The sequence below is a fragment of the Mesorhizobium sp. ESP7-2 genome, from assembly GCF_020164715.1.
Taxonomy (GTDB): domain Bacteria; phylum Pseudomonadota; class Alphaproteobacteria; order Rhizobiales; family Rhizobiaceae; genus Mesorhizobium.
The window spans coordinates 1-55,239 of sequence record NZ_JAIUGQ010000007.1; the positions used below are offsets into that span (position 1 = coordinate 1).

The 55,239-nt window shown below is 63.4% G+C and carries 61 protein-coding genes (1 of these 61 only partly in view); 34 read left to right on the forward strand and 27 right to left on the reverse strand.

Translation table 11 applies throughout. The features are described 5' to 3' along the window. The first annotated feature begins 132 nt into the window (after positions 1 to 132). The 6 genes from LB543_RS09120 to LB543_RS09145 all read left to right on the forward strand — a co-directional run bounded on the left by LB543_RS09120 (position 133) and on the right by LB543_RS09145 (position 6,366). The gene (locus LB543_RS09120) at positions 133 to 1,566 is read left to right on the forward strand and encodes a hypothetical protein (protein WP_224613789.1); all 1,434 of its coding nucleotides are present in this window, start codon (positions 133 to 135) and stop codon (positions 1,564 to 1,566) included. 170 nt (positions 1,567 to 1,736) lie between these two features. Next, the gene (locus LB543_RS09125; protein WP_224613790.1) at positions 1,737 to 3,041 is read left to right on the forward strand and encodes an ABC transporter substrate-binding protein; all 1,305 of its coding nucleotides are present in this window, start codon (positions 1,737 to 1,739) and stop codon (positions 3,039 to 3,041) included. A gap of 43 nt (positions 3,042 to 3,084) precedes the next feature. Then, positions 3,085 to 3,966: a branched-chain amino acid ABC transporter permease gene (locus tag LB543_RS09130; protein WP_224613791.1), complete on the forward strand. Its 882-nt coding sequence runs from the start codon at positions 3,085 to 3,087 to the stop codon at positions 3,964 to 3,966. Beyond that, positions 3,963 to 4,925, forward strand: a complete 963-nt coding sequence (locus LB543_RS09135; RefSeq protein WP_224613792.1) for a branched-chain amino acid ABC transporter permease — start codon at positions 3,963 to 3,965, stop codon at positions 4,923 to 4,925. The genes LB543_RS09130 and LB543_RS09135 overlap by 4 nt, the downstream gene beginning before the upstream one ends. Continuing rightward, a complete protein-coding gene (locus LB543_RS09140) occupies positions 4,922 to 5,647 on the forward strand; it encodes an ABC transporter ATP-binding protein (RefSeq protein ID WP_224613793.1) in 726 nt (241 codons plus the stop codon). The genes LB543_RS09135 and LB543_RS09140 overlap by 4 nt, the downstream gene beginning before the upstream one ends. Then, on the forward strand, positions 5,644 to 6,366 hold the full coding sequence (locus LB543_RS09145; protein WP_140757350.1) for an ABC transporter ATP-binding protein: 723 nt from the start codon (positions 5,644 to 5,646) through the stop codon (positions 6,364 to 6,366). Before LB543_RS09140 ends, LB543_RS09145 begins: the two co-directional genes overlap by 4 nt. Before the next feature lie 232 nt (positions 6,367 to 6,598). Here LB543_RS09145 and LB543_RS09150 read toward each other — a convergent pair whose 3' ends face one another. Continuing rightward, complete coding sequence (locus LB543_RS09150; RefSeq protein ID WP_224613794.1) at positions 6,599 to 8,026, reverse strand: sodium:proton antiporter; 1,428 nt, start codon at positions 8,024 to 8,026, stop codon at positions 6,599 to 6,601. A gap of 28 nt (positions 8,027 to 8,054) precedes the next feature. Then, on the reverse strand, positions 8,055 to 8,669 hold the full coding sequence (gene pncA, locus LB543_RS09155) for a bifunctional nicotinamidase/pyrazinamidase (RefSeq protein ID WP_140812350.1): 615 nt from the start codon (positions 8,667 to 8,669) through the stop codon (positions 8,055 to 8,057). Between the two features lie 331 nt (positions 8,670 to 9,000). On the opposite strand from pncA, the gene LB543_RS09160 reads away from it, so the two are divergent. The 9 genes from LB543_RS09160 to LB543_RS09200 all read left to right on the forward strand — a co-directional run bounded on the left by LB543_RS09160 (position 9,001) and on the right by LB543_RS09200 (position 18,765). Continuing rightward, a complete protein-coding gene (locus LB543_RS09160; RefSeq protein ID WP_224613795.1) occupies positions 9,001 to 9,855 on the forward strand; it encodes an FAD binding domain-containing protein in 855 nt (284 codons plus the stop codon). After that, positions 9,852 to 12,770, forward strand: coding sequence for a molybdopterin-dependent oxidoreductase (locus LB543_RS09165; protein ID WP_411908753.1), 2,919 nt, complete (start codon positions 9,852 to 9,854; stop codon positions 12,768 to 12,770). The genes LB543_RS09160 and LB543_RS09165 overlap by 4 nt, the downstream gene beginning before the upstream one ends. After that, a complete protein-coding gene (locus LB543_RS09170) occupies positions 12,767 to 14,308 on the forward strand; it encodes a 6-hydroxynicotinate reductase (protein WP_224613796.1) in 1,542 nt (513 codons plus the stop codon). The genes LB543_RS09165 and LB543_RS09170 overlap by 4 nt, the downstream gene beginning before the upstream one ends. Then, positions 14,308 to 15,192, forward strand: coding sequence for a UPF0280 family protein (locus LB543_RS09175; protein ID WP_224613797.1), 885 nt, complete (start codon positions 14,308 to 14,310; stop codon positions 15,190 to 15,192). Before LB543_RS09170 ends, LB543_RS09175 begins: the two co-directional genes overlap by 1 nt. After that, a complete protein-coding gene (locus LB543_RS09180) occupies positions 15,185 to 15,769 on the forward strand; it encodes an amino acid synthesis family protein (RefSeq protein ID WP_224613798.1) in 585 nt (194 codons plus the stop codon). The genes LB543_RS09175 and LB543_RS09180 overlap by 8 nt, the downstream gene beginning before the upstream one ends. Further along, complete coding sequence (locus LB543_RS09185; protein ID WP_224613799.1) at positions 15,766 to 16,230, forward strand: MarR family winged helix-turn-helix transcriptional regulator; 465 nt, start codon at positions 15,766 to 15,768, stop codon at positions 16,228 to 16,230. The genes LB543_RS09180 and LB543_RS09185 overlap by 4 nt, the downstream gene beginning before the upstream one ends. 210 nt (positions 16,231 to 16,440) lie before the next feature. Continuing rightward, entirely contained in the window at positions 16,441 to 17,253 is an 813-nt protein-coding gene (locus LB543_RS09190; RefSeq protein ID WP_181182918.1) for a basic amino acid ABC transporter substrate-binding protein, read from the forward strand. 134 nt (positions 17,254 to 17,387) lie between these two features. Further along, a complete protein-coding gene (locus LB543_RS09195) occupies positions 17,388 to 18,056 on the forward strand; it encodes an amino acid ABC transporter permease (RefSeq protein WP_140811078.1) in 669 nt (222 codons plus the stop codon). Beyond that, entirely contained in the window at positions 18,043 to 18,765 is a 723-nt protein-coding gene (locus LB543_RS09200) for an amino acid ABC transporter ATP-binding protein (RefSeq protein WP_224591026.1), read from the forward strand. The genes LB543_RS09195 and LB543_RS09200 overlap by 14 nt, the downstream gene beginning before the upstream one ends. Positions 18,766 to 19,024: 259 nt before the next feature. Here LB543_RS09200 and LB543_RS09205 read toward each other — a convergent pair whose 3' ends face one another. From LB543_RS09205 to LB543_RS09225, 5 genes are all read right to left on the reverse strand, one after another. Beyond that, positions 19,025 to 19,819 carry an inositol monophosphatase family protein gene (locus LB543_RS09205; RefSeq protein WP_224613800.1) on the reverse strand — a complete coding sequence of 265 codons (795 nt, stop codon included), beginning with the start codon at positions 19,817 to 19,819 and terminating at the stop codon, positions 19,025 to 19,027. 66 nt (positions 19,820 to 19,885) lie between these two features. Then, complete coding sequence (locus LB543_RS09210; RefSeq protein WP_224613801.1) at positions 19,886 to 20,887, reverse strand: LLM class flavin-dependent oxidoreductase; 1,002 nt, start codon at positions 20,885 to 20,887, stop codon at positions 19,886 to 19,888. After that, entirely contained in the window at positions 20,884 to 21,717 is an 834-nt protein-coding gene (locus tag LB543_RS09215; RefSeq protein ID WP_224613802.1) for an arylamine N-acetyltransferase family protein, read from the reverse strand. The genes LB543_RS09210 and LB543_RS09215 overlap by 4 nt, the downstream gene beginning before the upstream one ends. 70 nt (positions 21,718 to 21,787) lie before the next feature. Further along, on the reverse strand, positions 21,788 to 22,957 hold the full coding sequence (locus tag LB543_RS09220) for an AI-2E family transporter (protein ID WP_140757367.1): 1,170 nt from the start codon (positions 22,955 to 22,957) through the stop codon (positions 21,788 to 21,790). Between the two features lie 215 nt (positions 22,958 to 23,172). Continuing rightward, entirely contained in the window at positions 23,173 to 24,234 is a 1,062-nt protein-coding gene (locus tag LB543_RS09225) for an LLM class flavin-dependent oxidoreductase (protein WP_224613803.1), read from the reverse strand. A gap of 336 nt (positions 24,235 to 24,570) precedes the next feature. Here LB543_RS09225 and LB543_RS09230 point away from each other — a divergent pair, with 336 nt between their 5' ends. Next, entirely contained in the window at positions 24,571 to 24,999 is a 429-nt protein-coding gene (locus LB543_RS09230; RefSeq protein WP_140757369.1) for a DUF6481 family protein, read from the forward strand. A gap of 111 nt (positions 25,000 to 25,110) precedes the next feature. On the opposite strand, the gene sugE is transcribed toward LB543_RS09230, so the two are convergent. Both sugE and LB543_RS33890 read right to left on the reverse strand, forming a co-directional pair. Next, on the reverse strand, positions 25,111 to 25,425 hold the full coding sequence (gene sugE / locus LB543_RS09235) for a quaternary ammonium compound efflux SMR transporter SugE (RefSeq protein ID WP_224613804.1): 315 nt from the start codon (positions 25,423 to 25,425) through the stop codon (positions 25,111 to 25,113). A gap of 199 nt (positions 25,426 to 25,624) precedes the next feature. Continuing rightward, positions 25,625 to 25,750 carry a hypothetical protein gene (locus LB543_RS33890; protein WP_140757371.1) on the reverse strand — a complete coding sequence of 42 codons (126 nt, stop codon included), beginning with the start codon at positions 25,748 to 25,750 and terminating at the stop codon, positions 25,625 to 25,627. Positions 25,751 to 25,961: 211 nt separating this feature from the next. Here LB543_RS33890 and LB543_RS09240 point away from each other — a divergent pair, with 211 nt between their 5' ends. From LB543_RS09240 to LB543_RS09250, 3 genes are all read left to right on the forward strand, one after another. Beyond that, positions 25,962 to 26,771 (forward strand): transglutaminase-like domain-containing protein, encoded by an 810-nt coding sequence (locus LB543_RS09240; protein ID WP_140757372.1) that lies wholly within the window; start codon positions 25,962 to 25,964, stop codon positions 26,769 to 26,771. Between the two features lie 119 nt (positions 26,772 to 26,890). Further along, a complete protein-coding gene (locus LB543_RS09245) occupies positions 26,891 to 27,844 on the forward strand; it encodes a cation diffusion facilitator family transporter (RefSeq protein WP_224613805.1) in 954 nt (317 codons plus the stop codon). A 122-nt stretch (positions 27,845 to 27,966) separates the two neighbouring features. Next, positions 27,967 to 28,371: a GFA family protein gene (locus LB543_RS09250; RefSeq protein WP_140757374.1), complete on the forward strand. Its 405-nt coding sequence runs from the start codon at positions 27,967 to 27,969 to the stop codon at positions 28,369 to 28,371. Between the two features lie 3 nt (positions 28,372 to 28,374). Here the strand turns inward: LB543_RS09250 and LB543_RS09255 are convergent, their stop codons facing one another. Next, entirely contained in the window at positions 28,375 to 29,628 is a 1,254-nt protein-coding gene (locus tag LB543_RS09255; RefSeq protein ID WP_224613806.1) for a DNA recombination protein RmuC, read from the reverse strand. Positions 29,629 to 29,731: 103 nt separating this feature from the next. Between LB543_RS09255 and def the strand changes: the two genes are divergently transcribed. The 6 genes from def to truA all read left to right on the forward strand — a co-directional run bounded on the left by def (position 29,732) and on the right by truA (position 33,316). After that, entirely contained in the window at positions 29,732 to 30,262 is a 531-nt protein-coding gene (gene def / locus LB543_RS09260) for a peptide deformylase (protein WP_140811070.1), read from the forward strand. Between the two features lie 75 nt (positions 30,263 to 30,337). Further along, positions 30,338 to 30,625 (forward strand): plasmid stabilization protein, encoded by a 288-nt coding sequence (locus LB543_RS09265; RefSeq protein ID WP_224613807.1) that lies wholly within the window; start codon positions 30,338 to 30,340, stop codon positions 30,623 to 30,625. After that, positions 30,622 to 31,047, forward strand: a complete 426-nt coding sequence (locus tag LB543_RS09270; protein ID WP_140811069.1) for a type II toxin-antitoxin system VapC family toxin — start codon at positions 30,622 to 30,624, stop codon at positions 31,045 to 31,047. The genes LB543_RS09265 and LB543_RS09270 overlap by 4 nt, the downstream gene beginning before the upstream one ends. Before the next feature lie 39 nt (positions 31,048 to 31,086). Next, positions 31,087 to 32,040: a methionyl-tRNA formyltransferase gene (fmt, locus tag LB543_RS09275; protein ID WP_140757379.1), complete on the forward strand. Its 954-nt coding sequence runs from the start codon at positions 31,087 to 31,089 to the stop codon at positions 32,038 to 32,040. Next, the gene (locus LB543_RS09280) at positions 32,037 to 32,543 is read left to right on the forward strand and encodes a GNAT family N-acetyltransferase (protein ID WP_140757380.1); all 507 of its coding nucleotides are present in this window, start codon (positions 32,037 to 32,039) and stop codon (positions 32,541 to 32,543) included. Before fmt ends, LB543_RS09280 begins: the two co-directional genes overlap by 4 nt. Before the next feature lie 23 nt (positions 32,544 to 32,566). Beyond that, positions 32,567 to 33,316 (forward strand): tRNA pseudouridine(38-40) synthase TruA, encoded by a 750-nt coding sequence (truA, locus tag LB543_RS09285; protein WP_224613808.1) that lies wholly within the window; start codon positions 32,567 to 32,569, stop codon positions 33,314 to 33,316. Positions 33,317 to 33,347: 31 nt separating this feature from the next. Here truA and LB543_RS09290 read toward each other — a convergent pair whose 3' ends face one another. Beyond that, complete coding sequence (locus LB543_RS09290) at positions 33,348 to 33,980, reverse strand: transporter (RefSeq protein WP_224590999.1); 633 nt, start codon at positions 33,978 to 33,980, stop codon at positions 33,348 to 33,350. Positions 33,981 to 33,985: 5 nt separating this feature from the next. Then, entirely contained in the window at positions 33,986 to 35,179 is a 1,194-nt protein-coding gene (gene dapE / locus LB543_RS09295; RefSeq protein ID WP_224613809.1) for a succinyl-diaminopimelate desuccinylase, read from the reverse strand. A 123-nt stretch (positions 35,180 to 35,302) separates the two neighbouring features. On the opposite strand from dapE, the gene LB543_RS09300 reads away from it, so the two are divergent. Next, positions 35,303 to 36,346 (forward strand): 2-dehydropantoate 2-reductase, encoded by a 1,044-nt coding sequence (locus tag LB543_RS09300; protein ID WP_224613810.1) that lies wholly within the window; start codon positions 35,303 to 35,305, stop codon positions 36,344 to 36,346. On the opposite strand, the gene LB543_RS09305 is transcribed toward LB543_RS09300, so the two are convergent. The 4 genes from LB543_RS09305 to dapD form a co-directional block, all read right to left on the reverse strand. Beyond that, positions 36,246 to 37,022, reverse strand: a complete 777-nt coding sequence (locus tag LB543_RS09305) for a hypothetical protein (protein WP_224613811.1) — start codon at positions 37,020 to 37,022, stop codon at positions 36,246 to 36,248. The two genes, LB543_RS09300 and LB543_RS09305, sit on opposite strands and share 101 nt — an antisense overlap. A 70-nt stretch (positions 37,023 to 37,092) precedes the next feature. Then, complete coding sequence (locus LB543_RS09310; protein ID WP_224613812.1) at positions 37,093 to 37,476, reverse strand: DUF805 domain-containing protein; 384 nt, start codon at positions 37,474 to 37,476, stop codon at positions 37,093 to 37,095. Next, entirely contained in the window at positions 37,469 to 37,831 is a 363-nt protein-coding gene (locus LB543_RS09315) for a DUF805 domain-containing protein (protein ID WP_140757387.1), read from the reverse strand. Before LB543_RS09315 ends, LB543_RS09310 begins: the two co-directional genes overlap by 8 nt. Before the next feature lie 72 nt (positions 37,832 to 37,903). Further along, on the reverse strand, positions 37,904 to 38,758 hold the full coding sequence (gene dapD, locus LB543_RS09320) for a 2,3,4,5-tetrahydropyridine-2,6-dicarboxylate N-succinyltransferase (RefSeq protein WP_224613813.1): 855 nt from the start codon (positions 38,756 to 38,758) through the stop codon (positions 37,904 to 37,906). A 143-nt stretch (positions 38,759 to 38,901) separates the two neighbouring features. Between dapD and LB543_RS09325 the strand changes: the two genes are divergently transcribed. Then, a complete protein-coding gene (locus LB543_RS09325) occupies positions 38,902 to 39,747 on the forward strand; it encodes an LOG family protein (protein WP_140757389.1) in 846 nt (281 codons plus the stop codon). A 109-nt stretch (positions 39,748 to 39,856) separates the two neighbouring features. Here LB543_RS09325 and LB543_RS09330 read toward each other — a convergent pair whose 3' ends face one another. Then, positions 39,857 to 40,561, reverse strand: a complete 705-nt coding sequence (locus LB543_RS09330; RefSeq protein ID WP_224613814.1) for a pyrimidine 5'-nucleotidase — start codon at positions 40,559 to 40,561, stop codon at positions 39,857 to 39,859. Between the two features lie 162 nt (positions 40,562 to 40,723). Between LB543_RS09330 and LB543_RS09335 the strand changes: the two genes are divergently transcribed. The 3 genes from LB543_RS09335 to LB543_RS09345 all read left to right on the forward strand — a co-directional run bounded on the left by LB543_RS09335 (position 40,724) and on the right by LB543_RS09345 (position 43,292). Continuing rightward, entirely contained in the window at positions 40,724 to 41,485 is a 762-nt protein-coding gene (locus LB543_RS09335; protein ID WP_140757391.1) for a GGDEF domain-containing protein, read from the forward strand. Positions 41,486 to 41,670: 185 nt separating this feature from the next. Further along, on the forward strand, positions 41,671 to 41,856 hold the full coding sequence (locus tag LB543_RS09340) for a hypothetical protein (protein ID WP_224590980.1): 186 nt from the start codon (positions 41,671 to 41,673) through the stop codon (positions 41,854 to 41,856). Beyond that, positions 41,853 to 43,292, forward strand: a complete 1,440-nt coding sequence (locus tag LB543_RS09345; protein WP_224613815.1) for a GMC oxidoreductase — start codon at positions 41,853 to 41,855, stop codon at positions 43,290 to 43,292. The genes LB543_RS09340 and LB543_RS09345 overlap by 4 nt, the downstream gene beginning before the upstream one ends. 176 nt (positions 43,293 to 43,468) lie before the next feature. Here the strand turns inward: LB543_RS09345 and LB543_RS09350 are convergent, their stop codons facing one another. The 3 genes from LB543_RS09350 to LB543_RS09360 all read right to left on the reverse strand — a co-directional run bounded on the left by LB543_RS09350 (position 43,469) and on the right by LB543_RS09360 (position 46,575). After that, a complete protein-coding gene (locus tag LB543_RS09350) occupies positions 43,469 to 44,437 on the reverse strand; it encodes an amino acid ABC transporter permease (protein WP_224613816.1) in 969 nt (322 codons plus the stop codon). Next, a complete protein-coding gene (locus tag LB543_RS09355; protein WP_224613817.1) occupies positions 44,434 to 45,732 on the reverse strand; it encodes an NAD(P)/FAD-dependent oxidoreductase in 1,299 nt (432 codons plus the stop codon). Before LB543_RS09355 ends, LB543_RS09350 begins: the two co-directional genes overlap by 4 nt. Before the next feature lie 78 nt (positions 45,733 to 45,810). Continuing rightward, a complete protein-coding gene (locus LB543_RS09360) occupies positions 45,811 to 46,575 on the reverse strand; it encodes a transporter substrate-binding domain-containing protein (RefSeq protein ID WP_224613963.1) in 765 nt (254 codons plus the stop codon). A gap of 429 nt (positions 46,576 to 47,004) precedes the next feature. Here LB543_RS09360 and LB543_RS09365 point away from each other — a divergent pair, with 429 nt between their 5' ends. After that, positions 47,005 to 47,451, forward strand: coding sequence for an Lrp/AsnC family transcriptional regulator (locus LB543_RS09365; RefSeq protein WP_224613818.1), 447 nt, complete (start codon positions 47,005 to 47,007; stop codon positions 47,449 to 47,451). 119 nt (positions 47,452 to 47,570) lie between these two features. Here the strand turns inward: LB543_RS09365 and LB543_RS09370 are convergent, their stop codons facing one another. The 5 genes from LB543_RS09370 to phhA form a co-directional block, all read right to left on the reverse strand. Then, a complete protein-coding gene (locus LB543_RS09370) occupies positions 47,571 to 48,302 on the reverse strand; it encodes a hypothetical protein (RefSeq protein WP_224613819.1) in 732 nt (243 codons plus the stop codon). A gap of 74 nt (positions 48,303 to 48,376) precedes the next feature. Next, on the reverse strand, positions 48,377 to 49,183 hold the full coding sequence (locus tag LB543_RS09375; protein ID WP_224613820.1) for a hypothetical protein: 807 nt from the start codon (positions 49,181 to 49,183) through the stop codon (positions 48,377 to 48,379). Between the two features lie 63 nt (positions 49,184 to 49,246). Then, positions 49,247 to 49,408 (reverse strand): DUF6471 domain-containing protein, encoded by a 162-nt coding sequence (locus tag LB543_RS09380; protein ID WP_224613964.1) that lies wholly within the window; start codon positions 49,406 to 49,408, stop codon positions 49,247 to 49,249. An 11-nt stretch (positions 49,409 to 49,419) separates the two neighbouring features. Continuing rightward, a complete protein-coding gene (locus tag LB543_RS09385; protein ID WP_224613821.1) occupies positions 49,420 to 49,578 on the reverse strand; it encodes a hypothetical protein in 159 nt (52 codons plus the stop codon). 100 nt (positions 49,579 to 49,678) lie between these two features. Beyond that, complete coding sequence (phhA, locus tag LB543_RS09390; RefSeq protein WP_140811056.1) at positions 49,679 to 50,515, reverse strand: phenylalanine 4-monooxygenase; 837 nt, start codon at positions 50,513 to 50,515, stop codon at positions 49,679 to 49,681. Positions 50,516 to 50,654: 139 nt separating this feature from the next. Between phhA and LB543_RS09395 the strand changes: the two genes are divergently transcribed. The 3 genes from LB543_RS09395 to LB543_RS09405 all read left to right on the forward strand — a co-directional run bounded on the left by LB543_RS09395 (position 50,655) and on the right by LB543_RS09405 (position 53,369). Beyond that, the gene (locus LB543_RS09395; RefSeq protein WP_224613822.1) at positions 50,655 to 51,131 is read left to right on the forward strand and encodes an Lrp/AsnC family transcriptional regulator; all 477 of its coding nucleotides are present in this window, start codon (positions 50,655 to 50,657) and stop codon (positions 51,129 to 51,131) included. A 115-nt stretch (positions 51,132 to 51,246) separates the two neighbouring features. Then, positions 51,247 to 52,833, forward strand: coding sequence for a magnesium-protoporphyrin IX monomethyl ester anaerobic oxidative cyclase (bchE, locus tag LB543_RS09400; RefSeq protein ID WP_224613823.1), 1,587 nt, complete (start codon positions 51,247 to 51,249; stop codon positions 52,831 to 52,833). Between the two features lie 77 nt (positions 52,834 to 52,910). Then, positions 52,911 to 53,369: a RidA family protein gene (locus LB543_RS09405; RefSeq protein ID WP_224613824.1), complete on the forward strand. Its 459-nt coding sequence runs from the start codon at positions 52,911 to 52,913 to the stop codon at positions 53,367 to 53,369. 27 nt (positions 53,370 to 53,396) lie between these two features. Here the strand turns inward: LB543_RS09405 and argB are convergent, their stop codons facing one another. Continuing rightward, complete coding sequence (gene argB / locus LB543_RS09410) at positions 53,397 to 54,290, reverse strand: acetylglutamate kinase (RefSeq protein ID WP_140757402.1); 894 nt, start codon at positions 54,288 to 54,290, stop codon at positions 53,397 to 53,399. Between the two features lie 100 nt (positions 54,291 to 54,390). Further along, a protein-coding gene (locus tag LB543_RS09415; protein ID WP_224613825.1) for an amidase crosses the window boundary here: on the reverse strand, positions 54,391 to 55,239 show its 3' portion. 651 nt of this gene lie beyond the right edge of the window; 849 of the gene's 1,500 nt are visible here — the last part of the coding sequence; its start codon lies beyond the right edge, outside the window — the gene reads right to left on this strand; its stop codon occupies positions 54,391 to 54,393.

Sequence of the window (55,239 nt, forward strand, 5' to 3'; positions counted from 1 at the left end):
CCCCCCTCTGTCCTGCCGGACATCTCCCCCCCGAGGGGGGAGATTGGACTTTGTCTCCGCCTTCGCCAATTGCCGACGTTGAAGGACTGGCGCCGATCGAGCGAACTGCCAATGTCCCCCCAAGTGGGGGAGATGTCCGGCAGGACAGAGGGGGGCGCCGTAGAGTGCTTCCGTCTATCGTTAGCTTTCCTGATTGCCGCTTTACTTGGCCCCACGCCCGCCTTCGCGCACGCCTCCGACCGTGGCCACGTCCTGCTACTCCCAACCGGCTACTACCTGATCGGCGGCGCTTTCGCCGTAGCCGCCAGTTTCCTCATGCTGACGCTGCTGCCGGCGGATTGGATTGACCGTTTCTGGCATCGGCGCCTGCCGCTCTTCGCCTTCAGCGACAGCGCCCGAATCGCCGTCAGCGTGATATCCTTTGCCGGCTTTGCAGTTCTCGTCGCCGCCGGCTTCCTCGGCAGCCGCGATCCCCTCTCCAACCCGCTGCCACTGGTGATCTGGACGCTGCTATGGGCCGGCCTGACGCTGCTGCAAGGCGTGTTCGGCGATCTCTGGGCGTGGCTCAACCCTTGGTACGGCCCGTGGCGGCTGCTGTCGCGGCTCAGCGGCAGAGGCGATGAGGCGGCCTGGCAACTTCCGCAATGGCTTGGCCGCTGGTCGGCCGTCGTCATGTTCATCGCCTTTGCCTGGTTCGAACTCGTCTATCCAGCTCCTGACGATCCGGCACGGCTTGCATGGGTCGCCGGCCTCTATTGGCTGTTCACATTGATGGCCATGCTGGTGTTTGGCTACGACAAGTGGAGCCGCAACGGTGAATTCCTCGGCATATTCTTTTGGATGGTGGCGCGCTTCGCGCCGATCGAGCGCGGCGACAAAGGCCGTCTTGCGCTGTGCTGGCCGGGCGCCAAGCTGCTCACGGCCGAGCCTTTGCCGGCCAGCGGCATCGCCTTCCTGCTGCTCGCTCTGTCCTCGGTCTCCTTCGACGGCCTGTCGAAGACCTTCTTCTGGCTCGGCCTGTACGGCATCAATCCACTGGAATTTCCCGGCCGTTCGGCGGTGATCGGCAGCGGCAGCCTTGGCCTTGTCCTGACATTCGTGCTGCTCGCGGCAGTGTTCCTGCTTGCCGTGGTCCTCGGCCAGCGCCTTGCCGGCAGCGATCGGCCTCTCGCCGAGGCAGCGGGACTGCTGGTGTGGTCGATCGTGCCGATCGCGCTCGCCTATCATGTCGCGCACTATCTGACGGCGCTGCTGGTCGACGGCCAATATGCCTTGGCCGCCCTGTCCGACCCCTTCGCACTGGGCTGGAATCTGTTCGGCACCGCCGACATGCAGGTCGAAGCCGGGGTCGTTGCCGGCGCGGCGTCGGCGTGGTGGCTGTGGAACATCCAGGCCGGCGCCATCATCCTTGGCCATGTCCTCGCGGTTCTCGTCGCCCACGGCTTTGCCTGGCGCCTGCACCCGCAGCCGGCCCGCGCCGCGCTCAGCCAGTTTCCGCTCACCGTCTTGATGATCGCCTACACCATTTTCGGCCTTTGGCTGCTTGCCACGCCGACAGTCGGATGAGACAAGCTGTCCGCGTGGGCCATCCGGGTGAGCCATGCCCCGGCGGAAAGCTCGCTTGCCAGGTCAGGCCTTTGGTGATTTAGTTTGTACACATGCAATTTTGCATCCTCTTGCCGAGGATGTTCGAGCCGCCTTATCGTTGGTCAAAACACAAAAACAGGGGAACGAACGTGACTGACAAGAACGGATTTTTCGACCTCTCCAAAACCACGCTCACCCGCCGCACGGCGCTGAAGGGTCTGGCCGCCGGCGCCGGCGTCGCCATGGCGCCCGGCTTCGTCCGCTATTCCCAGGCGCAAAGCTCCGCGCCGATCAAGATCGGTTTCCAGTCGCACCGCACCGGCATTGGTGCTGCCTATGGCCGCTGGTACGAGAAGACCACCGCCGCCGCTATCAAGGCGATCAACGCCGCCGGCGGTATCAATGGCCGTCAGGTCAAGGTTATCATCGAGGATGACGGCACCGATCCCGGCCGCGGCGCCGAAGTGGTCGGCAAGTTCGCCACCCAGCACAAGACCGACATCGTCTTCGGCACGCTGTTCTCGCATGTCGTCATCGGCTCGGCGCCTGCCGCCGGCGAAAACAAGATGCCCTACTTCGTCGTCAGCGAAGGTCACCACGTGGCCTCGACCAAGCTCAACCGCTACGTCTTCCAGCCTGGTATCACCGACGTGAAGAGCCAGATCCAGTCGATGGCTCCGTGGATCGCGGCCAATGCCGGCAAGAAGGTGACGCAGATCTTCCCCGATTTCGCCTTCGGCTACGACCATCGCGACTACCTGCCGCCGGCGCTGAAGGCGCAAGGCGCCGAGGTGATCGCGCAGATCGCCATCCCGCCGACGGAGAGTTCCTTCACCAAATACTTCCCGCAGATCCCTGCCGAGACCGAGGTCATCTACCACGTCATGGTCGGCCCCGCGGTGCTCACCTTCGTCAAGGAACTCGGCGAGTTCTACGGCTCCAACCGGCCGCAGCTCTTCGGCTTCATCGATTCGCTCGAGGCCGTCGACATCAACAGCCCCGGCCTCGAATTCCTCGACGGAAGCCATTTCTGGGAAGGCTCGCCGCGCTACGCCCAGCCCGATGACACCGAAGCGCAGAAAGCCTATCGCGCCGCCGTCGGCATCGACGACAATGGCGCCGCCGTCGGCGACCCCAAGGACGTCTCCACCGCCGCGCACATGTTCGGCTGCTGGGAAACGCTCTACGTCGTCAAGAAGGCGATGGAGGACGCTGGCTACAAGGGGCCGGAAGATCGCGCCAAGCTGGTCGAGGCGACCGAGGCGCTGAAGGAATTCGCCGAAGGGCCGGAGCATCCGCAGGGGCCGAAAACCTTCAACGGCAAGATCCACCAGTGCTTTGGCATCCAGAACATCTCCAAGGTCGAAGGCGGCAAGCTCAAGGTCGTCCACAAGACCAAGATCGAGGACGGGCTTTACGAGGCCGAAGGGGATTACACGACGCAGGCGCTCTAGGCTCATTCCAGCAAGGGTGCCTCGCGCATCCGCTGGTGCATAGATGCACTTCGGCCCTCACCTCCTCCTCGCCGCCCTCGAAGGCCTCGTCACCTCGGCCGTGCTGGCGCTGACCGCGCTTGGCCTGTCGCTGGTGTTCGGCGTGATGCGAGTCGTCAACGTCGCCCATGGCGAGTTCTTCATGCTGGGCGCCGTGCTTGCCTGGGCGATCACATCGGCAATCGGCGGCCACCCGGCCCTCGGCTTCCTGGCGGCCCTGGTGATCGCTCCGCTGATCGTCGGCGCCATCGCGCTGTTCGCCGAACGGCTGGTGCTGCGCCGGCTCAACTACAATCCGGAAGCCACCATCGTCGCCACCATCGGCATGCTCTACATCATCCAGCAGCTGGCGCTGACTTTCTATGGTCCCGAAGCGCGGCCCGTCGAGCCGCCGTTCAGCTATCGCATCCTTTTGCCGTGGTTCGGCTATTCCGGCTACAAACTGTCGATCATTGCCGCATCCGCCCTCCTGCTGATCGCGACATGGCTGGTGCTGACGCGCACGAAAATTGGTCTCATCATGCGTGCCACGCAATATGACAGCGAGACGGCACAAGCCTTCGGCATCCCTGTCGACCGCGTCTATGGCGGAGTCTTCGCGCTCGGCGCCATGCTGGCGGCCATTGCCGCGGTGCTGATCGTGCCGATCAGCCAGGCGCATTACCTGATGGGGCAGGATCCGCTGCTCTTGTCCTTCATCGTCGTCATCATAGGCGGCCTCGGCTCGTTGCGCGGCACCGTCGTCGCCGCCGTGCTGATCGGCCTGTCCGACGGCATCATCTCGATGTTCTTTTCGCCGACGCTGGCCAAGATCATCGCCACGCTGCTGGTCGCCTTGGTGCTGGTGTTCCGGCCGCAAGGCCTGTTCGGGACGGCGTCGCGATGAGCGAAGCTTCGCCGGCAAAGGCCTACGCGCTGCATCTCGGCGTCATCGGCTTGCTCTTCGTGCTGAGCTTCCTGCTGCCGGACTATTATCACGGTCTGCTCGCCCGCATCATGGTGCTGGCGGTCTTCGCCATGGGCTACAACATGCTGTTCGGCTATGTCGGCCTGCTCAGCCTCGGCCATGCCATGTTCTTCGGCGCCGGGCTTTATGGCGCCGGGCTCGCCGTCATCCAGCTCGGCTGGAGCGTGCCGGCGGCGTTCGCCGCTGGTCTCGGCTGCGGAGTGGTTCTTTCGCTGATCATCGGCCTCCTGGCGCTGCGCACTACGGGTGTCGCCTTCATGATCGTCACTATGATGTTCGCCCAGGTATTTTATCTCGCCATCCTCTATTTCGCGGCCTGGACCGGGGGTGATCAGGGCATGGTCGTGCCGCAGCCGGCACGTGTACTCACTTTCGGCGCCACATCGCTCGACCTCACCAACCCGACCGTGCGCTACATGACAGCACTCGGCTTGTTCTCTCTCGTGCTGCTGATCACGCTCGCCGTCGTCCGTTCCAGATATGGCCGCGTGCTGGTCGCAATCAGGGAGAACGAGGAACGGACGAAGATGCTGGGCTACGACACCTTCTCCAACAAGCTCGCCGCCGTCGTCGTCTCCGGCGCGATCTGTGCGGCGTCCGGCGCCGCCTACGCGCTGCTGTTCGGCTATGTCGGCTCGAGCTTCGCCTCGGTGCAGTATTCGATCCTGCCGCTGCTGTGGGTGCTGCTCGGGGGTGCCGCAACAACGCTCGGGCCGCTGATCGGCACGCTGTTCATGTACTATGTCATCGACGTCACCAGCGGCTACACATCGGCCTATTTGCTGATCGTCGGCGTCGCGCTCATCCTGCTGGTTCTGTTTTTTCCCAAGGGCATTCTCGGCACCGTCCGCCAGCGCTGGCTCGGATGGCTGCCATGACGCCGCTGCTGACCACGAAGGCTCTGTCGCGCAGCTTCGGCGGCCTGCGCGCCGTCGACAACGTCGACTTCACCCTGATGCCCGGAGAAATCCGCGCCGTCATCGGCCCCAACGGCGCGGGCAAGACCACCTTCGTCAGCCTGGTCAGCGGCCGCATCCGGCCCTCTTCGGGAGCGATCCTCTTCGACGGCGCCGACATCACCGGCCTGCCGGCCTATGTCAGGGTCCGCCGGGGCATCGCCTACACCTTCCAGATCACCAGCGTCTTCGCCAATCTCAGCGCCTATGACAATGTCGCGCTGCCGGTGCAGCGCACGCTGAGCGACGGCCGCTCGAAGGGTGCTGTGCGTGCCGGCGTCATGTCGGCGCTCGAACGCACCGGGCTGGCTGATCGCGCCCATATGCCGGCCGGGCAATTGTCCTACGGCCATCAACGATTGCTGGAAGTGGCGATGGGCCTGGCGCTGAAGCCGCGCCTGCTGATCCTCGACGAGCCAACGCAAGGTCTGGCCGATAGCGAGATCGACAATTTCATCGAGGTCGTGCGCGACATCGCAGGGAACGCCACCGTGCTGCTGATCGAGCACAACATGCCGGTCGTCATGCAGCTCGCGCACCGCATCACCGTCTTCAACGCCGGCAGGATCCTGGCCGAGGGTGCGCCCGAAGCCATCCGTGAGAACGCCGCGGTGCAGGAAGCCTATCTGGGGACCGCCCCATGACGGAGACGAGCAAGACCGATGCACTGGTGATCTCGGGGCTGGATTGCTTCCATGGCGAGGTCCAGGTGCTCTACGGACTCGATCTCGTGCTGAACAAGGGCGAGGTGCTGTGCCTGTTCGGCCGCAACGGCGCCGGCAAGACGACGACGCTGAAAGCGATCATGGGCCTGGTTCCGGCAAGTGCCGGTTCGATCAGGCTCGCTGGCCGGGAGTTGACCGGCCTGCCGGTGCATGAGGTGCCGAAGGCCGGCGTCGCCTATGTGCCGCAAGGAAGGCGATTGTTCGCCGAGATGACCGTGGCCGAGAATATCGAGATCGGGCTGATGGCGCGCGGCAAGGACAAGGCGACACGCGAGAACGTCCTCGATCTGTTCCCGCTGCTGCGCCAACGGCTGCGGCAGCGCTCGGGCACCTTGTCCGGCGGCGAACAGCAGATGCTGGCGATGGCGCGTGCGCTCTGCCTGGAGCCGCAGGTGCTTTTGCTCGATGAGCCGACCGAAGGGCTGATGCCGTCGATGATCGCCAAGATCCGCGAGACGGTGTCGAAGCTGCGCGAGATGGGTGTCTCCACCATACTGGTCGAGCAGCGGGTCGATGCCGTGCTGTCGGTCGCCGATCGTGTCTGCTTCATTGAAAACGGCCGCAACCGCGAGACGGTCGATGTCGAGGCCCTGCGCGCCGACCCGTCGGCGGTCCGGCGCTATGTCGGCGTCGGTTGAGACTGCCGCAACACCCTGCGGACGATAGCGCCGCCCCTCATCGCCCTGCCGGGCACTTCTCCCCGTATAGTGACGGGGAGAAGAACGCCTTCGCCAATGGTTTCGCCAAACATCAACGTCGCCGGAGGGCGTCCTCGTTGCGGCCCTCTCCTTCTCCCCGTCACTATACGGGGAGAAGGAGCCGGCAGGCGGATGAGGGGCAGCGCAAACGGTACAATTCAAAAGCGCCAATTCACCCACCGAAAAACAGAAAACCCGCGATCAGAAAGGTTGGGATCAGCACCAGCCCGGACCACAGCATATAGCCGAAGAAGCCCGGCATCTTGACGCCGCGATGTCTGGCAATGGCATAGACCATGAAGTTGGGTGCGTTGCCGACATAGGTGTTGGCGCCCATGAACACGGCGCCCGCCGAGATCGCGGCGAGCGTCGAGGCGAACTCCGTCATCAGGTGTTGAGGGTCGCCGCCCGCCAGCTCGAAAAACACCAGATAGGTCGGCGCATTGTCGAGGAAGGATGACAGCGCCCCGGTCAGCCAGAAATAGGCGAGGTCGCTGGGCGTGCCTTGTGCCGACGTGACGAGCGCGACCAGCGGCGCCAGCGCGCCGTCATGGCCGGCTCTCAAAATGGCGACCACCGGAACGATGCAGATGAAGATGCCGGCGAACAATTTGGCCACTTCCGCGATCGGACCCCAATTGAAACCGTTCGCTTGGCGGTGGCTCTTGTAGGAGAGGGGAAGCGATAGCAGGGCCAGCGCGAGAATGACCGCGTCGCGTACCAGGTTCTGCAGTTCGAGACCGACGCCGAACACGGAAAAGCTCACGCCCGGCTTCCAGGCCGCCGACAGCAGGATGGCGCCGATCACACCGACCAGCAGCGGAAGGTTGGCCAGGCCGCGCAGACGCACTTTCGTATCCGGTGTTGGATCCTTGATCTTCGGCGCGCCGGCCTCGCGCCGGTGCAGGATGAGGTCGATCGCCAGGAACACCGCCAGCACGACGACGCCGACGAACAGCGTCTCCCGGTAGAGGTTGGTGGTCGTCCAGAAGAAATCGACGCCGCGCAGGAAGCCGACAAACAGCGGCGGGTCGCCGAGCGGCGTCAGCGAACCGCCAATGTTGGATACCAGGAAAATGAAGAAGATGACGACATGGCCATTGAAAGGCCTGTTGTCGTTGGCGCGCAGGATCGGCCGGATCAGGATCATCGAGGCGCCCGTCGTGCCGATCACCGAGGCAAGCAGCGCCCCGACCGCCAGCAGTCCGGCATTGACCAGCGGTGTGCCGTGGATGTTGCCGGCAAGCAGGATGCCGCCCGAAATCGTGTAGAGCGCAAACAGCAGGACAATGAACGACATGTATTCGGTGAGCAGCGCGTGCAGCACCGCCTCGGTTGCCGCCGGCGCGCCGAAGGCAACCGCGAGCGGCACGATCACCAGCGCCGCCCACAAGGCCGCGATCTTGCCGTAGTGATGTTCCCAGACATGGTGGAACAGCAGCGGACCGGTCGCGATCGACAGGAGCAGCCCGGCAAAAGGCAGCGCCCACCAGAGCGACATCGTGGCGCCAGGCAGGCCGTGTTCGTCGGCCGCGAAGGCCGACACCGGAAACAGCATCGCGACGACGATCGCACCGGCCGCCCCGATCGCCATCGGCATGGATCCCCTTCTGACCCCCACGGTGCGGTCAGCCCGACGTGTGATCTTCGAGCGTCACGCCGGCATCGCGCATTTTCGCCAGCATTGTCTCGAGCGATCCGTTGAGATCGATGCCACGGCAGGCATCGAGCCTGACCGTGGTGCTAAAACCCTGTTTGACCGCATCCAGCGCCGAGAAGGCGACACAGAAATCGGTCGCCAGGCCGACCAGGGTCAGCGTGTCGATGCCGCGCTCACGGAGATAGCCGGCGAGCCCGGTGGGCGTCGCGTGATCGTTCTCGAAGAAGGCGGAGTAGCTGTCGATGGCTGGACGAAATCCCTTGCGTATGACGAGTTCGGCCTTGGTCCAGGCAAGGCCGGAATGGAAATCCGAGCCGAGACTGCCCTGAATGCAATGATCCGGCCACAGCGTCTGCGGACCATAGAGCATCTCGATCGTCGAAAAAGGCTGCGCGCCGGGATGGCTGGAGGCAAAGCTGGAATGGCCGGCGGGGTGCCAGTCCTGCGTCAGCACGACATGGTCGGTTCGCCGGATCATGTCATTGACCAGCGGCACGATCTCGTCGCCGCCGGCAACGGCCAGCGCGCCGCCCGGGCAAAAATCGTTCTGCAGGTCGATGACAACGAGCGCTTCGTCGGCCATGGGGTTTCCTTCCTGTCAGGCTAGGGCTCGGGTTCCGAACGAGGGACCGGGCGAAAGAAAAAGCCGCTGGCGCGACCGGAGGGAGAAACTTGACCAGATGGCGGGCCGCGTCAACCTCCAGCGGCATAACTAATGCGTGGCGATGCCAGCCACACGGGCGCCGCCGCAAACTCTGGCTTTGACAATTTCCGCCGTCTTGATATCATTTGCATACGAATGAATTTGCCGGATTGAAACCGGCAAGATATCCCCGGGAGCAAGCGCCTTGGGAGGGCCGATTTCCGGGAAGGCCCATTTTGTTGGGAAGGCCCACCTTATTGGGAAGGAAAGCGTGATCCGTTACGCGAAACCCACCACGGTCGACGAGGCGCTCGCGCTGCTTGGCGAGGGCGCCTGGCGTATTCTTGCGGGCGGCACGGATTTCTATCCGGCACAAGGCAGCAAGCCGTTTCGCGACAATGTCCTCGACATCAACGGCCTGACGGCGCTGCGCGGCATCGCCGAGACCGGCAGCCACTGGATCATCGGCGCGCGCACGACATGGACCGATGTCATCCGCCACCCCTTGCCGCCAGCCTTTGACGCACTGAAACAGGCGGCGCGCGAGGTCGGTTCGGCGCAGATCCAGAACGTCGCCTCGGTCGCCGGCAATCTGTGCAACGCTTCGCCGGCCGCCGACGGCGTGCCGGGGCTGCTCGTGCTCGACGCCGAGGTCGAGCTGCGCTCGGCGGCGGCGACGCGCCATCTGCCCTTGTCCGAGTTCATCCTGGGCAACCGCCGCACGGCCTTGCAGCCTGGCGAGATGGTGACGGCCATCCGCGTGCCGAAACCCACCGGTACATCGGCCTTCGTCAAGCTCGGCGCCCGGCGTTATCTCGTCATCTCCATCGCCATGGTGGCGGCGCGTCTGGTTGTCGAGAATGGCATTGTCGCGGATGCGGCCGTCGCCGTCGGCTCCTGTTCCGCCGTTGCCAGGCGGCTTGCCGGTGTCGAGGCGGCGTTGCGCGGGCTTCCCCTGGACGCCGGGCTTGTTGCCGCGGTCCGGTCGGCGCAGATGGCTGAGCTGTCGCCGATCGCCGATGTGCGCGGCAGCGCCGAATACAGGCTCGAAGCGGTGCGCGAGATCGTTGCGCGCGCGGTGCTCGAGGCCGCGGGCAATCCGAAAGGCGACAAGGTGGCCGCATGAGCATGGATCGCGCCGATATCGCCTTCGCGGTCAATGGCGCCGCCGTCTCGATCTACGTGCCGCCGCTGCGCCGGCTGTCCTCGGTGCTGCGTGACGAATTGCGGCTGACCGGCACAAAGGTCGGTTGCGACGCCGGCGACTGCGGCGCCTGCACGGTGCTGGTCGACGGCGATCCCGTCTGCGCCTGCCTGATGCCGGCGGCTTCCGCTGCCGGCACCGCGGTGACGACGGTCGAGGGCCTCGCCAATGGCCGGCTGTCGGCGCTGCAAGCCTCGTTCCTGGCGCATGGCGCCGCGCAATGCGGTATCTGCACGCCGGCGCTGCTGGTCGCGGCAACCGCGCTGCTGGACACGAAACCCAGTCCGACCGAGACCGAGGTGCAGGATGCACTGGGTGGGATACTCTGCCGCTGCACCGGCTATCGGAAGATCATCGCGGCGGTGATGAAGGCCGGACAATTTGCAATAAAGCCATCGACGGATAGCGCTGCCCCTCATCCGCCTGCCGGCACCTTCTCCCCGTATAGTGACGGAGAGAAGGGAAGCGCTCCAGCGTTGGCGCCCCCCTCTCCCCGCCCCTTGCGGGGAGAGGGTAAGGGTGAGGGGCAGCGCCAACTTTATGAACTGGATCGCGATTTCGATCGGAGGATGCCGGCCTCGGGCCATGCCGTTGGGGCTTCGCCGGTCAGGCTCGATGGCGTGCCGAAGGTAACGGGCGATGAAAAATTCGGTGGCGATTCCTTCCCGGCCGATGCGCTGGCCGTGCTGGTGATCCGCTCGCCGCATTATCATGCCGGCTTCGCCTTCGGCGACATCGATGGCTGGGCGAGAAACCATCCCGGTATCGCGGGCGTTTTCACGGCCGACGATATCCCAGGGAAAAACTGTTTCGGCGTGATCGGCCCGTTCGCCGACCAGCCGGCGCTGGCCGAAGGCTTTGTCCGGCTTCGCGGCGAGGCGGTCGCCCTGGTAGCCGGTGAGCGCGAGGCGATCCTCGATCTCGATCTGTCGGATTTCCCTATCCGCTGGATCGAACTGCCGCATGTGCTCCAGCCCAGCGACGCGCAGGCCGAAGGTGCGGCGCTGATCCATGAAAACCGCCCGGCCAATTTGTTGACCAAGGGCTTTGTCGAGCGCGGTGATCCCGAGTCGGCACTTGCCGGTGCGGCCGTCACCGCCAGCGGCGCGATCGACACCTCCTATGTCGAGCACGCCTATATCGAGCCGGAAGCCGGCTATGCATATCTCGACGGCGATACGCTTGTCGTCGTCGCCTGCACCCAGGCGCCCTACATGGACCGTGACGATACGGCGAAAGTGCTCGGCCTCGCCGTCGACAAGGTGCGCATCGTGCCGACCGCGACCGGAGGCGGCTTTGGCTCCAAGCTCGACGTTTCCCTGCAGCCTCTCATCGGCCTCGTGGCGCTGAAGACCGGGCGGGCGGCGGCGCTCGCCTACACCCGCAACGAATCCATGATTTCGACCACCAAGCGTCATCCGGCCCGGATGAAGGCCACCATCGGCGCCGATGCCGACGGCTACGTCACCGGCATGGTCTTCGAGGGCGATTTCAACACCGGCGCTTATGCGAGCTGGGGCCCGACGGTCGCCAACCGCGTGCCGGTGCACGCCTCCGGCCCCTATGCGACGCCCAACTATCGTGCAGAGGGCCGCGCCATCCACACCCATGGGCCGATTGCAGGTGCCTTCCGTGGTTTCGGCGTGCCGCAGGCGACGATCATGCAAGAGACGCTCTATGACGAACTCGCCGGAAAGCTCGGCATGGATCGACTCGACTTCCGCCTGAAGAACTGCCTTCGGAACGGCTCCGAAACGGTTACTGGGCAGCTTCTGGAGTCTGGCGTCGGCATCGCCGAATGCCTCGAAGCCCTGCGGCCGCATTGGGCGCGGGCGACGGTCGATGCGGATGCTTTCAACAGCGCCAGTATCGATCGAAAGCGCGGCGTCGGCGTTGCTTCGTGCTGGTATGGCTGCGGCAACACATCCCTGCCCAATCCGTCGACCATCAGGGTCGGCATCGCGGCTGACGGCGCGGTCATCCTGCACCAGGGCGCCGTCGATATCGGCCAGGGGTCCAACACCGTCATCACGCAGATCTGCGCCGACGCGCTCGGCCTGCCGCTGGAAAAATTCAGGCTCAAGAGCGCCGATACGGCGATCAGCCCCGACGCCGGCAAGACTTCGGCCTCGCGACAGACTTTCGTGAGCGGCAAGGCGGCCGAGAGGGCGGGGCGGGCCCTGCGCGAAAAGATCCTGCGCTTTGCCAATGTCTCGGACAAGGCTTCCCTTCAACTGGATGGCTCGGCGATTGTCATCCGCGAAGGCGAGGCGACGCGCCGTATCGATCTTGCCTCGCTCGATGCGGATGCCGAGGGCTTCGTCTTCCGCGCCGAGGAGACCTATGACCCGCCAACCCTGCCGCTCGATGCCAAGGGCCAGGGCAAGCCCTATGCGGTCTATGGCTATGGCGCGCAGATCGCCGAGCTCGAGGTCGATCTCAGGCTCGGCACGGTCAAGCTGATCAGGATCATCGCGGCGCATGACGTCGGCAAGGCGATCAATCCGCTGCTGGTCGAGGGCCAGATCGAAGGCGGCATCGCGCAAGGCATCGGCATGGCGTTGATGGAAGAATACATTCCCGGCCGCACCGAGAACCTGCACGATTATCTCATCCCGACCATTGGTGACGTGCCGCCGATCGAGACCATCCTCATCGAGGTGCCCGATCCGGAAGGACCGTTCGGCGCCAAGGGCCTTGGCGAGCACGTGCTGATCCCGACGGCGCCGGCGATCCTCAATGCCATCCGTCACGCCACCGGCGTGCTGGTCACAAAGGTGCCGGCAACGCCAAGCCGCATCCTGGCGGCCATCCGCGAGAAGGAGGCACGTGCATGAGCGAGCTTGCCGAACGCTTCGAAACCCATGAACCCGGTGAGAAGCTGGTGGCGGAAAAGATCCGCTGCGACGCCTGTCCCGTCATGTGCTACATCGCAGACGGGCGCACCGGCGCCTGCGACCGCTATGGCAATGTCGCGGGCCGGATCGTGCGCATGGACCCGCTGACCATCCTCGACCACGCAGCCGAAACCGGCGCTGCCATGGTGCCCTTTGTCGCCGAGGGCGAACAGTGGGACGGCGAACTGGTCAACACCGGCCGCCGCTTCGTCACGGCAATCGGCGCCGGCACCACCTATCCCGACTACAAGCCCGCTCCCTTTATCGTCAGTCAGGAAGTCGACGGCGTCGATCTCGTCACCGTGGTGACCGAAGGCATCTTCTCCTATTGCGGCGTCAAGGTGAAGATCGACACCGACCGTCATATCGGACCCGAAACGGCTGTTGTGCGGGCAGAGGGCGAGGCCGTCGGCCACGTCACGACGGGCGAATACGGCTCGCAGATGCTGTCGCTGGGCGGCGTGCATCATCTGACCGGCGGGTCCAAGGCGGAGGGCCGCACCACTTGCGACGCGCTGCTCAACTTGTGCAACCGCAAACCAGTGGAACTCAGCATAGACGGCGGCGCCACCGTCATTGTCGAAGCCGGCAAACCGCCAGTCATCGACGGCAAGCAGGAACACCGCATGCGCGTCGGCTGCGGCTCGGCCACCATCGGCATGTTCGCCACGCAATGGCGCGGCCTGGTCGACGAGGTCGTGGTGGTCGACGACCACATCACCGGCGTCGTCTCCGAGCATCAAGCCGGCAAGGTGCTGGGCTGGCAGGATACCGGCATCAAGATCATCGGCCGCCGCTCCACACCGGGCCGCTATTTCAAGGTCTCCGAGCCCGGCCTCGGCTGGGGTGGCACCAGCATTTCCGATCCGCTGTCGATCCTCGGCGAGTGGAATGCCAAGAAGGGCGCGCGGCCGGGCCTGTCGCTGCTGATGGTTTCGACCACCGGCGAGCAATTCGCCTACTACGAACTCGACGACGAGCTGAAGCCGGTCGAAAAGCCGTTTCCGGACCGGCTGCAGAAATCCGTCAACCTGATCGAGGACAATTGCGAGCCGGCTTTGTGCACCGTGCTGTTCATCGGCGGCGCCGGCGGGTCGCTGCGTGCCGGCGTCACCGAAAACCCGGTCAATCTCACCCGTTCGGTGCAGGGCCTGAGAACCTACGTCACCGTGGGCGGCGCGCCGGTCTATGTCTGGCCGGGCGGCGGCATCACGCTGATGGTCGATGTCAGCAGGGTTCCGGAAGGCGCCTTCGGCTACGTGCCGACGCCGGCGCTGGTGGCGCCGATCGAATTCACCTTGCGCCGCGACGATTACATCAGGCTCGGTGGCTACGAGGCCGAAATTCGCAGCGTTGCGGACATCGTCGCCAAGGGCGGCGAGTATCTCAACCCCCGGCGCGGCACGGGTGCCCCGTCCAGCAATCCATGGCCGCCGCTGGCGCAGTTGCGCCGCGCGGGCTCCAACGGGGCTGGCTGATGGAAGGCCCGCAAGCGCATTGGCTTCAGGACGGCAAGCGGCTGCATCTCAACCACGGGCCGATCGACCTGATCGTCGAGGCCTTTGGCGAGGCCGATGAGTGTCGCGCCGCCTACGCCCAGGCCGTCGCGCGCTTCCAGACGATCCTGATCGAGTTGGTCGAGGAGCTTCCCGAACTGCGCCTTCAGGCATTTTTCCTGGCGCCGCGCGCCTTCGCCGGCCCGACGGCGCGCCGCATGGAAGCAGCCGTCATGCCGTTGGCGGAATGCTTTATCACGCCGATGGCCGCCGTTGCTGGATCGGTAGCCGACGAAATGCTTGCCGCGCTGCTTGCGGGTCGCAAGCTCGATCGCGCCTATGTCAACAATGGCGGCGACAGTGCCCTCCACATCGGCGCGGGCCGATCCATCGGATTGGCGGTCGCCGGCACCGGCAACGGTCTGGCCGACCGGATCACGATCCGCGCCGAGGATGGCGTACGGGGTGTTGCAACCAGCGGCTGGCGTGGCCGCTCCTTCTCGCTTGGCATTGCCGATGCCGTCACCGTGCTCGCGCGGACCGGCGCCGAGGCCGATGCGGCGGCGACACTCATCGCCAACGCGGTGGACCTGCCCGGCAATCCCGCCATCAGGCGCATTCCCGCACGCGACCTGTCGCCCGACAGCGATCTTGGCGCGCGGCTGGTGACACAAGGCGTCGGCACGCTTGTACCTGACGAGGTGGCGCGGGCGCTGGACAATGGCCTTGCCGTCGCCGAAGATTTTCGCCGGCGCGGCCTGGTTGCCGCATCGGCGCTGTTTCTTGGCGGGGAGGCCCGTATCAGTGGCTCCGTTGCACTCGGCCCGCCCAACAAGCATGAACCGGAGGAAGTTGCCCATGCCTGAGTTTCCGATCCGCAAGATCGCGGTGCTGAGCGAAGAGATCTTTCACGAAGGCGGGCCTGTCGCCGCGGTGCCGCGCCGGCGTGCTGCCGCCATGGCCGTGGTCAGCAACCCGTTCGCCGGACGCTATGTCGAGGAGCTGCAGAGCGCCATGGACGATCTGAAGCCGCTCGGCCTGCTGCTCGCCGACCGGCTGATCGCCGCACTCGGCGGCGACGTCAGACAGATCGACGGCTACGGCAAGGGCGCCATCGTCGGCACCGCGGGCGAACTGGAACACGGCGCGCTCTGGCATGTGCCGGGCGGCTACGCGATGCGGGAGCGGCTCGGCGATGCCAAGGCGATCGTGCCCTCGGCCAAGAAGGTCGGCGCCTTCGGCTCGAAGGTCGACGTACCGCTCGGCCATATCAACGCCGCCTATGTGCGCAGCCATTTCGACGCCATGGAAGTCGGCATCAGCGACGGCCCGCGCCCCGACGAGATTCTGTTCTGCCTGGCCATGACCTGCGGCCCGCGCGTCCATAACCGCATGGGTGGCCTCGCGGCGGACGACATAAAAGCCTGGGACGGGCTGCGGTGAGCGGCGAGGACAATCTGCTCGAGCTCGTCGAGGCCGAAGAAGCCGAAGACGGCCATGACTACCTCCTCCAGGAACAGGTAGGCTTCATCCTGCGCAAGGCGCACCAGCGCCATGTCTCGATCTTCGCCGCCCGTATCGCCGACCTGACGCCGCCGCAATTCGCAGCACTGGCCAAGCTGCATGATGTCGGCGAGACTTCGCAGAACCAGCTCGGCACGTTGATCGCCATGGATGCCGCAACGGTAAAGGGCGTGATCGACCGGCTGAAGGCGCGCGGTCTGGTCAAGCTTTCCAGGCATGAGGTCGACAAAAGGCGGCTGCTGGTCAATTTGACGGCCGAGGGCCGCGAAGCGATCGAGCGCCTGATCCCGCTCGCAAGGGAGATCACGCAGGAAACGCTGGCGCCGCTCACGGCCAAGGAGGCCGCCACTTTCATGAAGCTGCTGGCCAAGCTGGCATAGGCGCCGCCCCGCCAACTGGGTCGCCGCCCCCTGAAAAGAGCGGCAATCGTGGCCCAATCCAAAACGCAAATGTGAAGCATCTCCAAGCCTTGACTTGGGTCCCTGCCGATCCAGATGGCTCTGGACGGGCCCAGAGTTCATGCATTCACGCACCGCTCCTCATCGTTGATTTGCTCGAAGCTGACGAATGCCCGCCGAAAGGAGACATCTGTGAAAAACAAGTCGCTCATCGTGCTGGTCACATCACTGGCTTCCGGCCTCATGCTTGCATACGGCGCGACGTCGGTGGCGCTCGCGCAAAGCGGGACCAACATCGTCGTCGGCGCGGATACCACCTTCCCGCCGTTCGAGACGGAGACGAACGGCGAGGTTACCGGCTTCGACATCGACATGATCAAGGCAATCGCCAAGGCGGAAGGTATGACGGTCAGCCTGAAGACACTGCCGTTCAACGGAATTATCCCGAGCCTGCAGGCGGGATCGATCGACGCGGCGGTCGCAGGGATCACGATCAAGACCAGCCGGATGCAGAACGTCGATTTCAGCGACGCCTATTACAAGTCCGGCCTTTCGGTGCTGGTCAAGAAAGACTCCGACATCAAGGGTTTCGACGACCTCAAGGGCCACGTGGTTGCCACCAAGAAAGCCACCTCGTCGGTGGACTATATGACGGGCAAGGGCTTCCAGTCCGACTACATCAAGCAATTCCAGAACATCGATGCCGCCTATCAGGCGCTTGAGACTGGTGGGGCCGACGCCGTCATCTTCGACAATCCGGTCAACGTCAATTTCAAAACCGCCCATGACGACGTCAAGATCGTCGGCCCGCTGCTGACCGGCGAATATTACGGCATCGCAATCAGCAAACAAAAGCCCGAGCTGGCCGGGAAGATCAATGACGGCCTCTCCAAGATCAAGCAGAACGGCGAATATCAGAAGCTGTTCGAGAAATATTTCGGCGGCGATACCAGCGGCATGGTCAAGGAAGTGCAAAAGCCGGCGAGCGTTGCGATTTCGGGCTGAGTCTCGTTCTGATCGTCTGAACGGCAGATAGCTCAGCCTCCCGGCCGTCCAGCAGGTGACCGCAAAGCAAGTGGCGAGACCACTGCGATGCGTTCTTCTCGCCGGGACGGTCGGGGATATCCAAGGCACGGTTCATGGATCCCATCCGGCAAAACCTACCCGTTCTACTCGACGGTTTGCGGCTGACGATCCAGTATTCGATTGTCGCCATCATCCTGATGGTGGTCATCGGCCTGGTCGCGGCACTCATGCGCCTGTCGGCGGTCGCGCCGCTGCGGTGGATCGCCACCGCCTATGTCGAAATTTTCCGATCCACGCCGCTGTTGGTGCAACTCTTCTTCATCGTGCTTGGATTGCCTGCGATCCTGCCCGTCAACCACTGGTTCGGGCAATTGACTTATCCCATCCTCGCGGCCGCGTTCACGCTCAGCCTGAACGAAGGTGCCTACGTCACCGAAATCATCCGCGCGGGTATTCTCGGCGTCGACCGGGGCCAAAAGGAAGCCGCCCAAAGCATCGCGATGAACGGCTTTCAGACGATGCGCTACATCGTTCTGCCCCAGGCGTTCAAGCGCATGATACCGCCGCTGGTCAATCAGGCGGCCCAGACGATCAAGGATACCTCGCTGCTGGCTCCGGTCGGCATCGCCGAGCTGGTCTACAAGGGTGAGATCGTGATTGCCGAGACGTTCGCATCCTTCGCCATCTGGGGTCTCATCGCGGCCCTGTACTTCGTCCTCATCTTCTCTTTGTCGAAGTTCTCGTCTTACCTGGAGAGGAGGCTTCAAGTTGATAAACGTTAAAGACCTTCACAAGTCCTTCGGCCACAATGAGATCCTGAAGGGGATAAGCACGCATGTGGCGGAAAAAGAGGTGGTCGTCGTTATCGGCCCTTCGGGCAGCGGCAAAAGCACGTTTCTGCGCTGCCTGAACGGCTTGGAGACCGCAACCAGCGGCGAGATTGAAATCGCCGGCATGACGCTGACCGATCCGAAGACGAACATTCACCTGCTGCGCCAGCATGTCGGCATGGTGTTCCAGCAGTTCAATCTCTTCAGGCACCTGACCATTCTGGAGAACGTCACGATCGGCCCGCGCAAGGTCAAGAAGATCGCGTCGGCCGAAGCCAACCGGGTCGCGCGCGAGTTGCTGGCCAAGGTCGGCCTCGTGGGGAAGGAAGCGAGCTATCCGGACGAGCTTTCCGGCGGCCAGCAGCAACGGGTGGCGATCGCCCGCTCGCTGGCCATGGGACCGAATGTCATGCTTTTCGACGAGCCGACCTCGGCGCTCGACCCTGAAATGGTGGGTGAGGTGCTCCAGGTCATGAAGACGCTCGCGATCGAAGGCATGACGATGATGGTCGTCACCCACGAGATGGGCTTTGCCCGCGAGGTCGGGCACAGGGTGATTTTCATGGATGACGGACTGATCGTGGAAGAGGGAGCGCCCAAGGCGCTCTTCTCGGATCCGCAGAGGAACCGCACCAAGAGTTTCCTGGCGAAAATCCTGTAGGCGAAAAGCCCGCCTGCGGCAGACGAGGGGCAGCGCCATGCGATGCCCCTCTTTCCTGTTCTCGCAATTCCGACGGAAAACCCCGTTACGCACTTTTCCCGGAATTGCTCCGGCGAGCTTCTCAAGGGTCGATTGATGATCCGCAATTCATGTCGGCCGCTGGGCGCGGTGGTGCAGAGCGTGAGTGCCTAAAGCATGATGCCGAAAAGTGTGGCGCTGTTTTCGGACGACCTCATGCTTCCTGAGATTTAGAGCCTGATCAGGGCGTGAAGACAGCAGAACACAGCTCTTGCAGCTTCGAAAACACACCCTTGCCGCCTGTGATGACCTGTGTCCCGCTCTGCAACACCGTCTTCGGATTCGCCTTCAGGATCGTGCCGCCGGCTTCCTCGATCAGCAGCATGCCGGCCACGCAGTCCCAGGCGTTCATGTGTTCTTCCACATAGCCGAGCAGTCGGCCCGAGGCGACATAGGCGAGCATCAGCGCGCCGGAGGCGTTTCGGAAGAAGACGCCGCCCTCGGCCAGGATCTTCTTGATCAGCACGGCGATGTTTTCGGCCTCGGCCCGGTTCGAGAAGCCTGTGCCCACCGAGCCCTCTTCCAGGCTGGTCGCCGCGCTCGTCCTGATTGGCCGGCCGTTGACGAAGGCGCCGCCGCCCAGCCTTCCGTGGAAGGTCTCACCGGTCGACGGCTCGTGAATGACGCCGACGATCGTCTCTCCATCCCTTGCGCAAGCGATGACCACGCACCAGGCCGGAATGCCGCGCACGAAATTGGCGGTGCCGTCGATGGGGTCGATCACCCAGACATGGCCGGTCGAGCCGGCGACCGAGGCATGCTCCTCGCCGATGATGCCGTCCTGCGGATAGTCGGCGGCGATCGCCGCGCGGATGAACAGTTCGACTTCGCGGTCGGCTTGCGAGACCAGGTCCTGATGACCCTTGCTCTCGATGGTCAGGCTGTCGAGATCCCGGAAATATTGCAGGCCGAGTTCGCCGGCGCGCCGCGCCAGATCAATCGCGAAGTGCATGCGTGCGTCGAGGTCATGTGTCACGGAAAAGCGCGCTCCTGCCTGAGGATGACCCGCACTTAGCAGAGCATCGCTACCGGCAAAAGCAATTCAGGCGGCTTGCGAAAGCGATTTGTGGGCCTCGGCCAAAATCTCGAAGGAGCGCACGCGGGCGGCGTGATCGAAGATCTGCGCGGTGACCATCAGCTCGTCGGCGCCGGTGCGGCGCACGAACGCATCGATGCCTTGCCGGACCGTTTCCGGCGAGCCGACGACGGCGCATGACAGCGCCTGGCCGAGCATGGTCTTGGCCATCGCGTCGAGATCCCGGTCATAATTCTCGACCGGCGGCGGCAATCTTCCGGGCCTGCCGGTGCGAAGATTGACGAAGGCCTGCTGCAGCGAGGTGAACAGCAGCCGCGCCTCGGCGTCGGTGGGTGCCGCGAAGACGTTGAGGCCGAGCATGACATGCGGCTTGTCTAGTTGCTCCGACGGCTGGAAGCGCGAGCGGTAGATGTCCAGCGCGTGATCGAGCTCCGCCGGCGCGAAATGCGAGGCGAAGGCGTAGGGCAGGCCGAGCATGGCGGCGAGTTGCGCGCCGTAGAGGCTCGACCCGAGAATCCAGATCGGCACCGTCTGGCCTTCGCCGGGCACGGCGCGCAGGCGCTGGCCTTCCTCGGCGGGCAGGAAATAGCCCATCAGCTCGACGACATCCTGCGGGAAATTGTCGACGCCGGCCTCGAGATTGCGGCGCAATGCACGCGCCGTGTTCATGTCGGTGCCGGGCGCGCGGCCTAGCCCCAGGTCGACACGGCCGGGAAACAAGGCGGCCAGCGTGCCGAACTGCTCGGCGATCACCAGCGGCGCATGGTTGGGCAGCATGATACCGCCGGCGCCGACACGAATGGTCTTGGTGCCGCCGGCGACATGGGCGATGACGACAGCCGTTGCCGCACTGGCGATGCCTGGCATGTTGTGGTGCTCGGCCAGCCAGTAGCGCTTGTAGCCGAGCCGCTCGGCGTGGCGCGCGAGGTCGAGCGAATTGGCGAGCGATTGCGAGGCATCGCTGCCTACGACGATCGGCGACAGGTCGAGAACGGAAAGGTCGGTCATATACTGGTCTCCACGATCTTCTTCTCGCGCACCCGGGCCTCGAAGGCCGTGCGGTCGGGAATGGTGATGCCGAGCAGGCCTTCCAGCGTGTCCGCGAGTTCGGCGGCGGTGGTGATCTGCTTCTGCTCGGTTCGGCCATCGATGTGGTGGATCGACAGGCGATTGCCTCGCAAGGCGTAGCGCCGGTCCGGCGCGGCGCGCGCCGCCAAAACCGAGGTCAGGAAATGCGATGCCGGGTTGGTCGACAGGAAATAGTTGACGACGGAATAGTCGACCTCATATTGCGGCTGCAGGTCGAAGCGATACAGCGAGCGCCAGTCGCCGCCGACAGCGGCCTGCAGGCGGAAGTGGTCGCCGGTTTCGATGATGCGGAACGTTTCGTGCGGGGTCGTCTGTTCGAGGTCCGGCTCGAGCAGCAGCGGGGCCGTCAGGGTCAGGCCACCGAAGCCGACATCGGCTATATAGGTCCGGCCGTCGAACTCGACGCGCAAAAGCATGTGGCTGCGCGCCGTGATCGCGTCCTCGCTCTGACCCCAGAGCACACGCGCGGCGAGGCCGCCGACCTCGAAGCCAAGCGCCTTCAGCGCATGCATGAAAATGAGATTGTGCTCGAAGCAATAGCCGCCACGCCCGTCAAGGACGATCTTGTCCTGTAGCGATGCGGCGTCCAATCGGACCGGGTGCCCCAGAAACGGATCCATGTTCTCGAAAGGGATCGCCTGCGGATGCAGGAAATGAAGCGTCTTCAGCGTGTCGAGCGAAGCATCCCTGGAACCGGCATGGCCGATCCGGGCGAAATAGGCGTCGAGGTCGAAGGGAGCGTCGTTCATCGGGAAGGGCACCGGGCGCTGATGGGGCGGATATAGGCATTCGATCCCGCAGCCGCAAACCGTGCGCCGTTTATGCGGCGGCCGTGCCGTCCTGCTCGTCGGCTTCCTCCTCCATGACCGCTGTATGTTGCGCGGCGAGAAAATTGCCGACATGGCTAAGGCTCTCGAAATGGTCGCAGAACACCTTGACGACGACCAGCAGCGGCACCGCCATCAGCGCGCCGACGAAGCCCCACAGCCATGACCAGAATGCGATGGCGATGAAGATCGCCACGGCGTTGATCTCAAGCCGCCGCCCGACCACCATGGGCGTCACGAACTGGCCTTCGATGATGTCACACAACACCAGGAAGGCAGGCGCCAACAACGCGTAGGCGATCGTGTCGAAGCTGATCAGTGCGATGACCGTGACAAGGACAAACGTGATCATGGCTCCGACATAGGGCAGGAAATTGAGCAGAGCGGCCGCCGCGCCCCAGACCAGCGGATTGGGCATGCCAAGCGCCCACAGGCCGAGGCCGATGACCGTGCCGAGGCCGGTGTTGATGATGGTGACGGTGAGCAGATAGTGCGAGATTTCCCGCTCGACGTCGTAGACGATGCGCAGCGCCCGCTTCTTTTCGGTGAGGCTGGCGAAGGACTGGATGATCTTTTCGTAGAACATCGTGCCCGAGGCGAGCAGGAACAGCGACAACACGAAGATGATGGTCAGGCTTGTTCCGGCCGACAGGATGTTGCTCGCCGCCGCCGAGAGGAAGCCTGACTGCGCTACCGCGACTTTTTGCACACCCGGCTCCTGCGAGGTCTCGGTCAGCCCTTCGATCTGGTGCGCAATCTCCATGATCCTCTCGACCGGCCGTCGCAACTGCGCCAATCGCTCGGTCAGTTGCTGGCCGATGGACGACGTGTTGTTGATGAGATCGATGACGGGGCCGCTGAGCACATAGCCGGCGCTCGCGAAGATGAAGACGGACACAAGCACCAGAAGCGTCGCCGAAACCACTTCGGGAATGCCGCGCTTGCGCAGCAGCCGCACGATCGGCGTCAGCGTCAGCGTCAGCAGGAAGGCCAGGATGACCGGCATGAAGAAGGCGCGCGCGAAATAGAGCGCATAGACGGTCATGAACAGGAAGATGCCGATGAGCAGCGAGCGCATCAGGCGCGTATCGGCGCGCGCCGCCACACGCGTCTCTTCAGCTTCGGCTGCGCCTGCGCCCAAAGCGGCAGGTTCGGCTTTCATCGTGATCCCCTCGGCGGCAACTGATGCGATCCGCTGACGAAAAACGCCGGCGCGGCTTCAAGGTTCCGTTAGCCGGCACTGACGGCGCGGGCCGCAGTTGAGGGGTGCTGCCGCCAACTGCGCAGCCGGTGGCTCGCCTAGGAGTATCCCATATTACATACCGTGTCCGGGCACGTGGCGGGCCTAGTACGGGAGCGGCTGGAATTGCTTCTGGTTCACGCAACAGGCGCCGCCATGGCCGGCGCGGGTTTCGCCGTTTCCTTGCGCACGATCGGCGCCACCTTGGTGCCGTAAAGCTCGATCGCCTTCATGATCTTGGCGTGCGGCATGATGCCGATCGCCATTTGCAGCAGGAAGCGGTCGTTGCCGAAAATCCTGTGCTGGGCAACGATCTTTTCCGCAACCTGTTCCGGATTGCCGACGAACAGGGCGCCATTGGGACCGCGCGACTGGTCGAAATGCGCGCGCGATGTTGGGCCCCAGCCGCGCTCTCGGCCGATGCGGTTCATCACCTCGGCCTGCGGGCCATAGAAATCGTCCGCCGCCTGCTCGGTCGTCTCGGCGATGAAGCCATGCACGTTGATGCTGGTGGCCAACCCTGCCGGATCGCTGCCGGCGCGCTTGGCTGCCTCACGGTAGAGGTCGAACAGCGGCGCGAAGCGCGCCGGTTCGCCGCCGATGATGGCAAGCGCCAGCGGCAGGCCGAGCGCGCCGGCGCGGGCGGCCGATTGCGGCGTTCCACCAATGGCGATCCAGACCGGCAGCCTCTCCTGGAACGGCCTGGGATAGACGCCGCGATCGTTGATCGACGCGCGCAGATTGCCTGACCAGGTAACCTTCACCTGATCGCGGATGGCAAGCAGCAAGTCGAGCTTTTCGGCGAACAGCTCGTCATAGTCTTCGAGGTTGTAGCCGAACAGCGGAAAGGATTCGATGAACGATCCGCGCCCGGCCATGATCTCGGCGCGGCCGCCCGACAGGAGGTCGAGTGTAGCGAATTGCTGAAAAACGCGCACCGGATCGTCGGAGGACAGCACGGTGACCGCACTGGTCAGCTTGATGCGCTTCGAACGCTCCGCAGCCGAGGCCAAAGCCACGACCGGCGCCGAAGCGGCATAGTCGGGCCGATGGTGTTCGCCGAGGCCAAAGACATCGAGGCCGACCTGGTCGGCCAGTTCGATCTCCTCGATCAGGTTGCGCAGCCGCTCGTGCGGGCCGATGGCGCCGGGACCCGGCACGGGGCTCACATCGGCAAAAGTGTAGAGGCCGAGTTCCATTTGGATGTCATCCCAGTGTGTTGATTGTCGCGCTAGAGTCGGATGATTTCAGGTCAATCGACCTGAAATCTGAATCCGACTCTAAATCAGAAAGAGATAGAGCATGATGTCGTCCGAAAACCGCTTCGCACTTTTCGACATCATGCTCTACACGTAGCGACGCGCCCGCCACACCGCCAGAGGGTGGCTGGTGAACAGTGCATGTCGATTTCGGCGGGAAATGCGTCTCCCCGGTGCAACATCCCGGAATTTCATGGCTGGCATGCCGTTTTGGCGCTTGAACTCCCGGTTTTCGCGCGTATGTAAGCGTCGCGAATAGACTTCAAGGAAGTGGACTTGGCTATCTACAGGGAAAAAGACATTTTCGAGCGGCGCAATGCCGCGACCGAGGCAAAGAAGGCGCTTCTGGAGCGCTTCAAGTCAAAGCCGGCAGCAGACGATCCCGCAGTGCTGGCACGACAGGCCGAACGCAAGGCGATCCTTGCGGCTCGCGAGATCCGCGAGGCCGAGAAGGCCAGGCTGAAGCAGGAAAAGCTGGCGCGCGAAGCGATCGAGAAGGCCGAGCGTGAGGCAGCAGCCGAAGCGGCGCGCATTGCCGCCGAAGAGGCAGCGCAAGCGGAAGCCAAGCTTCGGGAAGCTGAAGAGAACGAGCGTATTGCTCGTTTGCTTGCCGATGAAGCCGAGCGAAAGGCAAAGCGCGACGCGCGCTATGCGGCACGCAAGCAGCGCACCGGCAGGACACCTCCCGGCTTTACGGGTCGCTAAGAGCGCACTCGACCTCGACGGATGATGAATGAGGGACGCGCCAAGGCGCGGCCCTTTTCGCATTTGTCCATGTCGGCTCGGCCGATATCGTCGGCCGGCGGACAAGGCCGTTCAAGCCGCGAATTTCAGCCCCACGATACCGCAGACGATTAACGCGATGCAGCCGAGCCTGATGGCCGTGACGGGCTCGCCCAGCAGCCAGATGCCGAGCAGCGCCGTGCCGACGGTGCCGATACCGGTCCACACCGCATAGGCGGTGCCGACAGGCAGCGCCTTCAGCGCGAGGCCGAGCAAGGTGAGGCTGACGATCATCGACGCGACCGTGAGCAGGGTCGGGACAAGCCTGGTGAACCCGTCGGTGTATTTGAGACCGATCGCCCAGCCGATTTCGAACAGGCCGGCGAAAAACAGAAAAGTCCAGGACATCGCAACGCTCCATCGGAACATCCAGGCTTTCTGGCCTCGAATGCTCAGCGGCAATGGCGGGTCGTCCCGACCGAATTTTCGGAAAGTGCGAGGTCGTCCCCGCGCCGTCGATGCAGGGCTGTCCGAACGCCCGATCAACACATGCCGGCGGCAGTGTCGAATGCCGCCGGTGAAATCCCGCCCTGCCGGTTGCCGAGACTTACTTTTCCTTGAGCCTCATCGCCTTGACCGGTGCTGCCTTGAGGGTCGGAGCGGCTACAGGCTTCTTGGCGTCTTTCTTTGGTTTGCGGGCTTCCTTGCCTGCCTTCATCGCACCTTTGGCCATGATTCGTTCCTCCTGTTGCGGGAAACGGAGTGAAACAAGACAAACGCCAGACTGCAAGAGGGTAGTGCGTGCTGCCAACGCTGGCAGGCCGCTTTCAACCGGTTTCTAATTTGCTCGTAAACCCCGGCGGTCCATGCCATGGTTGTCTTCGCACTGCAGCATCGACCCGTGCACCGCCGGGTGATCGTCAGGCAGGCCGGTCAGGACGACAATGCGGATCCACATCGGCTGCGAGATGAGCTTCGATTTTCCGCAGGAGACGCCGCTCATCGCGATGCTCAATGTCCACTATTCCCGCGCCTCCGATCTCGAGCGCCCGGATTTCCTGACCTCCAACCCGCCGGTGCCGATTGAAAGTTATCGCGACAGTTTCGGAAACTGGTGCAACCGATTCGTCGCCCCACCCGGGCGTTTCACTTTCGGCACGGATGCGGTGATCCGCGACCCCGGCACATTCGAGATGGGCGAACTGATGGCGTGGCAGCACGAGGTTCGCGACCTGCCGGCGGAAACGCTGCTGTTCCTGCTGCCCAGCCGGTTTTGCGAGAGTGACCTCCTGGCAAGCGAGGCATGGCGGCTGTTCGGCCATACGCCGGCCGGCATCCCGCGCGTGCAGGCGGTGTGCGATTTCGTCCACAACCACATCGTCTTCGATTACGGCAACGCACGGGTGACGCGCACCGCCGCGGAAGCCTGGCGCGAACGGAGTGGCGTGTGCCGCGATTTCGCGCATCTCGCCGTCACATTCTGCCGGGCACTCAATATCCCGACGCGCTATTGCACCGGCTACATCAGCGACATCGGCATGCCGAAGCCCTGGGCGAGCATGGATTTCTGTGCCTGGATGGAGGTTTACCTCGGCGGCCGCTGGCACGCTTTCGATCCGCGCAACAACGCGCCACGCATCGGCCGCATCCTGATCGCCTCGGGCCGTGACGCGGCGGACGTGCCGCTGACCCATATTTTCGGACCAGGTACACTCGCTGGCTTCAAGGTATGGACCGACGAAATCCAGGAATAGCTGGCGTTGTTGCCAGCAGGTTTCGAAGACGTTGAACGACCCGACGATTGGCGCGTTGTGATGGCTGTGCAGCTCCGCGGCGGAGCCGCTGTATCGTACCTCAAAGAGGATAAACCTGCATGGCAGGCCATGGCGGCTCCAGAACGGTCATCTATGCGGCGCTCGCCGGCAATCTCGCCATAGCGCTGACCAAGTTCGCCGCCGCCTTTTTCACCGGCAGTTCGGCCATGCTGTCGGAAGGCGTGCACTCGCTGGTCGATACCGGCAATGGCGGCCTGCTGCTTTACGGCATGCACCGCGCCGCGCGTCCGGCAGACAGTACGCATCCGCTCGGCCACGGCCGTGAACTCTATTTCTGGAGCTTCATCGTCGCCCTTCTGGTCTTCGCGCTGGGCGCCGGCGTGTCGTTCTACGAGGGCATCGTCCACATCATGGCGCCGGAGCCGGTCGCCAACGTCAAGGTGAACTACATCGTTCTCGGCCTGTCCTTCCTGTTCGAAGGCAGCTCCTGGCTGGTGGCACTGAGGGTATTCCGCAAGCAGAAGGGCAAGCAAGGCTGGCTGCAGGCCGTGCAATCGAGCAAGGACCCAAGCGTCTATACGGTGCTGTTCGAAGACAGTGCGGCCCTGCTCGGCCTGACCGTCGCCTTTGCCGGCATCCTGGCGGCGGAGATTTTCGAGATGCCCGAACTCGACGGCGCTGCCTCGATCGGCATCGCGCTCATCCTTGGCGCGACGGCAATCTTTCTGGCGCGTGAAAGCAAGGGCCTGCTCATCGGCGAGCCGGCCTCACCCGAGGTGCAGAGGAAGGTGCTGGCGATCGTCCAGCAGGATCCGGCGGTGCAGCGGGCGAACGGTGTGCTGACGGTGCATATGGGACCGGAAGAGATCGTTGCCGCCCTGAGCATCGAATTCGAGGACCATCTGTCGGCGCCTGAGATCGAGGCTTGTATCGAGCGTCTCGAGGCACGGCTGAGGAAGGAGATGCCCGAAATCACGAGGCTGTTCGTCAAGCCGCAGACGTCAGGCACCTGGGAAACGCGGCACAAGCTGATCGAATCCGCGTCCGGATAGAGTTTGGCCATGATCCGAAAATCCTCGCTTCCTGATCATGCCTTGGCTCTGGACCAGCGCCGCGCCGTTGCCTCGCGTTCCCGCGCCGCTAAGATCACCTGATCGATGTTGGAGGAATGGCGATGAAAATTGACGGCGGATGTCATTGTGGTGCCATCACCTATGAGGCGGAGGTCGACCCGGAGAAGACCTCGATCTGCCATTGTACCGATTGCCAACAGCTGACCGGTACGGCCTTTCGCGTCTCGGTTCGGGCGCCCGAAGAGGATTATCGGATCACCAAGGGCACACCGAAGGTCTACGTCAAGACCGGGTCCAGCGGCGCCAAGCGCGCTCAAGGTTTCTGCGGCGAGTGCGGCTCGCATCTCTATGCGACGTCGGTCGGCGACGGCCCGAAGGTCTACGGCATCCGAGTCGGCACGGCGCGGCAGCGCGAGGAACTCGTGCCGAGGCGACAGTTCTGGCACCGTTCAGCGCTGCATTGGCTGCCGGAATTCGAAGGGATGACGATCGTCGAAGAGCAGTAGCGTTCAGTCGTCGCCTTCGACGACCCTCAACCTCAGCTGCCCGGTCTTGGAATCGGCCACGCGCGGTGCGGCCTCGACCTTGGCGGTGCCGCCGTGTGGGGCGTCGGGCTCGCCTTCCCCGAACTCCAGCGCCTCGATCTTCTGGCCGCGCTTGGTCACTTTCGAGGTCGAGACGAGGATGTCTTCGATGTCCTTGGCCGACTGGCCGAAATGGCCCTGCAATTTGCGCACCCGTTCGTCGACACGCTGGACATCTTCCATCAGCCTGATGACTTCGCCCTGGATCAGATGCGCCTGTTCGCGCATGCGGGCATCCTTGAGGATCGCCTGGATGACCTGGATCGACAGCATCAGCAGCGAAGGCGAGACGATGATGACACGGGCGCGGTGCGCCTTCTGGACAACCGCTTCGAAATTCTCGTGGATTTCGGCGAACACCGATTCCGACGGCACGAACATGAAGGCGGTGTCCTGCGTCTCGCCCTGGAGCAGGTATTTTTCCGAAATGTCGCGGACATGGACCTCGATATCGCGGCGAAAGGCCTGGGCCGCGACCTTCTGCAGGTCGGCCCCGTCGGCGGCGCGGATGGCGTTCCAGGCTTCCAGCGGAAATTTGGCATCGATGGCAAGCGACGGCGCGCCGTTCGGCATTTTCACCAGGCAGTCCGGCCGGCTGCCGTTAGACAGCGTCGCCTGGAATTCATAGGCGCCATGCGGCAGGCCGTCGGCGACGATCGCCTCCATGCGCGACTGGCCGAAGGCGCCGCGCGTCTGCTTGTTGGAGAGGATCGCCTGGAGTTGAACGACCTGGCCGGCCAGCGACTGGATGTTGCCTTGCGCGGTGTCGATGACCGCCAGCCGCTCCTGCAGTTTCGTCAGGCTCTCATGTGTGGATTTGGTCTGCTCGGTCATGGTCTGGCCGATGCGGCCGGTCATGGCGTCGAGCCGCTGGCCGATCGATTGCGTCAATTCGGCCTGCCGGGCGCCGAACACTTCGGCAATGGCCCCCATGCGGCCCTGCATTTCGGCCTGTGCCTGCAAAATACCAGCCATGCGCGCCTCCGCGTCGCGGGCATGGTCGGCGGCTTCCGCGGCGGCGACCGCGCGCGCCTTGGCCGACCGCCACAGCGCAGCGACGAGCGCCACGAACAGACCGAGAAACAGCAATGCGCCGAAGGCCAGCGCGTCGCCGAGCGTGATTGTCGAGGCGCCGAGCCGTACGACAGGCTCCGAAAGGATGGTGCTCAGATCATTCATGTGGACAGCATAGCCGATTCGGCAGGCTGGCACTGATCAAAACGTGAACGAGGCTCAGGCGCACCGGTTGACGCCTTTCTTTTGAGGTCTTAGGTGAAACGCCATGCCGATCAAGCCGCTCATCATCCTTCCCGACCCCGTCCTGCGCCAGGTTTCCAAGCCGGTGGAGCGCGTCGATGCGCCCTTGCGCAAACTGGCCGACGACATGCTGGCGACCATGTATGACGCGCCCGGCATCGGGCTGGCGGCAATCCAGATCGGCGAACCGCTGCGCATGCTGGTGATCGACCTCGCCAAGGAAGACGAAACGCCGGCGCCGCACGTCTTCATCAACCCGGAGATTCTCGAAAGCGCCGACGCGCGGTCCGTCTACGAGGAGGGCTGCCTGTCGATCCCGGATTACTACGCCGAGGTCGAGCGCCCGGCCTCGGTGCGGGTCAGATATCTCGACCGAGACGGCAAGCTGCAGGAGATGGAGGCCGAAGGGCTGATGGCGACCTGCCTGCAGCACGAGATCGACCATCTCAACGGCGTGCTGTTCATCGACCACATCTCGAAGCTGAAGCGCGACATGGTGGTGAAGAAGTTCAAGAAGCTCGCCAGGGACAAGGCTCCAGGCAAGCTGGTGGGATAGGCGCAACGCGAGCGCAGAATCCATTGAGCAGCAGTCCTCGTCGTGATATCATTGATATCAACGCTGGAGAATTGCATGGGCGATATGCTGATCAGGGACATCCCCGATCCGTTGAAACGCGAAATCGAACAGGCTGCACGAAGCGGCGGCCAGAGCTTGTCCGGCAAAGCGATCGATCTTTTGCGTAAAGGCATGGTCGCCGAAAAGGAGGCCAAGCCAGAGCCCGGTCTGTCGGCATGGGACAACATTCGCTCCGCGTTCGCGACTGAAAACGCGATCGACGACGAGTTCGCCGAGATCATGGACGAGATCGAAGCGGACAGAAAACGCGACTTTGGGCGCCCGGTTGGGGACTTCGAGTGATCGTCCTCGATACCAACGTCATTTCCGAAACGAGTAGGACGGCACCCGACGCAAACGTGGTCGAATGGTTTCGCAAACAGGAGTTGCTTGACCTCTATCTGTGCGGCCCCGTCGTCATGGAGCAATCCTTCGGTGCCGAACGGTTCCTGAACAAGACCGGCTCCGATCGCCATGTCCGTGCTCTCGATCACCTGATCTCGAAACAGTTCTCCGGTCGTGTCGTCGAATTTGCCGGCTCTATCCCCCGCCTTGCCGGCAAGCTCCGGGCGACGCGGGAACGGCTCGGGCGCCCAATCAGCCTTGCTGATGCCATGATCGCCGCGATCTGTCTCGCGCATGACGCTACGCTGGCAACCCGCAATGTTCGCGACTTCGACGGGCTTGACCTTAAGCTCGTAAACCCGTTTGAAACGAGTGTCTGAGCCGGGTCACGGCAGGCAGGAACAAGGCCGCAAAAGAAAATGCCTCTTCGCGTTATCTTCATGGGCACGCCTGAGTTTTCGGTGCCGACGCTGCGCGCCATCACTGAAGCCGGACATGAGGTAGCAACTGTCTATACGCAGCCTCCGCGCGCCGCGGGCCGGCGCGGGCTGGAGCTGACGCCGTCGCCGGTGCAGCGCGAGGCAGAGCGGCTGGGCATCGAGGTGCATACGCCGACATCGTTGAAGGGCGAGGTCGAACAGGCCGCTTTTGCCGCCCTTGGCGCCGATATCGCCGTGGTCGTTGCCTATGGACTGCTGTTGCCCAAGGCGGTTCTGGAGGCGCCACGGCTTGGCTGCGTCAACGGCCATGCATCGCTTTTGCCACGCTGGCGCGGCGCCGCGCCCATCCAGCGCGCCATCATGGCCGGCGACACCGAGACCGGCATGATGGTGATGCGCATGGAGGAGGGCCTCGACACCGGTCCGGTGGGATTGGTTGAAAAATGCGCCATCGACCCCGATATGACAGCCGGCGATCTGCATGATCGGTTGATGAGCGTTGGCGCTGCCCTGATGGTGGAAGCACTGGCGCGGCTGGAACAGAACACCCTGACATTTGCCGCGCAAGCGGCCGAAGGGGTGACTTACGCCAGGAAAATCGATAAATCCGAGACGCGCGTGGAGTGGACACGGCCCGCGGCCGAGGTCCACAACCACATTCGTGGCCTATCGCCCTTTCCCGGCGCCTGGGCCGAGATTGACATTGGCGGCCGCTCGGAGCGGCTGAAACTGCTTCGCTCGACGCTGTCCGAAGGCCTGTCGCTTTCGGAAGATTTGGGCGAGTCGGGAGGAATTCTCGATGACCGGCTGACGGTCGCCTGCGGAAAAGGCGCGGTCAGGCTGGTCGAAGTTCAACGTGCGGGCGGAAGGCCCGCCGCCGCGTCGGAGTTCCTGCGCGGAGCCAAGATCGAAAAAGGACTGAAATTCTCATGAGCATGATGTCGATACGCGCGGCGACGCCGCGGGACCGCGAGGCCATTCGCCTCGTCGAGGAACACGCTTTCGGCCAGCAAACGGAGGCCGGGCTGGTCGACGCGTTGGTGACCGGCGGTGACGCCGTCGTCGAACTGGTGGCGGAAGAGGACGGCCAGGCCGTTGGCCACATCCTGTTTTCGCGGCTGTTCGTGCAGAACGGCGGCAAGAGTTTCGCCGCCGTGGCGCTTGCCCCGCTGGCGGTGGAGCCGTCTTTTCACGGCTCCGGCATTGGCGGCGCACTGATCCGCGAGGCTCACATCCGGCTCAAGGATGCCGGCGAGACGCTGGCCGTTGTGCTGGGCGATCCGGCCTATTACGGCCGTTTCGGCTATAGCCACGCCCGCGCTGAAAAGTTCGAAAGCGAATACCAAAGCGAAGCGCTGCAGGCGCTGGCCTGGGGCGACGCACCCGAAGCCGGCAGGCTGGTCTACGCCTCCGCCTTTACCGCTCTCGCCGCCTAGGCGAGAGCGTATTACCGACCGGCATGCCGCGTTTTCGCCTCGATATCGAATATGACGGCAGCCTGTTTGCCGGCTGGCAGCATCAGGCCGACCAGCCTTCGGTGCAGCAGGCGATCGAACAGGCGATCGAGAAATTCTGTGGCGAAGAGGTCCGGCTGCGCGCCGCCGGCCGCACCGATGCCGGCGTGCACGCAACCGCGCAGGTGGCGCATGTCGACCTTGCCAAGGCGTGGCCTGACGACAAGGTGCGCGATGCCGTCAATGCACATCTGCAGGCGGCCGGCGCGCGCGTCGTCATCCTGAAGGCCACGACCGTCCCGGACGATTTCGATGCCCGTTTCTCGGCCACTGGCCGGCACTATCTCTACCGCATCCTCAACCGGCGGGCGCCCTCGGCGCTGGAGAAGGGTAAGGTATGGTGGGTGCCCAAGCGGCTCGATGCCGCCGCCATGCACGAGGCGGCGAAACTCCTGCTCGGCCGGCACGACTTCACCACCTTCCGCTCGACCCAGTGCCAGGCCAACAGCCCGGTCAGGACACTGGAGCGGCTCGATGTCAGCCGAACCGGCGATGTGATCGAGGTGAGAGCCTCGGCGCGGTCCTTCCTGCACAACCAGGTGCGCTCCATGGTCGGCTCGCTCAAGCGGGTCGGCGACGGTGGCTGGACATCAGGCGACCTCAAGGCGGCGCTCGAGGCGCGAGACCGCGCCGCCTGCGGCCAGGTGGCGCCGCCCGACGGCCTTTTCCTGATAGGCGTCGATTATCCCGAATAAAACCCCGGTTCTATCCCGGATAGAACGAGTTCTACCCGGGATAGACTCGCGAAAGGCTCTGAGCCCCGACATTGTCCGGCACGGTGATGCCGAGCAGCATCTGCAGCCCGAAAAGTACCAGCAGCGAAGCGATGAACATGCCGACGAAAACGGCGGTGCCGACCGCCGCGCCCCTGCCGATCGTGGCGTTGGTCATGCGCCAGGTCAGCACCATCGACAGGGAAAACAACAGCAGAGACACAAGGCTCGAGACCTGGCTTGTCGACGACAGGAAAAGCCTGATCAGCGCCGAGGGCAGCATCAGCCAGGCGGTGATCGCCGAGGCCCAGTTGCTGGCGACGACATAGTGGACGAAGCGCCCGCCGATGCCGGCGCGCGGCGCCACCAAGGCGAGCGCGACCAGCGGCAGCACCCAGGTGCCGATATCGACCGTCGCCAGCCGCACCAGCATGGAGAAGCGGCCGGCGAAGGCATCGGGATCGCCGATCTCATTGGCGATGCCGACCCAGCCGACGATCAGCGCCGGCGCCGCGACGATGATGGCGAAGAACGAATTCCAGAAGCCGTCGGCCGACAGGTCGAGCAGGCGCAGCCCGTCGACCTTGCCGAGCATCAGCCGCCAGGCGCCGGTCAGCGAAGCTTGGGTTTCGTCCGCCGAAAGCATGCCGGTCAGCCCTGTCCGAACCAGTCGTCGATGAAGCGCTGGTAGATCCGCGTCAGCGTTTCGAGATCGGCGATGGCGACGCGCTCGTCGACCATGTGCATGGTCTTGCCGACAAGGCCGAATTCGACCACCGGACAATAATCCTTGATGAAGCGCGCATCCGACGTGCCGCCGGAGGTGGACAGCGCCGGCTTTTTGCCGACAACCGTCTTGACCGAGCCGCTCAGCGTCTCGACCAGCCTGTCGTCGCGGGTCAGGAAGACGTGGCTCGGCCGGTCGCGCCAGACGAGGTCATAGTCGACCGGCGACTTCTTGCCCGGCCGGTATTTCTTGCGCCCTGCCGCCTGATCGAGGCGGTTGTGGATTTCCGCCTGGACCGTTTCGGCCGTCCAGGTGTCGTTGAAGCGGATGTTGAAGGTGGCGGTCGCCTTGGCAGGAATGACATTGGTGGCTGGATTGCCGACATCGATGGAGGTCACCTCCAGATTGGTCGGCTGGAAATCCTTGGTGCCCTTGTCGAAGACCGGGTGCAGCAAGGCATCCACCAGGCTCATCAGGCCGCGCACCGGATTGTCGGCAAGCTGCGGATAGGCGGCATGGCCCTGGTGGCCATTGACCGTGATGCTGCCCGACATCGAGCCGCGCCGGCCGATCTTGATCATGTCGCCGAGCATGTCCGGATTGGTCGGCTCGCCGACGATCGAGGCGTCCCATTTCTCGCCTTTGGACGCGGCCCATTCGAGCAGCTTGACCGTGCCGTTGATGGCAGGCCCTTCCTCGTCGCCGGTGATCAGCAGCGACACCGAGCCCTTCGGGCCGCCATTTGCCTCGACATGGCGCGCCACCGCCGCGATGAAGCAGGCAATGCCGCCCTTCATGTCGACGGCGCCGCGGCCATACATCTCGCCATTGGCGATCTCGGCGGCGAAAGGCGGATGTGTCCAGGCGGCTTCGTCGCCGACAGGCACCACGTCGGTATGGCCCGCGAACATCAGATGCGGGCCATTGCCGGAGCGCCGTGCATAGAGGTTCTCGATATCCGGCGTGCCGTCCTCGGAGAACACCGGCCGATCGACCAGGAAGCCGAGCGGTTTCAGCATTGCCTCCAGCGCGCTCAGCGCGCCGCCTTCGGCTGGTGTCACCGAGGCACAGCGGATGAGAGAGGCGAGGTTTGCGGCGGGATCAGTCGGGAGCGTCATGGCAAAAGCGATAGTCGAAAGCGAAAGGCCTGTCACGGCCAGACATAGGGCCAAGCCAATGGCCGGCGATACCGCCGACATTATGGTTTTCATGTCGTATAGTGGACTTGTGCGGAGCAAGAGATGACGAATGGGGAAAAGAGGATCGTCATTGCCGGCGCCGGCAGCATTGGCTGTTATGCCGGCGGCTGCCTCGCGCTCGCCGGGCGGCAGGTTGTTTTGCTCGCCAGGCCGCGCATCGAGGCAGCGCTGCGGCAGGGCGGATTGCGCGTCAGCGACCTCCAGGGCCGCGATCGCCTGATCGAGCCGGAAGCGCTTGTCGTCACCACCGATCCCGCTGTCGCCTTGCCGGCGGCCGATGTGATCCTGGTCACCGTCAAGAGCGGCGCCACGCAGGATATGGCAGCCCTCATCAAGGCCTTTGCCCGTCCCGACGCCGTGGTGGTGAGCCTGCAGAACGGCGTCGACAATGCCGACAGGCTGCGCGCGGCGCTTGGCCGGCAAACCGTTCTGGCCGGCATGGTGCCGTTCAATGTCGTGCAATCGGCCGATGGAGCGCTGCCGCTGCGCGTCCACCGCGCCAGCAACGGCAAGGTGATGGTCGAAGAAGGTGCTGCCGGCCTTGCCGGCCTTCTCGACGTCGAAGGCCTCGCTGTCGAAACACATGGCGACATGAAGGCCGTGCTGTGGGGCAAGCTTCTGATGAACCTGAACAATGCGCTGGTGGCGCTGTCAGGCCTTCCGCTGGCAACCGAGCTTGCCGACAGGCGCTGGCGGTTGATCTTGGCCGCCCAGATCGACGAGGCGCTGCATGCGATGAAGGCCTCCGGCATCGCGCCGGCGCGCATCGCCGGCCTGCGCCCTGCACTGCTGCCGAAGGTGCTCAGGCTGCCCGACTGGCTGTTCAAGCTCCTGGCGCGGCGCATGCTCGCGATCGACCCCGAGGCGCGCTCGTCCATGTGGGACGATCTGCGGCGCGGCCGGCCGACCGAGATCGACGACCTGCAGGGTGCTGTTTTGCGGCTCGCTGAAAAAGCCGGCACGCCGGCGCCGACGCTCCAGCGGATCAGCGCCCTGGTGCGCGCGGCGGAGTCCGAGCGGCTCGGCTCGCCGGGCCTGATGCCGGAGAAGGTTCTGGCGCCGCCGGCCGGCCGTCGATCAGCGTGATCTTCTGCCAGATTTTGCGCGACAGGTTGGACGCCAGGTTCTCGATGTCGTTGACGCCGTCGATGACGACGGCGTCATTGACGGACTGGGCGAACAGCGCCGCGATCTTGCCGGTGATCGACAGCATTTCGGAGCAATAGTCGAGATAGCGCGCGAGATCCGCGGCATTGGTGATGCGGGCGGGCGAATGCGAGGTCGGCTTGAAACTGGCCGACAGCGCCGCCGGATCCTTGGTCAACTGATGCATGTCGATGACGTGGATCAGCGAGCGCAGGCCGTGCAACTGACGAAACACCTGCTTGCGCTTGATGCGCTCCTCGGTGCGGATCAGGGCGAGGAAGCCGAGCACGGCGAGGATGATCATGTTGATCGTGGCTTCGATGCCTTGCACCGACTGAACCGCGTCGTCGGCCTGGGAGATGTGAATGAGCGGCAGGATGGTCCCGACGAACAGGAAGATCAGCGCGCCCGCGACGACGGCGGCGGCGATGATGCCACGCAGCCACCAGATCGGCGCTTCCAGCGCCTTGGCGGCCTTGGCCAGATCGCGCGACAGCGACACCAGTTCGGCGGCGACGCCGCGCAACCCGGCGTCCGGGAAACGGTCGGCGACGCGGCCTTCAAGCCGCTCGGCGGTTTCGATGATCAGGTTCGGATCAAGCGTGCGGTAGCGCATGGCGAGATATCCGACCGGCGGCCTAGAGCATGCCGAAAAGTGTGACGCGGTTTTCGGACGACATCATGTTCTACTTCTTCGGTTCAGCCGGCTCGTTGGTGCGCCGGCCGTAGCGGTTAGCCCCAGGCTGCCCTGGAAACAGGCACAACACAAGGAAGGCGACGATCGAGACGACCGGCACGAACAGGATCAGCGCGGCGATGCCCGGCTTGTCGAGGTCGTGCAGACGCTTCACCGCCAGCGCGATGTTCGACCACAGCGAGGCGATGAAGGTGACGAAGAAGATGAACGACCACATGTTGCTCTCGGCCGAGCCCTCCGGCACCAGCGTGAAGCGGTACAGCGGGAACGCCTGGATGATGGCGACGAGCAATCCGCCAAGAAAATAGGCCGCGCGGCTGACGCGGCCCGAGGTCTTGAAGAAAAGCCAGGTGAGATCCGATCTTTCAGGCAAGCGGGTCCGATCCATATTGATTGGCGCCCCTGGTGCCTTCGAGGATGCCGAGTTCGACCAGCAGCCAGATGCCGCCGATGACGGGTACGAGGCCGATCAGCGTCCACCAGCCCGACTTGTTGCGGTCGTGCCAGCGTTTGGCATAGAGGGCAATCGCAAAATAGATCGATGCCAGCGCGAAGAGGATGCCGATGATGCCGACCTGGGCGCCGCTGGCCGTGGTGAAACGGGTGCCGAGGATCGCGTCGAGAATGAAAGCTATAACGCCGATAACGATGAATACCCCGATGCCAGCCCAGAACTTGCCCCGGTTGATGCGACCATCAAAGCTTGTGAGCAGATATTTCCAGTCCATGTCACCCCTCCATGTTGAACCAGCGCGACCGATCGTCGCGCCGGCGGAAGGTGCGCCTGCCCGGAGGAAAGATCAATCGCGCAGCAATTCGTTGATCGAGGTCTTGGACCGGGTCCTGGCGTCGACCCGCTTGACGATGACGGCGCAATAGAGACCTGGACCCGGTTCGTTGTTTGGAAACGGCTTGCCCGGCAGCGATCCGGCGACGACGACCGAATTCGGCGGCACCTCGCCATAGAAGATCTCGCCAGTGGCGCGGTCAACGATCTTGGTCGACTGGCCGATGAAGACGCCCATGCCGAGCACCGAGCCTTCGCGCACGATGCATCCCTCGACCACTTCGGAACGCGCGCCGATGAAGCAATTGTCCTCGATGATGGTGGGGCCGGCCTGCATCGGCTCCAGCACGCCACCGATGCCGACGCCGCCCGAAAGGTGGACATTCTTGCCGATCTGGGCGCAGGAGCCGACCGAAGCCCAGGTATCGACCATGGTGCCGCTATCGACATAGGCGCCGACATTGACGAAGGACGGCATCAAGACGGCGCCGGGCGCGACATAGGCCGAACGGCGCACGATCGACGACGGCACGGCACGAAAGCCCGCCTTCTCGAAATCGACTGCACTCCAGCCGTCGAACTTGGACGCCACCTTGTCCCACCACACGGCCTCGCCGGGGCCGCCCTTGATGATTTCCATCGGATTGAGCCGGAAGGAGAGCAGCACGGCCTTCTTCAGCCACTGATTGACGTGCCATTTGCCGTCGGCCTGCCGCTCGGCGACGCGGGCGGTGCCGCGGTCGAGCAGATCGAGTGCCGACTGGATGGCGTCGCGAACCTCGCCGCGGGTCGCGGTCGAAATGTCGTCGCGTTCCTCGAAGGCCTTGTCTATGGTCTTTTCGAGGCTCGCCAGATCGGGCTTCGACATGAATTCGCTCCATTACCAAGCTGTTAAGGGGCTGGGCCTTAACCTGTTTAAAAGTCGCGCGGACCCTATGTTAAGGCTCAATGGGGGTCAATCGCAGCTGCGTCACGGGACGACGCAAGTAAAGGAATGGACGGGTGGATTCGATGACTCCCATGGAAAAGGCGGGATGGACGCCGCTGCCGCATTCGGACGAGGATCTGGAGCGGTCGAAAAGCGTGCCGGACACGCCGCAGACGCGGGCCGAAACCTACCGCCTGGCCTGGAACGATCCCGACTTCATGACGCGGCGCGAACTGCGCGCGGTCAGGCTGCAACTGGAGCTGCTGAAGCCGGAAATGATCCTGGCCGAGCGCGGCATCCGTTCGACGGTGATCCTGTTCGGCGGCGCGCGCCTGCCCGAACCCGGCGGCGAGGCCTGGGCGGCCAAGAACGAGACGCAGAAGAAGAACCTCGAGGAAAACAGCAAATATTACGAGGAGGCGCGCAAATTCGCCCGCCTCTGCTCGCGGCAGTCGGCCACTTCATATTATCGCGAATATGTCGTGGTGACCGGTGGCGGGCCGGGCGTTATGGAAGCCGGAAACCGCGGCGCCGACGATGTCGGTGCGCCGTCGATCGGGCTCAACATCGTCTTGCCGCACGAGCAGGCGCCGAATCCCTATGTGACGCCGGAGCTCTGTTTCAACTTCCACTATTTCGCCATCCGCAAGATGCACTTCGTCATGCGCGCCAAGGCCGTGGCGGTGTTTCCCGGCGGGTTCGGCACGATGGACGAGTTCTTCGAGACGCTGACGCTGATCCAGACCGGGCGCATGGAGCGTGTGCCGGTGATCCTGTTCGGCAAGTCCTTCTGGAAGCGGGCGATCGACCTCGACTTTCTCGCCGAGCAAGGCACCATCAGCCCGGGCGACCAGGACATCATCGATTTCGTCGACACCGCCGAGGAGGCCTGGAGCATCGTCAGCCGCTTCTACAAGCTAGGGGAATAGGAATTGGGGGAACTGGGAAATGAGGAAATGAGGAATTGACGAAATAAGGGGCACAGTCTTGCGTCCCGACCAATTCCTCAATTCCTCAATTCCTCAATTCCTCAATTCCTCACTCCCTTACGACTATGGTCGTGAGGAACGTGGCGAGATCGTCGGTGACGAAATCGACGTCATCCTCGTTGGCCGGGTCGCGTTCCCAGATTTCGGAAAAGGTCGGCTCGAAATTGCGCGGCACCACGAGAACCGTGGTCATGCCCAGCGACTTCGGCACGGAAAGGTTGCGGGCAAGATCCTCGAACATCACCGCATTGTGGCCGGTGACGGCGTGCAGTTCGGCGAACTTCTCGTAGGTCTGGCGCGCCGGCTTGGGGTTGAGGCCGGCGGCGACGATGTCGAAGATGTCGTCGAAATGCTCGAGGATGCCGAGCTGGCGCGCGGTGCGCTCGGCGTGCCTGCGGTCGCCATTGGTGAAGATGAACTTGCGGCCCGGAAGCTGGCGGATGGCGGTGCCGAGAACGGGATCGGGTACCAGCCACGAATAGTCGATGTCATGGACCTTCTCGAGGAAGTCGTCGGGATCGATGCCGTGGCGCGTCATCAGCCCGTTCAGTGTCGTACCGTATTCGAGATAGAGCTCCTTCTGCAGCTTGCGCGCCTCCTCGCGCGGCAGCGCCAGCAATTCCCCGACATAGGCGGTCATCTTGACGTCGATCTGCGAGAACAGATTCGAGTGGTGCGGATAGAGCGTGTTGTCGAGGTCGAACACCCAGTCGGTGACATGGGCGAAGCGGGTGGGATCGGGAAGCGTGGTCATGCGCTCCTTATGGCATGAAACAGGGATTCTGAAAGGGACTTTATCCACAACTTCTTCGCGTTGAAGTTGCAGAAATAACCCCCACGATTCAAATTTTATGCATCCCGGAAAGGTAGCCTTCAGGGCTTGCTGGCACAGAGACAGTCCTGTGGGGAGCCTGCGATGAACAGCATCATTCTCAAATCCGCCGCCATCGCCTTCGCCTCCGTCGCTGCATCTCTTCTGCTGACGTTGATCATCGTCCCAGCCATGGGGTTCCCGCTCACGCGAACGATCTGGTTGACATTGACGCTCTGTCCGCTGGTCCTTGCCTGGACGGCGTGCGCCGGCACGTTCTGGCAGAGCGACAGGCTGAAGAACGCCCATCGCGAACTCGCACGTGCCCATGCCCAACTCGCCGCCGCGCACCGCCGCCTGGCGGAAAAGGCGAGCCGCGACGACATGACCGGCATGCTCAACCGGGAGAGCTTCTTCGCCGCGCTGGACGGCTCCCGGCGCAAGTCCGACCGTGGCGCGCTGCTGATCATCGACGCCGATCATTTCAAGACGATCAATGACAATTTCGGCCACCTGACAGGTGACGACGCGCTGCTGTTGATCGCCAGCGCCATCGAGCGAGGCGTGCGCAGCGGCGATGTGCTCGGCCGCATCGGCGGCGAGGAGTTCGGCGCGTTTCTGATCGGAGCCACGGAACAGGAAGCCAAGCGCGTTGCCGAACGGATCCGCCGCGAGGTCGAGCTGATCCGCTTCCGGCCCGTCGATGAACGGACCATTCCGCTGACCGTCAGCATCGGCGGCACCGTCTGCGGCGAGGACGTCAACGTATCGGAACTGATGCGCGCCGCCGACCGGCGCCTCTATCAGGCCAAGCATGCGGGCCGCAACCTGACGATCCTCGATACCGATATTTCCGAAGCCGCATGAGCAGGCCGGGCCGGCACACCTGGCCCGTTAAGAAATCTGTAACCTTGTTTGCATCCGTTTGTGTCGCTTGTCGGCACTTTCACCGCCTCGAGGCCATGCTTGGCACGATATTGGCTTGCCTGACGATGCGTGTGCCGTTCGGGAACGTCATGCGCGTATCGAAGCCCATAGCAGAGAGACCTGTCATGAGTTTCTCCATCAAAAAAATCTCGCGCCGTACGCTCGTGCAAGCGCTGATCGCCCTGCCTGCCCTGTCCTTGTTCCGCGAGCTGCCTGACGCCGACGTCACCCATGCCGGTTCATCCCGGGTCGACCCTGACGAGATCGTCGAGGTCAATGGCTGGATCCTGAAGCAGAGCGACCTGGCATGATCTTCGACAGCTACGAGGCGTATCGCGCCGCCAACTTTGCGCCAAAGGTCTGCATCCTCGGTTCCGGTCCGGCCGGCACCACGATCGCCAGAAAACTTGGCGCGGCCGGCATCCCGGTAGTGGTGCTGGAAGCCGGTTCGCGGGAATTCAGCGACGGCTCGCAGGACTTTTACCGCGGCACCACCGTCGGTGACTTCTATTTCGATCTCGACATCACCCGGCTGCGGTTCATGGGCGGCAGCTCCAATCACTGGGCCGGTTGGTGCCGCGTGCTCGACAAACTGGATTTCGAGCCGAAGGCCTGGGCGCCCGATACCGGCTGGCCGATCCGTCGCGCCGACATCGAACCCTATCTTGCCGAAGTGCGCGACATCCTCGACCTTCCCGATTTTCGGCCTGATGTGCCGATCTCGGACGACATTCGCTGGGTGCAGCTGATCAAGAGCCCGGCGGTGCGTTTTGCGGAAAAATTCGCCGACGAACTCGACAAGAGCAAAAACATCGCCGTCGTGCTCAACACCTACGCCACCGAGCTTGCCGGCGACGGCAGACGGGTGACCGGCGCCAAATTGTGGTCCAACGGACAGGACGCCGGCCTGTTCAACGCCGACTATTTCATCGTCTGTACCGGCGGGCTGGAGAATTCGCGGCTGCTGCTGTGGTCGAACCAGCGCTCCAACGGCGGCGTCGTGCCGAACGCGACGGCGCTTGGCCGCTACTGGATGGAGCATCCGACCTTCGAGGGCGGCAATGCCATCCTGGCCGACTATGGCGCGTTCGAAGTCGATGCGGTCAAGGAGGCCTTCTTCTCGCCGATGCCTGCCGCGATGGAACGGCTCGAGATCATGAATTTCGGCATCAGGCTGATCGAGACGCCCTATCCGGGCGTCAAGAGCCTCATCGCCGACCTTGCCTGTACCGCGCCGCACATGGCGGAATGGGTATCGGGCAAGCTCGACCAGAATCTGCGTTGCGCCGCTCAGCTTTATGTCGCCTGGGAACAGGCGCCGCTGGCTTCGAACCAGATCGAGCTGTCGAAGACCGAGGTCGACCATGCCGGCGTGCCGCGCATTGAGTTGCACTGGAAGAAATCGGAACTGGAACGTCGCACGCTTCTCGAAGGCCTGAAACTGTTCGGCACGACGTTGGCCCAGAAAAACCTGGGCCGGGTGCGCAATGCGGACTGGATCTCTAACGGCGAGGATTATCCGACCAACGAAGAGACGGCGGGCAATCATCACATGGGCGGCACGCGCATGGGCACGGACGTCACCAGGAGCGTGGTGGACGCCAATTGCAAGGTGCATGGCATGGACAATCTCTATGTCGGCGGCTCCTCCGTGTTCTGCACGTCGGGACAAGCCAACCCGACGACGACGATCACCGCGCTTGCCTGCCGGCTTGGCGACCATCTGAGCAAGGTGGTAACGGCCTGAGCGACCTCCATGAAGTCCCAGGGCCGGCGCCAAAAATGGCGCCGGCAGAAGCTCAAAGACCATAGACGGCGATGCGCACCAGCACGGCGGCGGCGGCCAGCGACACCAGCAGGATGCCGAGGCCAATCGGAGAGCCCCAGCCATGCCATTCCATGCTTGGAGGCGATGACCTACGCCTAGCGTTCCGACCGGCCGAAGCGCCGTTCGAGATAGGCCTGGCCGAATTCCAGCGCGATCGACAGGATCCAGTAGATCATCGAGGCGGTGATCAGCATCTCGATGTGGCGGAACTCCGTCTGGCCCATCGTGCGGGCGAGATACATGATTTCCCAGACGCCGACGACCGATACCAGCGAGGAATCCTTCAGCATGGCGATGAATTGGTTGCCGGTCGGCGGAATGATGACGCGCATGGCCTGTGGCAGGATGACCAGCGCCATGGTCTGGCCGGGGCTCAGGCCGAGCGCCGTGGCGCCTTCGCTTTGACCGCGCGGGATGCTTTCGATGCCGGCGCGGAAGATCTCGGTCATGTAGGCGCCGTAACACAGCGACAGCGCCACGATGCCCGCCGGCACCGCGCCGATCACGTAGCCGACCTGGGGCAGGCCGAGATAGATGATGTAGATCTGCATCAGCAACGGCAGGCCGCGAAACAGCGAGGTGTAGAAGGTGGCGAGCCCGTAAACGATGCCATTTCCGGTCAGTTTGGCGATGGCGCCGACCAGCGCGATCAAGGTCGCGATCAGGATCGAGATCGCCGAAATGTAGAGCGTCGTGGTGACGCCCTGGGTGATCAGGAAACCGACCTTCCTGGCGATGAAGGCAAGGGAGAGGTCGAAGGAATAGAAGAACAGCATCAGCAGCGCGAACAGCTCAATCCAGACGGCGACGATCTGCTGCCGCCGGGGCAGGAGCAGCAGCAGCTTGCCATTCGCCAGCACCAAGAGCGCGATCAATACGGCGGAGAGGGCGCGCGACAAGGCGGGGTTGGCCTGCAACCAGTCGGATGCAAGCGGCATCAAAGAGCCGATCCAGCTCGATTTGATGCCCATGGCGTAGAGGGCCGCAGCCAGCAGTGCCGGAAAAAGCGCGCCCGCGGCGCGGCGGGTAAGCCCTGGATGGGAGAGCATCAGCCTGCCGATCATGCCGTCACCTTGTCCTTGGCGCGGCGTTCTCGCCACCAGTCCTGAGCCTGCAATTTCCAGTAGGTGAGTTGCGCGGTGGCCAGGCCGGCGGCGCCGCCAGCCCAGCTCAATCCGAAGGGCGCGAACTGCCGGTAGCGGTCCGAGGCGCCCAGAATGCCCTCGGCGACAATTTTTCCGGCAATCGCCGTGGTGTTGAGGCCATGGCCGCCGAAAGCGGTGCAGTACCAGACGCCCGGCTGCATCTCCCCGATCTGGGGCATCAGATGCCGGGCATAGGACATCAGCCCCGACCAGGCCAGTTCGGTCTTGAGGCCGGCAAGCTGCGGGTAGGTGCCGACCATCTCGCGGCGCAATTCGTGTGCCAGCGCGTCGGCGGAAGCGGCGCGCGTCGTGATGCGCCCGCCCCACAGGAGACGGTTGCCATTCTCGACCAGGCGATAATAGTCACCGGCCCGCCTGTTGTCGCCGACGGCATCCGTGGTGGCCACCGCTTGCGCGATGAGGCGGGGAGCCGCCTCGGAAACCATGACATAGGTCGCGATGGGCAAAAAGGCGCGGTAGAGCTGGCCGAATACCGGCCCGGTGTAGCCGCCGGTGGCGAGCACGATCCGGGACGCCCGAAGCGTGCCCTGTCTGGTGCGAAGCATCTTTTGCGGCCCCGAGAGGTCGCATTCTACGACCTCGGAGCTTTCATGAATCTCGCCGCCAAGCCGCTCGATCTCGTCGGCCAGGCAACGCAGATAGTTGAGCGGATGGATGTGAAAGGCGTTCGGGTCGCGCAGGCCCTGGTGGTAGCGGACGGACTTCAGCACCGACCGGACGTCCTCCCTGTCGAGATACTGAAGTTCATAGCCATGGTCGCGGGCCATCTGTTCGGCATAGGCCTTCAGCGCGTCGCCGTCGTCGTAGCGCAAGACGCTGAGCAGGCCGGCACGCGGCATGGCGGCCGATATTCCGAGCGCCTCGATCGTGTCGCGCACGAATTCCACGCCTTCGATCGATAGCCGATGCAGGTCGCGCGCTGCCTTCCCGCCGACACGTGCGGCGATATTGTCGCCGGCGGTGGCGAAGCCGGGCGTGACGAAACCGCCATTGCGGCCCGAAGCGCCGAAACCGACGAGCTGGGCTTCCAGCACGGCGACATGCAGTCCGGCGCGCGCCAGCTGCAGCGCTGTCGTCAGCCCGGCCAGTCCGGCGCCGACGACGGCCACGTCACATTGCACCTCGCCTTTGAGCGGAGGCCGCGTCTTCCGGTCGGTCAGGGTGCGGGCGTAATAGGTGTCCGGATAGGCCATCGATGACTTTGCGGTGAGGAGCATGCATTTGGTGGGGTGAAGTCCGCCGGCTGCCGAGGGACAGCCGGCGGAATGACTTTACTTGGCGCTGTAGTCCTTGCCGTACCACTTCGTGGTCAGCGCCGCGAGCGTGCCATCCGTCTTCATCTCGGTGATGATGCCGGCGACCTTTGCGGTCCACTCGGGATCCTTCTTTTCGGCGATGACGACGAGCGGCTCGCGGAAGGCGTACTCGCCTTCCAGGATCTTCACGGGATAGCCGTTCTTGATGGCGTTCTGCGCCGTCTGCTCCGGCGCGATCACGGCATTCAGGCGCACGCCGTCGCCAAGCCGCAGGTCATCGAAGGGAAGCATGGAATCCGCGTAGGTGCGGATCTCGCCCGGCTCCAGCTTGTATTCGATGGGAGCCAGGCCGGGCGCGTCGATTTCGAGCTTGCGGCGGATGAAATCCTCCGAGGTGGTGGCCGTCTCGACGCCGATGATCTTGCCGTTGAGATCGGCGATCGACTTCGCGCCGCTGTCCTTGTGCAGGACGTAGACATAGGGGCTGTAATAATAGATGCCGACAAAGTCGATCACCTTGGAGCGGGCCTTGGTCGGCGTGACCGATCCGACGCCGAGATCGTAGCGTCCCTGCCAGCGTCCGCCGGTCAACGTTGCCCAGTCGGGCGTTTCGAACGAGACATCGACACCAAGCCGCTTGCCGATCCCGCGCGAGACATCGATGTCGAAACCGGCAAGTTCGTTGCTGTCATTGAGAAAGCTCTGTGGCGGCCAGGCCGCGTTGGTGGCGATGACCATCGCCTTTTTCGACGTGACGCGGTCCAGGGTTTCCCCGGCCATGGCCGCCGTCGTGATCGCGAATGTCGCGGCGGCAAGAACGGCTAAATCGAGCAGCTTTTTCAAAGTTATCCCTCCCTTGTGGTTGAAACTGATAGGATGCGTAACGTCGGACCTCAGCGCTTTCAGCCACAGCTTCAACGCGGATCGGTTTCGGTTTGTGCCGACCACAGCCGAAGCTCGTTCCCCCTGGTGGACCGGCGTTTATTACCCCAGACAGTCAGGTCGCAAAAAGAAGGGTTCTACCCGGCGAAATGCGGGATAATGGCGATCGCGCAGTCATTGCGTGCCTTGAGACGGCAAAGTGCCGGATATGTGCGCCTGGTTCCGTCCGCGCCGGCCAGTGGCCAGTCTTCCGGATTGTCGCGGGGGCGGTTCAGCCGATAGGATCGCGCGGCGGTTACAGCGCGGATCGAGCGAGAGGATTTTTTTGTGGAATTGACCGACAAGGATCGTCAGCTGCTTGCGCTGATGCAGAAGAATGCGCGTGAGCCGGTCGCGTCACTGGCGCGTCAGCTCGGCGTATCGCGGACAGCGCTGCAGGAGCGGATCCAGAAGCTGGAGTCCGGCGGTATTATCGAAGGCTATACCGTGCGGCTGACCAAGGAGGTCGCCCAGAATGCCGTCCACTGTTTCACGCTCGCCGCCCTCAACAACAAGAGCTATCCGGACGTCTCCAGAAAGATCAAGGCGATGCCTTCGATCCAGGCGGTCTACGCCATAACAGGCGAGTGGGACCTCATCATCCACCTTGCCGCCGAGACGCTCGAGAAGCTGAACCGGGAGGTGAATGCGGTGAATGAAATCAGCGGCGTCGTCAAAACCGCTTCCCATGTGGTGATGGAGACGAAGTTCAACCGAACCATCTACGCATTGTAGGAGGTGGCGGGATGTCCCGGCGGCGCGGTATTATGGCGCAAACGACACGGGATCGGCGAACGGGCTAGGCCACATACTGGCGGGGTGCCGGTATGAAGAGGTTGATGAGTGCGGCGCTGCTAGTCGGCGTATTCCAATTCGGGATCGTCCCAAGCGCGGAAGCGACGGGTAGCGGGATTATATCGGCGTCGGAACACCGTGTTCCGGCGGACTTGATTATCGTCAACGTAGACAATCCGGCCAACGAAAAACGGCAATCCTCTTGGGTCGGACGATTTCTGTATCCGATCGTCGTCGGTCATCACGTCATGAAATGGAAAGCCCATTGTAATCGACTCGCCGGCGGCGAGAGGGATGGAAGGAACGTCTGGAAATGGGTCGATGCGCGGCTCTCTTCGGGGGCGTGGGACATCGAGAAATGTCGGGGTGTAAGCAAATTCCCCGAAGACATCACAGTCAATGACGGTGCCGCGCGACTCGCCAACATTCGCGAGAGTGAAGCTTATAGTGAACATGCTGGGGCCGTAAGTCGTCGGTTCGTGGACCTCTCGCACGACGATCCTGGGGCGATGCGAGGCGACAAATTCCTCTCGCGCGAGGCGGACACTTTGCCGGGTCTCAACCCAAAGTAGGATAGTGGAAACGCCAAGGATGCCCGTGAAAATGGTCAGCATGCCAGTATAGAGCGCCAACGGGTCGCTTATCGTCCGCTGCCAAAGGGTTTCGCCACCTTCATTTTCTCGGTCTTGGGCTGCGTCTTCGGCGGCGGCTTGTTGCTGAGTTGGTGGATGGGGTAGCTGAAATGACTCACGCCACCACGGATCAGCTAGAGCGGCGCCAGACAGCGCCACGAAAAATCCTGTCGCGATTAGGCGCCTTAGCATCCCTTCAGCCCCCCGTGTTCTATCGGCGGATCGTCATCGCTTTATGTATCGTATGTGTATTTTGGCAAATTCAGATGCGCGAACTGCTCGCCTTGGGGAACATGGCTAATGACCTTGGGTGGCATAAAGAATGCCGCGAAACCGTGCTTCCGCTCTTGACCAAGGTGATCGAGGTAACTGACAAACCCGTACACGTAAAGCCAAGTGGTGAAGACGACGTCGGGCGTATCGATGTTCCTATATTGCCCAAAATCGTAGAAAACCATCTCCGGAAAATCGAACTCCTCGCCGGGGGCGAGAGTTTTGCCGGGCTGTACGAAAGCCGGGCTGATGTAGTCTGGCTCTTCCGGCAAGGTGCCGACCATTTTCCGATCGAAGGAGCCTCCCAAGATAATAGCTGTCGAACGACCGTAGTTCTTGAATCTTGCCGTTATGACCGGCGTTTTGGTTGGATCGTCAGCATCACCCATAAATCGAGAAAACGTGAGTTTGCACAAACGGACCCTTGGTCGTTCGGCGGCGATCATTGCATTTACGGTGTCGCGGGCCGCTTCGGCGGAGATCTTGGCAGCGTTGGCAGCCTTTCTGGCTATCCGAAGTTGCTTGTCACCAGCCAAACCCAAATCTCGGGTAGATTTCCAGAGAGTGCCAGTGAAGGCCGCGATGACAATCGTGGCCAACGCGGTGATAAGGCCGTCGTTGTCGTCGACCGTTCTTTTGATCTGGACCAGGTAATACGCCGCAAGGTTATAGGGAGCGCATTGTTCCTCGCCGCTCTTTGTCTGCTCGCATATTATTTCCTGAGACCCGGAGGTCCAGGCAGCGACTAGTAGAACGATCAAAAACAAGAAAGGCGCCGCGATTAGTCGCGCCACAGTTAGTTTGTGCATCCCCAAGCCGCCCCTGAAAGCCTAGATGTCTTCCAGTGTTACGCCCTCACGACCAATTGCGGCAAGTGATGCGAGGAAGAAATGCGCAGACATGGTTGCGCGGGCAAGCTTGTTGGCAATGCTGGCCTTTGTTTCATCGAACCCGTGTTCTTTGAGCCGTTCCGCCAGGTCGTCATATGTCAGATCGGCCCGCTTTAGCTGAAGCCTGGTTCCAGCATGTGAAGCACCGCCTCGACATGCTTCATGTCTTCGATGAGCTTCAAGGCTTGCAGCTTATTATCCTTGATCCTGCCGCCGATTTCAGCGTGAAAGCGAAGCAAGGCGTACAGGGCGGGTTTGTGATCCATGGCCAAAAGATAGGCTCAGGCCGGATTCATTTCTTATGGCGTTTGCGCCATAATACCGCGGCGGCGGAGGAGAACGCCCCGCCGCCGGGGCCGCCATGTAGGCGAATTAGACCGTCGCCGGATCGAGCGCTGGCTCGCCCTTGCGGCGCGCGACAATCGCCTCGAAATCCGCGGTCTGGAAGGCATCGCGCAAGGCGTCGAAGGACGGCAGCACGAAATAGGCGCGCTGGAATTTGTCGATCTCGTAACCGGTACGCATCACCGTCTCAAGGTCGAAAGGCACATGGTGGGCGTCCTTGCTCTCGACCGCGAACTGCAATTCGGTAAAGGACGACATCAGGCCGGCGCCGAACGCCTTCAGCGGCTGGCCGGGCTCCTGCATCAGGCCGTATTCGGCCGTGTACCAATAGAGCCGCGTGATCATCTCGTCGCCGCCGAGTGCGATGATGTCGCCGGCCTTCTTGCCATACATCTGCATGAAGTCGGCGAACACCGGCTGCGACAGCACCGGCACATGGCCGAAGAAATCGTGGAACATGTCCGGCTCGACGATGTAGTCGAGTTCCTGCCTTGTCCGCAGCCAGTTGGTGACCGGGAAGCGGCGGTTGGCGAGGTGATCGAAGAAGGGGGCGGCCGGAATGAGGCCGGGCACGGCGACGATTTCCCAGCCGGTGAGCTTGCGCAGCTTGGCGCTGACGTCAGCGAAATCGGGGATGCGATCGAGAAGGCCGAGCTTCTCGACGCCGTCGAGATAGGAGTGGTGGGCGAGCTTGCGCGTCAGCTTCGTCTGGCGGTCGCACAGCGTGCGCCACACCGCCTGCTCCTCGGCGCTGTAATCATAGCCCTGTGCCACAGTGAAATCGGCGCGACACACCGAATAGTCGCCGCGCAACCCTTGCGCCGCGCAGTCGCGGGCATATTCGGCAACGCTCATCGTCGTCATGGTCTTTCTCCTCGCAGATCATCGATGGTTGATGCACCGCAATGCTAACCCGACCCGCAGAGGCAATTCGGTTTTGATGATGGCCCGCTCGCCATATTCGGGATAACATTCACTCACAATCCGCAAAGGACGAGTTAAAATGCCTCAATTCGACGATTTCGAGATCAGGATGCTCGATGTCCTGCAACGCGACGGACGCAAGCCCGTCTCCGAACTGGCGCAGGAGATCGGCCTCTCGACCACGCCCTGCGCGCGGCGCTTCGAGGCACTGCAGGAAGCCGGCATCATCAAGGGCTTTGCCGCCATGATCAGCCGCCGCGCCATCGGCCTGATGGTCGAGGTGTTCATCCAGGTGCGCCTCGTCAGCCACAGCGACGGCTCGCCCGAAAGCTTCATCGCCGCCGTCCAGCGCATGGACGAGGTGTCGTCGTGCTGGACGATGACCGGCGACCACGATTTCCTGCTGCATGTCATGGTGCCATCTGTCGACGAGCTCAACGCCTTCGTCATGCATCGGCTGATGCGGCTCGACGGCGTGCGCGACGTCCACACGCAACTGGTGTTGCAGAACATCAAGGGCCCGGGCCACGTGCCGCTCGCGCATCTCAGGCGATGATGGTGGCCGGCCTTCCCGTTTTTGCGGAAAAGCTGCACGCAAACTGCTGAAACGGGCCAATCGGGCGGCACTATCGCCGGCCAGCATGCGCGGACCAACTCCCAGGAGGTCCGCCATGAACATCGTCCTGATCAATCCGCCGCACACCGCCATCGGCAGCCGCGTGCCCGACGATCATTTGCCGCCGCTCGGTCTTCTGGCGATCGGCGGCCCGCTGCTCGACGCCGGCCACGAGGTGCGGCTCGTCGATGCCGAATTCGGGCCGATGCCGCTCGCCTCGGTCATCGCGGAAGCCCTGAAGGACTGCCCCGACTTCGTCCTGATCGGCCATTCGGGATCGACCTCGGCGCATCCGACCGCCCTGTTGATCGCCGGGATGATCAAGGCGCGCGAGCCGGCGACGATCATCCTCTACGGCGGCGTTTTCCCGACCTATCATTGGCGCGACATCCTCGCCGAAACCAGCGTTTTCGACGTCATCGTTCGCGGCGAGGGCGAGGCCACCGTGGTGGCGCTGGTCGAGGCGGTGGAAATGCGCCAGTCGCCGGCAAGCGTTGCCGGCATCGCCTATCGCGACGATCTCGATCGTCCCTTCGCCACGCAAGCGGCGATGACCATCGCCGACCTCGACGCCTACCGCGTCGGCTGGGAGTTGATCGACCACCGCAGGTACAGTTACTGGGGCGGCAAGCGCGCCGTGGTCATGCAGTTTTCGCGCGGCTGCCCGCATCTGTGCAATTATTGCGGTCAGCGCGGCTTCTGGACCCGCTGGCGCCATCGCGATCCCAAGAAATTCGCGCAGGAGATCGCCTGGCTGCACCGCGAGCACGGCGTCGAGCTGATAAACCTCGCCGACGAAAACCCGACCGTTTCGAAGAAGGCGTGGCGCGCTTTCCTGAATGCGATGATCGCCGAGAATGTGCCGGTGCTGATCGTCGGCTCGACACGCGCCGACGACATCGTGCGCGACGCCGACATGCTGCACCTCTACCGCAAGGCCGGCGTCATCCGCTGGCTGCTCGGCATGGAAAACACCGACGAGCAGACGCTCGCATTGATCCGCAAGGGCGGCAGCACCTCGTCTGACCGCGAGGCGATAAGGCTGCTGCGAAAGCACGGTATCCTGTCGATGGCGACCTGGGTGGCCGGTTTCGAGGACGAACGGTTTCGCGATCTCTGGCGCGGCTTCCGCCAGCTCCTCGCCTATGACCCCGACCAGATCCAGGCGCTCTATGTGACGCCGCATCGCTGGACGCCGTTTTTCCGCATCGCGCGCGACCGCAAGGTTATCCAAACGGACGCCCGCCTGTGGGACTACAAGCACCAGGTGCTGCACATGACGCGGCTGAAGCCGTGGATGCTGTTCTTCTCGGTCAAGCTGATCGAACTGGCGGTGCAGTCGCGGCCGAAGGCGCTGGCGCGCATCCTGTTCCACCCCGACCCCGAGCAGCGGCATTCGATGCGCTGGTACACCAAAATGGGCCGCCGCGTCTGGTTCCGCGAGGTCTGGGGATTCCTGGTGACCGACCGCCGGATGACAGGCGGCCCGACGCTCGCCGAATTCTGGGGCGCACCGCAGGACGCCGAGGAGAAATCGATGGTCTTTCAGCGTCCGGCGAAGAGACCTGTAACGGTGCCTGCCGCCGTGCAACATGCGGTGCCCGAGCAGCGCGCACTTCGCATCTCGCCACCGCCGGCCTGACCCGTCTCGCCCTGGCCGCCAGCGGTCAACGCGCTAATTTCCGGCCATCGGACGATGGTGACTGGCAGGAGGAAGCGATGAACCTTGTCACGCATAAGAAGATGAAGGGCGGCCGGCTCATGCCTTGGGGCAAAGGCACTGTCGTGACCGGAGCCAAGGGATATGTCTTTCTTGCCGGCAATACAGGCACAGCCGAGAATTATGACCCGTCGAGCGGCAAGGGTGGCGCCGTTGGCGACGCGGCGACGCAATGGCGCTCCATATTGGCGAACATCAAATCGGATCTGGAAGAACTCGGCAGTTCGCTCGAATATCTCGTCAAGATAACCCAGTATGTCAAAGGGCCGTTTCCAGACGGCGGCGTGCTGAGCTCGCCCAACTTCCGGCTGGACGTCATGGACGAATTCTTCGCCGAGCACTGCCCGAAGCACTGCAGCTACAACAATCCGCCGCCATCGGAAGTGATCGGGGTTGCCGCGCTTGCGCATCCCGATCTCGTCATCGAGATCGTGGCCGTCGCCGCTCTGCCGGACTGACGATGCCAGGCGCCGAAACGCAAGATATCAGGGCACGATCAGTGTGCCGGCGCCGTGTTCGGTGAAGAGTTCGAGCAGCACCGAATGCGGCGTCTTGCCGTTGAGGATGACGACGCCTTCGACGCCGCGCTCGATCGCCTCGATGCAGGTCTCGACCTTGGGGATCATGCCGCCCGACACCGTGCCGTCCTTGATCAGCGCCCTGGCCTCGGCGACCGTCAGCTCGTCGATCAGCTTCTTGTCCTTGTCGAGCACGCCCGGCACGTCGGTGAGGAACAGAAGGCGCGAGGCCTTGCAGGCGCCGGCGATGGCCCCGGCGAAAGTGTCGGCGTTGATGTTGTAGGTGTGACCGTCGCGGCCGGGCGCCACCGGCGCCAGCACCGGGATCATTTCGGAGCGCGCCAGAAGATCGAGCAACGTGCGGTCGACCTCGACCGGTTCGCCGACGAAGCCGAGATCGAGCACGCGCTCGATGTTGGAATCCGGGTCGATCATGGTCTTGCGCGCCTTTTCGGCGAACACCATGTTGCCGTCCTTGCCGCACAGGCCGATCGCCCATTCGCCCTCGGCATTGATCAGCGCGACGATCTCCTTGTTGATCGACCCGGCCAGCACCATCTCGACGATCTCGACGGTCTTCTGGTCGGTGACGCGCAGGCCGCCCTCGAACTTGGATTCGATCCCCATCTTGTTCAGCATGGCGCCGATCTGCGGGCCGCCGCCATGGACGACGATCGGGTTGACGCCGGATTGCTTCAGCAGTGCGATGTCGCGTGCGAAGGCCTTGCCGAGCTCGATATCGCCCATGGCGTGGCCGCCATATTTCACCACGACGGTTCTATTCTCGTAGCGCTGCATGTAGGGCAGCGCACGCGACAAGAGGGCAGCCTGCATTTCGGCGGTGGCGGTGATGTCCGTCATCGGGCGTTCCTGGATATCTATAGGGACGGCGGCGTCTTAGCGGGAATTGACGCGAGCCGCAAATGGCATTGCTGTCATATTCGAGCGGTTCACGGTGTCGTCATTGTGACGGCACCATCAGCGGCGCCCGCCGCGCAAGCCAGCCCGAGATTTTCTCCATCTGCGCGGCGAGCGACAGAAGCGTTTCCTCGTCGCCCGGGCGGCCGGCGGCCTGGATGCCGAGCGGCAGGCCGGCGTCCGTGACATGGACGGGGAGCGCAATCGACGGCTGTCCGCTGACATTCTGGATCGCGGGCCAATGCGTGAACCAAAGGCTCTTGTCCATCAACTGGCTGAACACTGGTTTGATCTTGAGCAAGGAGGTGAGGTGAAGCTTGTCGAGCAGGTTCTCGACGAGTTCATCGGCGCCTTTGGGATCCATGGCGCCGCAGGCAAGCGGCGGGTGCGCGATGATCGGCATCAGCACCGCATCATAGCGCGCGGTCTCCGTGATCAGTTGCCGCGAGGCGGCGTGCAGCCGCTGCAGGCCGGCATAGGTCTCGCCGGCCGAGACCATTTCGCCCAACCGGCCGAGCACCCGCGTGGCTCGCTCGACGTCGCCCGTCACGGAACGGCCGACGCGCAGCGCTTCGGCCCGCAGCGAGCCGGCGACGGCGGACGCGACCGTCGTGCAGAAATCGGCGAAGAAATCCCGGCCGATGAAGGGCAGCTCGATGTCCTCGACCGAATGGCCGCCTTCACGGGCGAGCGCCACGGCAATGTCGAGCGCCTTCAGCGTCTCGGTCGAAATCGGCAGGCCAAGCGGCGACTTGCGGTACACCGCCAGCCTGAGCTTGCCGGGATCGCGCGCCGCAGCGGCGGCGAACGTGCCCTTCGGCGGCAGCGCGGCATAAGGCGCCAGCGTATCGGGACCATGGGTGAGGTCGAGCAGCAGCGCGCAGTCGCGCAC

Bases quoted from the DNA above. Each gene is read 5' to 3' on its own strand.
- LB543_RS09120 (WP_224613789.1), top strand. From the start codon at position 133: ATGTCCGGCAGGACAGAGGGGGGCGCCGTAGAGTGCTTCCGTCTATCG.
- LB543_RS09130 (WP_224613791.1), top strand. From the start codon at position 3,085: ATGCACTTCGGCCCTCACCTCCTCCTCGCCGCCCTCGAAGGCCTCGTC.
- LB543_RS09135 (WP_224613792.1), top strand. From the start codon at position 3,963: ATGAGCGAAGCTTCGCCGGCAAAGGCCTACGCGCTGCATCTCGGCGTC.
- LB543_RS09140 (WP_224613793.1), top strand. From the start codon at position 4,922: ATGACGCCGCTGCTGACCACGAAGGCTCTGTCGCGCAGCTTCGGCGGC.
- LB543_RS09145 (WP_140757350.1), top strand. From the start codon at position 5,644: ATGACGGAGACGAGCAAGACCGATGCACTGGTGATCTCGGGGCTGGAT.
- LB543_RS09150 (WP_224613794.1), bottom strand. From the start codon at position 8,026: ATGCCGATGGCGATCGGGGCGGCCGGTGCGATCGTCGTCGCGATGCTG.
- pncA (WP_140812350.1), bottom strand. From the start codon at position 8,669: ATGGCCGACGAAGCGCTCGTTGTCATCGACCTGCAGAACGATTTTTGC.
- LB543_RS09165 (WP_411908753.1), top strand. From the start codon at position 9,852: ATGAGCATGGATCGCGCCGATATCGCCTTCGCGGTCAATGGCGCCGCC.
- LB543_RS09170 (WP_224613796.1), top strand. From the start codon at position 12,767: ATGAGCGAGCTTGCCGAACGCTTCGAAACCCATGAACCCGGTGAGAAG.
- LB543_RS09175 (WP_224613797.1), top strand. From the start codon at position 14,308: ATGGAAGGCCCGCAAGCGCATTGGCTTCAGGACGGCAAGCGGCTGCAT.
- LB543_RS09180 (WP_224613798.1), top strand. From the start codon at position 15,185: ATGCCTGAGTTTCCGATCCGCAAGATCGCGGTGCTGAGCGAAGAGATC.
- LB543_RS09195 (WP_140811078.1), top strand. From the start codon at position 17,388: ATGGATCCCATCCGGCAAAACCTACCCGTTCTACTCGACGGTTTGCGG.
- LB543_RS09210 (WP_224613801.1), bottom strand. From the start codon at position 20,887: ATGACCGACCTTTCCGTTCTCGACCTGTCGCCGATCGTCGTAGGCAGC.
- LB543_RS09215 (WP_224613802.1), bottom strand. From the start codon at position 21,717: ATGAACGACGCTCCCTTCGACCTCGACGCCTATTTCGCCCGGATCGGC.
- LB543_RS09220 (WP_140757367.1), bottom strand. From the start codon at position 22,957: ATGAAAGCCGAACCTGCCGCTTTGGGCGCAGGCGCAGCCGAAGCTGAA.
- LB543_RS09225 (WP_224613803.1), bottom strand. From the start codon at position 24,234: ATGGAACTCGGCCTCTACACTTTTGCCGATGTGAGCCCCGTGCCGGGT.
- sugE (WP_224613804.1), bottom strand. From the start codon at position 25,425: ATGTCCTGGACTTTTCTGTTTTTCGCCGGCCTGTTCGAAATCGGCTGG.
- LB543_RS33890 (WP_140757371.1), bottom strand. From the start codon at position 25,750: ATGGCCAAAGGTGCGATGAAGGCAGGCAAGGAAGCCCGCAAACCAAAG.
- LB543_RS09240 (WP_140757372.1), top strand. From the start codon at position 25,962: ATGCGGATCCACATCGGCTGCGAGATGAGCTTCGATTTTCCGCAGGAG.
- LB543_RS09245 (WP_224613805.1), top strand. From the start codon at position 26,891: ATGGCAGGCCATGGCGGCTCCAGAACGGTCATCTATGCGGCGCTCGCC.
- LB543_RS09250 (WP_140757374.1), top strand. From the start codon at position 27,967: ATGAAAATTGACGGCGGATGTCATTGTGGTGCCATCACCTATGAGGCG.
- LB543_RS09255 (WP_224613806.1), bottom strand. From the start codon at position 29,628: ATGAATGATCTGAGCACCATCCTTTCGGAGCCTGTCGTACGGCTCGGC.
- def (WP_140811070.1), top strand. From the start codon at position 29,732: ATGCCGATCAAGCCGCTCATCATCCTTCCCGACCCCGTCCTGCGCCAG.
- LB543_RS09265 (WP_224613807.1), top strand. From the start codon at position 30,338: ATGGGCGATATGCTGATCAGGGACATCCCCGATCCGTTGAAACGCGAA.
- fmt (WP_140757379.1), top strand. From the start codon at position 31,087: ATGCCTCTTCGCGTTATCTTCATGGGCACGCCTGAGTTTTCGGTGCCG.
- LB543_RS09280 (WP_140757380.1), top strand. From the start codon at position 32,037: ATGAGCATGATGTCGATACGCGCGGCGACGCCGCGGGACCGCGAGGCC.
- truA (WP_224613808.1), top strand. From the start codon at position 32,567: ATGCCGCGTTTTCGCCTCGATATCGAATATGACGGCAGCCTGTTTGCC.
- LB543_RS09290 (WP_224590999.1), bottom strand. From the start codon at position 33,980: ATGCTTTCGGCGGACGAAACCCAAGCTTCGCTGACCGGCGCCTGGCGG.
- dapE (WP_224613809.1), bottom strand. From the start codon at position 35,179: ATGACGCTCCCGACTGATCCCGCCGCAAACCTCGCCTCTCTCATCCGC.
- LB543_RS09300 (WP_224613810.1), top strand. From the start codon at position 35,303: ATGACGAATGGGGAAAAGAGGATCGTCATTGCCGGCGCCGGCAGCATT.
- LB543_RS09305 (WP_224613811.1), bottom strand. From the start codon at position 37,022: ATGCGCTACCGCACGCTTGATCCGAACCTGATCATCGAAACCGCCGAG.
- LB543_RS09315 (WP_140757387.1), bottom strand. From the start codon at position 37,831: ATGGACTGGAAATATCTGCTCACAAGCTTTGATGGTCGCATCAACCGG.
- dapD (WP_224613813.1), bottom strand. From the start codon at position 38,758: ATGTCGAAGCCCGATCTGGCGAGCCTCGAAAAGACCATAGACAAGGCC.
- LB543_RS09325 (WP_140757389.1), top strand. From the start codon at position 38,902: ATGACTCCCATGGAAAAGGCGGGATGGACGCCGCTGCCGCATTCGGAC.
- LB543_RS09330 (WP_224613814.1), bottom strand. From the start codon at position 40,561: ATGACCACGCTTCCCGATCCCACCCGCTTCGCCCATGTCACCGACTGG.
- LB543_RS09335 (WP_140757391.1), top strand. From the start codon at position 40,724: ATGAACAGCATCATTCTCAAATCCGCCGCCATCGCCTTCGCCTCCGTC.
- LB543_RS09340 (WP_224590980.1), top strand. From the start codon at position 41,671: ATGAGTTTCTCCATCAAAAAAATCTCGCGCCGTACGCTCGTGCAAGCG.
- LB543_RS09345 (WP_224613815.1), top strand. From the start codon at position 41,853: ATGATCTTCGACAGCTACGAGGCGTATCGCGCCGCCAACTTTGCGCCA.
- LB543_RS09350 (WP_224613816.1), bottom strand. From the start codon at position 44,437: ATGATCGGCAGGCTGATGCTCTCCCATCCAGGGCTTACCCGCCGCGCC.
- LB543_RS09355 (WP_224613817.1), bottom strand. From the start codon at position 45,732: ATGGCCTATCCGGACACCTATTACGCCCGCACCCTGACCGACCGGAAG.
- LB543_RS09360 (WP_224613963.1), bottom strand. From the start codon at position 46,575: ATGGCCGGGGAAACCCTGGACCGCGTCACGTCGAAAAAGGCGATGGTC.
- phhA (WP_140811056.1), bottom strand. From the start codon at position 50,515: ATGACGACGATGAGCGTTGCCGAATATGCCCGCGACTGCGCGGCGCAA.
- LB543_RS09395 (WP_224613822.1), top strand. From the start codon at position 50,655: ATGCCTCAATTCGACGATTTCGAGATCAGGATGCTCGATGTCCTGCAA.
- bchE (WP_224613823.1), top strand. From the start codon at position 51,247: ATGAACATCGTCCTGATCAATCCGCCGCACACCGCCATCGGCAGCCGC.
- LB543_RS09405 (WP_224613824.1), top strand. From the start codon at position 52,911: ATGAACCTTGTCACGCATAAGAAGATGAAGGGCGGCCGGCTCATGCCT.
- argB (WP_140757402.1), bottom strand. From the start codon at position 54,290: ATGACGGACATCACCGCCACCGCCGAAATGCAGGCTGCCCTCTTGTCG.